This window comes from Sphingobacterium sp. UBA7038 (assembly GCF_002494055.1).
Classification (GTDB): Bacteria; Bacteroidota; Bacteroidia; order Sphingobacteriales; family Sphingobacteriaceae; genus Sphingobacterium; species Sphingobacterium multivorum.
Genome location: NZ_DLAV01000025.1, coordinates 173,015 through 226,652 on the forward strand (window position 1 = coordinate 173,015; position 53,638 = coordinate 226,652).

At 40.4% G+C, this 53,638-nt stretch carries 44 protein-coding genes and 1 pseudogene (1 of these 45 only partly in view); 25 read left to right on the forward strand and 20 right to left on the reverse strand.

Annotation, left to right across the window (positions count from 1 at the left end):
* Both B3H30_RS17580 and B3H30_RS17585 read left to right on the forward strand, forming a co-directional pair.
* Positions 1 to 1,180 carry the 3' portion of a PAS domain-containing sensor histidine kinase gene (locus B3H30_RS17580; protein WP_286834737.1) on the forward strand. 371 nt of this gene lie to the left of the window's left edge, so 1,180 of the gene's 1,551 nt are visible here — the last part of the coding sequence; its start codon lies off the left edge, out of view; the stop codon is at positions 1,178 to 1,180.
* A 5-nt stretch (positions 1,181 to 1,185) separates the two neighbouring features.
* On the forward strand, positions 1,186 to 1,551 hold the full coding sequence (locus B3H30_RS17585) for a response regulator (RefSeq protein WP_286727621.1): 366 nt from the start codon (positions 1,186 to 1,188) through the stop codon (positions 1,549 to 1,551).
* 90 nt (positions 1,552 to 1,641) lie between these two features.
* Here the strand turns inward: B3H30_RS17585 and B3H30_RS17590 are convergent, their stop codons facing one another.
* The 4 genes from B3H30_RS17590 to B3H30_RS17605 all read right to left on the reverse strand — a co-directional run bounded on the left by B3H30_RS17590 (position 1,642) and on the right by B3H30_RS17605 (position 7,605).
* Positions 1,642 to 2,004 carry a response regulator gene (locus tag B3H30_RS17590; RefSeq protein WP_286727622.1) on the reverse strand — a complete coding sequence of 121 codons (363 nt, stop codon included), beginning with the start codon at positions 2,002 to 2,004 and terminating at the stop codon, positions 1,642 to 1,644.
* 170 nt (positions 2,005 to 2,174) lie between these two features.
* A complete protein-coding gene (locus B3H30_RS17595; protein WP_286777166.1) occupies positions 2,175 to 4,376 on the reverse strand; it encodes an ATP-binding protein in 2,202 nt (733 codons plus the stop codon).
* Between the two features lie 299 nt (positions 4,377 to 4,675).
* On the reverse strand, positions 4,676 to 6,682 hold the full coding sequence (locus B3H30_RS17600) for a BCCT family transporter (RefSeq protein WP_286777167.1): 2,007 nt from the start codon (positions 6,680 to 6,682) through the stop codon (positions 4,676 to 4,678).
* 74 nt (positions 6,683 to 6,756) lie between these two features.
* Positions 6,757 to 7,605, reverse strand: coding sequence for a mechanosensitive ion channel family protein (locus B3H30_RS17605; protein ID WP_286834738.1), 849 nt, complete (start codon positions 7,603 to 7,605; stop codon positions 6,757 to 6,759).
* A 259-nt stretch (positions 7,606 to 7,864) separates the two neighbouring features.
* On the opposite strand from B3H30_RS17605, the gene B3H30_RS17610 reads away from it, so the two are divergent.
* Positions 7,865 to 9,157: a TIGR00341 family protein gene (locus B3H30_RS17610; RefSeq protein ID WP_070566540.1), complete on the forward strand. Its 1,293-nt coding sequence runs from the start codon at positions 7,865 to 7,867 to the stop codon at positions 9,155 to 9,157.
* 2 nt (positions 9,158 to 9,159) lie between these two features.
* Here the strand turns inward: B3H30_RS17610 and B3H30_RS17615 are convergent, their stop codons facing one another.
* Positions 9,160 to 9,837: a potassium channel family protein gene (locus tag B3H30_RS17615; protein ID WP_070566542.1), complete on the reverse strand. Its 678-nt coding sequence runs from the start codon at positions 9,835 to 9,837 to the stop codon at positions 9,160 to 9,162.
* A gap of 72 nt (positions 9,838 to 9,909) precedes the next feature.
* Complete coding sequence (locus B3H30_RS17620; protein ID WP_286727624.1) at positions 9,910 to 11,292, reverse strand: TrkH family potassium uptake protein; 1,383 nt, start codon at positions 11,290 to 11,292, stop codon at positions 9,910 to 9,912.
* 231 nt (positions 11,293 to 11,523) lie between these two features.
* On the opposite strand from B3H30_RS17620, the gene B3H30_RS17625 reads away from it, so the two are divergent.
* From B3H30_RS17625 to msrB, 5 genes and pseudogenes are all read left to right on the forward strand, one after another.
* Complete coding sequence (locus B3H30_RS17625; protein WP_286777168.1) at positions 11,524 to 12,981, forward strand: alanine/glycine:cation symporter family protein; 1,458 nt, start codon at positions 11,524 to 11,526, stop codon at positions 12,979 to 12,981.
* Complete coding sequence (gene nhaA, locus B3H30_RS17630; protein ID WP_286777169.1) at positions 12,965 to 14,140, forward strand: Na+/H+ antiporter NhaA; 1,176 nt, start codon at positions 12,965 to 12,967, stop codon at positions 14,138 to 14,140. The genes B3H30_RS17625 and nhaA overlap by 17 nt, the downstream gene beginning before the upstream one ends.
* A gap of 132 nt (positions 14,141 to 14,272) precedes the next feature.
* Positions 14,273 to 16,072 (forward strand): chloride channel protein, encoded by a 1,800-nt coding sequence (locus tag B3H30_RS17635; RefSeq protein WP_088161367.1) that lies wholly within the window; start codon positions 14,273 to 14,275, stop codon positions 16,070 to 16,072.
* A 381-nt stretch (positions 16,073 to 16,453) separates the two neighbouring features.
* Positions 16,454 to 16,921, forward strand: a pseudogene (msrA, locus tag B3H30_RS24780) (peptide-methionine (S)-S-oxide reductase MsrA); the annotation flags it as partial.
* A gap of 33 nt (positions 16,922 to 16,954) precedes the next feature.
* Positions 16,955 to 17,452 (forward strand): peptide-methionine (R)-S-oxide reductase MsrB, encoded by a 498-nt coding sequence (msrB, locus tag B3H30_RS24785; RefSeq protein WP_349675900.1) that lies wholly within the window; start codon positions 16,955 to 16,957, stop codon positions 17,450 to 17,452.
* A 104-nt stretch (positions 17,453 to 17,556) separates the two neighbouring features.
* Here the strand turns inward: msrB and B3H30_RS17645 are convergent, their stop codons facing one another.
* From B3H30_RS17645 to B3H30_RS17655, 3 genes are all read right to left on the reverse strand, one after another.
* Complete coding sequence (locus B3H30_RS17645; protein WP_286777171.1) at positions 17,557 to 18,750, reverse strand: DUF1501 domain-containing protein; 1,194 nt, start codon at positions 18,748 to 18,750, stop codon at positions 17,557 to 17,559.
* A 118-nt stretch (positions 18,751 to 18,868) separates the two neighbouring features.
* Complete coding sequence (locus B3H30_RS17650) at positions 18,869 to 20,140, reverse strand: DUF1800 domain-containing protein (RefSeq protein ID WP_286834739.1); 1,272 nt, start codon at positions 20,138 to 20,140, stop codon at positions 18,869 to 18,871.
* A gap of 187 nt (positions 20,141 to 20,327) precedes the next feature.
* Entirely contained in the window at positions 20,328 to 20,684 is a 357-nt protein-coding gene (locus tag B3H30_RS17655) for a response regulator (protein WP_070566557.1), read from the reverse strand.
* A 273-nt stretch (positions 20,685 to 20,957) separates the two neighbouring features.
* Here B3H30_RS17655 and B3H30_RS17660 point away from each other — a divergent pair, with 273 nt between their 5' ends.
* From B3H30_RS17660 to B3H30_RS17670, 3 genes are all read left to right on the forward strand, one after another.
* Positions 20,958 to 22,052, forward strand: coding sequence for a S41 family peptidase (locus B3H30_RS17660; RefSeq protein WP_286727629.1), 1,095 nt, complete (start codon positions 20,958 to 20,960; stop codon positions 22,050 to 22,052).
* A gap of 201 nt (positions 22,053 to 22,253) precedes the next feature.
* Positions 22,254 to 22,490, forward strand: a complete 237-nt coding sequence (locus B3H30_RS17665; RefSeq protein ID WP_286834740.1) for a hypothetical protein — start codon at positions 22,254 to 22,256, stop codon at positions 22,488 to 22,490.
* 381 nt (positions 22,491 to 22,871) lie between these two features.
* Positions 22,872 to 23,231 (forward strand): response regulator, encoded by a 360-nt coding sequence (locus B3H30_RS17670; protein WP_286727631.1) that lies wholly within the window; start codon positions 22,872 to 22,874, stop codon positions 23,229 to 23,231.
* Here B3H30_RS17670 and B3H30_RS17675 read toward each other — a convergent pair.
* Positions 23,193 to 23,543, reverse strand: coding sequence for a hypothetical protein (locus B3H30_RS17675; protein ID WP_286777268.1), 351 nt, complete (start codon positions 23,541 to 23,543; stop codon positions 23,193 to 23,195). The two genes, B3H30_RS17670 and B3H30_RS17675, sit on opposite strands and share 39 nt — an antisense overlap.
* A gap of 520 nt (positions 23,544 to 24,063) precedes the next feature.
* On the opposite strand from B3H30_RS17675, the gene B3H30_RS17680 reads away from it, so the two are divergent.
* From B3H30_RS17680 to B3H30_RS17700, 5 genes are all read left to right on the forward strand, one after another.
* Positions 24,064 to 24,648, forward strand: coding sequence for an RNA polymerase sigma factor (locus B3H30_RS17680; RefSeq protein ID WP_158638888.1), 585 nt, complete (start codon positions 24,064 to 24,066; stop codon positions 24,646 to 24,648).
* An 89-nt stretch (positions 24,649 to 24,737) separates the two neighbouring features.
* Positions 24,738 to 25,853, forward strand: coding sequence for a FecR family protein (locus B3H30_RS17685; RefSeq protein WP_204991194.1), 1,116 nt, complete (start codon positions 24,738 to 24,740; stop codon positions 25,851 to 25,853).
* A 172-nt stretch (positions 25,854 to 26,025) separates the two neighbouring features.
* The gene (locus B3H30_RS17690) at positions 26,026 to 29,520 is read left to right on the forward strand and encodes a SusC/RagA family TonB-linked outer membrane protein (RefSeq protein ID WP_286834741.1); all 3,495 of its coding nucleotides are present in this window, start codon (positions 26,026 to 26,028) and stop codon (positions 29,518 to 29,520) included.
* Positions 29,521 to 29,632: 112 nt separating this feature from the next.
* Positions 29,633 to 30,970, forward strand: coding sequence for a RagB/SusD family nutrient uptake outer membrane protein (locus B3H30_RS17695; RefSeq protein WP_286777266.1), 1,338 nt, complete (start codon positions 29,633 to 29,635; stop codon positions 30,968 to 30,970).
* Positions 30,971 to 31,005: 35 nt separating this feature from the next.
* Positions 31,006 to 32,238 (forward strand): TlpA family protein disulfide reductase, encoded by a 1,233-nt coding sequence (locus tag B3H30_RS17700; protein ID WP_208734274.1) that lies wholly within the window; start codon positions 31,006 to 31,008, stop codon positions 32,236 to 32,238.
* A 207-nt stretch (positions 32,239 to 32,445) separates the two neighbouring features.
* On the opposite strand, the gene B3H30_RS17705 is transcribed toward B3H30_RS17700, so the two are convergent.
* Complete coding sequence (locus B3H30_RS17705) at positions 32,446 to 34,794, reverse strand: TonB-dependent receptor (protein ID WP_286777265.1); 2,349 nt, start codon at positions 34,792 to 34,794, stop codon at positions 32,446 to 32,448.
* A gap of 148 nt (positions 34,795 to 34,942) precedes the next feature.
* Between B3H30_RS17705 and B3H30_RS17710 the strand changes: the two genes are divergently transcribed.
* The 3 genes from B3H30_RS17710 (at position 34,943) to B3H30_RS17720 (ending at position 37,451) form a co-directional block, all read left to right on the forward strand.
* Positions 34,943 to 36,037 (forward strand): hypothetical protein, encoded by a 1,095-nt coding sequence (locus tag B3H30_RS17710; RefSeq protein ID WP_286834742.1) that lies wholly within the window; start codon positions 34,943 to 34,945, stop codon positions 36,035 to 36,037.
* Positions 36,038 to 36,433: 396 nt separating this feature from the next.
* Positions 36,434 to 36,994, forward strand: a complete 561-nt coding sequence (locus B3H30_RS17715) for a Crp/Fnr family transcriptional regulator (RefSeq protein ID WP_145328455.1) — start codon at positions 36,434 to 36,436, stop codon at positions 36,992 to 36,994.
* 67 nt (positions 36,995 to 37,061) lie between these two features.
* The gene (locus B3H30_RS17720; protein ID WP_286777263.1) at positions 37,062 to 37,451 is read left to right on the forward strand and encodes a RidA family protein; all 390 of its coding nucleotides are present in this window, start codon (positions 37,062 to 37,064) and stop codon (positions 37,449 to 37,451) included.
* Positions 37,452 to 37,842: 391 nt separating this feature from the next.
* Here B3H30_RS17720 and B3H30_RS17725 read toward each other — a convergent pair whose 3' ends face one another.
* The 5 genes from B3H30_RS17725 to B3H30_RS17745 all read right to left on the reverse strand — a co-directional run bounded on the left by B3H30_RS17725 (position 37,843) and on the right by B3H30_RS17745 (position 41,137).
* Positions 37,843 to 38,058: a hypothetical protein gene (locus tag B3H30_RS17725; RefSeq protein ID WP_286777262.1), complete on the reverse strand. Its 216-nt coding sequence runs from the start codon at positions 38,056 to 38,058 to the stop codon at positions 37,843 to 37,845.
* Positions 38,059 to 38,463, reverse strand: a complete 405-nt coding sequence (locus B3H30_RS17730; protein WP_286777261.1) for a DUF5675 family protein — start codon at positions 38,461 to 38,463, stop codon at positions 38,059 to 38,061.
* Position 38,464: 1 nt separating this feature from the next.
* Positions 38,465 to 39,109 carry a DUF6266 family protein gene (locus B3H30_RS17735; RefSeq protein ID WP_088161345.1) on the reverse strand — a complete coding sequence of 215 codons (645 nt, stop codon included), beginning with the start codon at positions 39,107 to 39,109 and terminating at the stop codon, positions 38,465 to 38,467.
* A 488-nt stretch (positions 39,110 to 39,597) separates the two neighbouring features.
* Complete coding sequence (locus tag B3H30_RS17740; protein WP_286777260.1) at positions 39,598 to 40,044, reverse strand: helix-turn-helix transcriptional regulator; 447 nt, start codon at positions 40,042 to 40,044, stop codon at positions 39,598 to 39,600.
* Complete coding sequence (locus B3H30_RS17745) at positions 40,007 to 41,137, reverse strand: hypothetical protein (protein ID WP_286777259.1); 1,131 nt, start codon at positions 41,135 to 41,137, stop codon at positions 40,007 to 40,009. Before B3H30_RS17745 ends, B3H30_RS17740 begins: the two co-directional genes overlap by 38 nt.
* A gap of 250 nt (positions 41,138 to 41,387) precedes the next feature.
* Between B3H30_RS17745 and B3H30_RS17750 the strand changes: the two genes are divergently transcribed.
* From B3H30_RS17750 to B3H30_RS17760, 3 genes are all read left to right on the forward strand, one after another.
* Positions 41,388 to 41,789, forward strand: a complete 402-nt coding sequence (locus B3H30_RS17750; RefSeq protein ID WP_286777258.1) for a hypothetical protein — start codon at positions 41,388 to 41,390, stop codon at positions 41,787 to 41,789.
* A gap of 51 nt (positions 41,790 to 41,840) precedes the next feature.
* Positions 41,841 to 42,851 carry a helix-turn-helix domain-containing protein gene (locus tag B3H30_RS17755; RefSeq protein ID WP_286777257.1) on the forward strand — a complete coding sequence of 337 codons (1,011 nt, stop codon included), beginning with the start codon at positions 41,841 to 41,843 and terminating at the stop codon, positions 42,849 to 42,851.
* Between the two features lie 495 nt (positions 42,852 to 43,346).
* Positions 43,347 to 43,559, forward strand: coding sequence for a hypothetical protein (locus B3H30_RS17760; RefSeq protein WP_209580628.1), 213 nt, complete (start codon positions 43,347 to 43,349; stop codon positions 43,557 to 43,559).
* Between the two features lie 49 nt (positions 43,560 to 43,608).
* On the opposite strand, the gene B3H30_RS17765 is transcribed toward B3H30_RS17760, so the two are convergent.
* The 4 genes from B3H30_RS17765 to B3H30_RS17780 are packed head-to-tail and all read right to left on the reverse strand — an operon-like array spanning position 43,609 to position 50,110.
* A complete protein-coding gene (locus tag B3H30_RS17765) occupies positions 43,609 to 44,829 on the reverse strand; it encodes a TlpA family protein disulfide reductase (RefSeq protein WP_286777256.1) in 1,221 nt (406 codons plus the stop codon).
* 1 nt (position 44,830) lies between these two features.
* Positions 44,831 to 46,180, reverse strand: a complete 1,350-nt coding sequence (locus B3H30_RS17770) for a RagB/SusD family nutrient uptake outer membrane protein (protein WP_286834743.1) — start codon at positions 46,178 to 46,180, stop codon at positions 44,831 to 44,833.
* 29 nt (positions 46,181 to 46,209) lie between these two features.
* Entirely contained in the window at positions 46,210 to 49,719 is a 3,510-nt protein-coding gene (locus B3H30_RS17775) for a SusC/RagA family TonB-linked outer membrane protein (protein WP_286834744.1), read from the reverse strand.
* Positions 49,720 to 49,735: 16 nt separating this feature from the next.
* Positions 49,736 to 50,110: a hypothetical protein gene (locus B3H30_RS17780; protein WP_286777253.1), complete on the reverse strand. Its 375-nt coding sequence runs from the start codon at positions 50,108 to 50,110 to the stop codon at positions 49,736 to 49,738.
* Positions 50,111 to 51,105: 995 nt separating this feature from the next.
* On the opposite strand from B3H30_RS17780, the gene B3H30_RS17785 reads away from it, so the two are divergent.
* From B3H30_RS17785 to B3H30_RS17795, 3 genes are all read left to right on the forward strand, one after another.
* Positions 51,106 to 51,741, forward strand: coding sequence for a hypothetical protein (locus B3H30_RS17785; protein WP_286834745.1), 636 nt, complete (start codon positions 51,106 to 51,108; stop codon positions 51,739 to 51,741).
* Positions 51,742 to 52,077: 336 nt separating this feature from the next.
* Positions 52,078 to 52,779, forward strand: a complete 702-nt coding sequence (locus tag B3H30_RS17790; protein WP_286834746.1) for an FRG domain-containing protein — start codon at positions 52,078 to 52,080, stop codon at positions 52,777 to 52,779.
* Positions 52,780 to 52,788: 9 nt separating this feature from the next.
* Positions 52,789 to 53,638, forward strand: an 850-nt coding sequence (locus B3H30_RS17795; RefSeq protein ID WP_286834747.1) for a DUF3825 domain-containing protein, incomplete at its 3' end; no start/stop codon positions are given.

The window sequence follows — 53,638 nt, forward strand, 5'->3', positions numbered from 1 at the left end:
AGGTCAGGTAACTCATTTTATTGGTGTTCAAAATGATATCAGTGATCGAAAAAAAGCGGAGCATGATCTTCGGGAAGAAAAGTCACATGTGGAGCTCAAAATACAGCAAAGAACCAAAGAACTGCAAGATAAAGAAAGTTTTCTGTCCAGTATTATTGAAACAGTACGAGAAAGTCTCTTGGTGCTCGACGCCAATTACATCGTCCTAAGCGCCAATAGACATTTTTTAAACTCATTTAAAGTCACCACAGAAGAAACGGTAGGAAATTTATTATTTGACCTCGGCAATCAGCAATGGGATATTTCTTCGTTAAAAGAGATGCTCACACAGATATTGCCTACCAATAACCCGGTTATCGATTATGAAGTAGACCATATCTTTCCTCATATCGGTCGAAAAGTCGTGCTGCTAAATGCTTATCGTATTGAGTTCGAGGGCCAGTATAAAGATAGGATCCTAATCGCCATCGAAGATATTACAGAAAAGAAGGAGCAGGATCGGCGTAAAGATGATTTCCTGTCCATTGCAAGCCACGAACTTAAGGCACCCCTCACAACAATTAAGGGTCTCTTCCAGATCTTACAGCGATTGAGTGCCGAAAACACCGATCCGAAGTATGTCTCAACGTTAGATAAGATCACGGCTTATATCGATCGCTTGAACTTGCTGATAGCAAAACTCTTAGATACGTCTAAAATTCAATCTGGAAATCTTGAATTGCACATGGAGCCATTTGAGATCGATAAGACGATCCAAGATGCCGTTGAAAGCATGCGATTGGCGGCACCTGATTCTGACATCCACCTTACTGGAAATACGGGTAGTATCGTCGCGGGCGACGAGCTCCAGATTATTCAAGTGCTGAACAACCTGCTCTCCAATGCAATTAAATATTCACCCGAGTCGAAAAAAGTTGAGGTTAGTATCCACAAGGTAGCCAACTTTGTTAAAATCTCGGTACGTGATTATGGCATGGGCATAAGCTATCAGGATAGACAAAAAATTTTCGAACGATTTTTTCGTGTCAGCCATATACAGAAAAAGTTTCCGGGTTTAGGCATTGGGCTCTATGTTTCGCATGAGATTATCTTACACCACAAAGGAACACTGTGGGTCGAAAGCGAGCCGGGAGAAGGATCCACATTTAATTTTACATTACCCATTGTAATCAACAAATAAAGAATATGCAGCCTAAAAAGATAATGATCTGTGATGATGACCGAGGAATACTCGATATGCTGGAGCTTTTTTTAGAACTAGAAGGATTTAATGTCATATGCGAAATAAATAGCACGCATCTGACAAAGCAATTAATTTCGCATAAGCCAGACCTCTTGCTGCTGGACCTCTGGATGCCCATAATTTCAGGTGACCAGCTGATTAAAATTATCCGCAGTACACCCGAAATTAAAGAAACTCCTATCATTGTGCTATCAGCAAGCGTCGATGGACCTGAAATAGCAGGGAACTTAGGCGCAAATGGCTTTATCGCCAAACCCTTTGATTTAACCGATATCACCGATAAAATTAATAGCATACTGAAAAACTAGCCGGCAAGTACACGCTGACTAGGCACACATAAAAGCACTTTTTAAAAAAGTGCTTTTATGCAGCTGATGTGATCATTCAAAGCTAAACGCTTACGCTTGGCCCAATTTATCCACAAGAAGTAATAGATCGTCCAGTTCAAATGGTTTGGCCAAAAAAGCGTCGGCTCCACGCTCGGAAGCTATCTGCTTCCCACGCGAACTTGCAGACATCATGATCACCGGAATATTTCGATGTTTTTCCGAACTTCGGAGTTCACGAAGGATATCGTCACCTGACAGCCATGGCATTTCAATATCCAATAATATAATATCAGGCTCAATTTCTTCGACAGATGCAATAAGTTCTCTGCTTTTTGAAACTAAATAAACTTCTCTGAATTCATTCTTTAAAGCCAGCTCTAAAACGTTAAGGATGAAAGTTTCATCATCACAAACAACAATTTTCTTTTTCATTTTTTGATTGTTTAAAAACACCGCAATGATTGAAAAATATGGTCTTGTGGGGGGATTTAAAATATAGACCTAAGCTGGGCAGATAGTTGGTTACCAAACCGTTTATATAATCTTTCTTTGAGATTTTACAAGATAGACAATTTATTAGATAAAAGTCTACGCTCCTTTGTTTAAGATACTAAATGCATACGATCTGCTTCAGGTATATCTTTGAAGACGACCGAAAATGTAGTACCGACGTCTAATTCGCTTTCTACATGAATAGTTGCGTTGAGCTTACTCGCAATTTGTTTAACAATGGACAGGCCAACCCCCGAACCCTCAAAGCCTTCTGAATTGGGCATTCGGGCAAAGATTTCAAAAATTTTGTCGCCCTCCTTCAAATCAATTCCGATTCCATTATCCTTGATATCATACCGGACCGTATTTCCCTGCCGCATGCTCTTAACGGACACCTGCGGGTTTTGCCTTTTGCTGCTGTATTTTATGGCATTGCCAACAAGGTTCAGAAACAATTGATAGATCAATGTTCTCTCCCCCAATACAGGCAGTGTTTCGCCCATTATAAATTCTAAATGCGGGACCTGGTATTGCTGTTTGCAATTTTCAACGATATTGACAATCTTGGACTTTGGATTAATTGGTTCGAACACAAAGTCGACATGATTTACCTTTGACATTTGGTAGACTCTATCCATCATATCCCGCATCAGCTGCGTCCCATCTAAGATATTTTTCATTGACTTTGCAAGCAGTTCCTCAGAGATGTCTTTTTTATGGAGCAACATTTGTGCAGTGAGCTGTATCGTCGTCAGCGGATTTTTAAGATCATGGGTCAGTGTGTAGCCAAAAGTATCAAGCGCATTATTAGAGCGCACCAGTTTCTTGTTCAATTCATCAATCTCTCCACCACGTTGTGCTACCGCTTGCTGAATAATTTGTGTAATATCCTCAATAAAAGCGAGTTCAGAAGATTGCCATTTTTCGGCTTTTCCTTTTGTAATTTTTTTCCATGCCTCGAATGACGAACGTGGCGAGGGAAAGGTGATCTTTCTATCTTCGTCAACCTGCATCACCTTTTCTGGCTTCCCTGCCCAGGTCTCTTCTATCAGGCGTTCTTTTCTAAAAACATATACGTACCAGTTATTTGCGGGCAGAATACTGATGCGTAGTACACCGGGAAACATTTCAACATCTTCGGAAGGACCATCCTCCTTAAATCTATCAGTCGCAAAAAACTCTGCAGTGGCTATTTTTTTATCAATTTCTCGGAGCATTTTTTTATCAGGCACCTCACCCACTATCATGATCGCACGATCACGTTTAATGAGTAGACCCTGCCCATTCATTACCTCCATAATACGCAGGGCATACTTTTCCAACACGTCATACAAGTCGCGCTTGACCAACAAATCACTTTTTAGATCATGCTTCAGCTGTGATAGATTTTTCTGAACTTTCACCTGTTTCTTCTGAAAATCTGCCAGATAATTGTTTACAGCGTATTGTGTAAGAAAAGTACATAGATGGCGCTGTGAAAGATCGACATGCATTGGCTCCCGATTCTGACAGGCTACAAGCCCCCAAAGCTCATCGTCCACGATAATGCTAAAACTTGCACTCCCCTTTACGCCGGCATTTTTAAGGTATTGTAAATGCATGGGTGAAAGCGCCCGAAGGCTGCAGCGTGTAAGATCCAGATCATCGGCACTACGCCCCATCAGCGGAATCGCTTCCGCATTGACATCCGCCGTATGGCGGGCATGAAAAATACGGTAAAGCTCGCGCGCCTGTGCAGGAATATCGAATTCCGGATAACGGTAATTCATCAAAGATTCCAGATCAGCGCTCCTGCTCTCTGCAATAACTTGTCCACTATTATCTTCCAAAAAGCGATATACCATCACCCGATCATAGTGAATAATGTCCTTAATCAATTCAGTCAATGCCTGCCAGCAAGAGTTGCCCCCGCTACGGTCATCTAAATGCTTGGCATAATAATATAATTTGGTGGTTTTGACAGCAAGCGGATTGCAGGTCTCTATTTCAAGATAAATTTTGCCATCATACCTATAGAGACTTAAAAAATAATCGTTAGCATGGATAGCTACACGATCGGCATACCTGGCAAACATGTTGTCTGAAACAGCATGTTCTATGCTCTCTCCACGAAGTTCAAAAGATGGAACAATCCGATGAAGAACATCGTCTACTGTCATGCCGAGTATTTCGGAGTAATCTTCACCTGCAATAGCTACACAGTTTTCACTTACCGCAATACACTTATCGTCTTCAAAGATAAATAAATACCCAAAAGACTGTATATTTCCACACAGGTGAATTTTTTCCTCATGACAATTGATTTCACGCATAAAGTTACTGATCTATTAAATAAAAATATGGTAAAATCAACAGTACTATCCTCCATCAATGCTATCATATGTTACTAAATTAGTAAAATATTCTGACCTATCGAAATTTGCATCTTTCACTTTAAACCCGAAGAAAAACGAACTAAATATCGACTGCTGGCCCGATTTTCGAGCTCTTTCATAAAATTCCTCCCCCAGTAATGGATAGCTTAACGCGGAATAAAAATGGTATTAAGCAGCTTCGATTTGGTTAGGCACAAGCTATCTCACATATTAAGCAATGCGTCGTAGCCTGCTGATCATCTCAGATTTTTGTTGGCATTGCTGCTAATAAACATTTCATTTTTTTCTTCTGAAATTATTTCTAAAAAGCGCTCATAATGCTTCAAAACATCACTTATCAGCTCATTTTTTGTAAAATACTGGATATCATAACCCTCACGAGCATCTCCAAAATAAGATTTCGGAAAATAAGTTTTCTTATCGGCTATATCAGGGAGATTTTCTTCTTCGACGACATAATCGGACACCACTTTAAAATGATTTTTGACCCCATATATAAAATTGTTGATTAGGTCGTGTCGGATTTCAATAGCTATCCGATTTGGTTTATCCGACTCATGAATCTTTGATTCAATACCATTCTCCTTAAACTCAGCCTGCATATCTTCGAACGCTGCCTTCACTGTACTCCTCATAAATTCATCGACCGACTCACGGCTTTTAAAAGAAACAATCTGTTGCAGGCGATCTTTCCAAAATTCGCCCGACCAGGGCACAGTACTCACCGAAAAATCACGCTCATAATAACTTCGGTCAATCGTCAATGCTTTTACCAAACTGACGCAAAAAAGCAACATGATAATTGAAAATGGCAATGCTGTTATAAGTGTCATAGTTTGTAATGCCTGCAGTCCACCCGTGTTCAATAACATGAGCGCTAAGATGGCCAACAAAGCGCCCCAAAAAACCATTTGCCATTTTGGGGACTTTGGAGCATTCTTGGTAGCAATACTATTCATAACAAATATGCCCGAATCAGCCGAGGTTACAAAAAAGATAATAATAATAAGGATAACTAGATAACTGACAATTTCCGACAAAGGCAAGTAGTCTAAAAATCGAAACATCAAGGCATCTGGATTATCTGCTAAAGAACTCAAAGCGCCTTTAGCGATATTAATATCAAACCACATGGCACTATTTCCAAAAACAGACATCCAGATAAAATTAAATATGGTCGGAATAATAAGTACCGCAGCAATAAATTCACGAATGGTCCGCCCTTTGGAAATTTTAGCAATAAACAGCCCCACATAGGGAGACCATGATATCCACCAGGCCCAGTATAGAATTGTCCAGTTATAAAACCAGGGTAATGTTGCCTCGTCATAAACATGTGTATCAAAAGTCAAACTAAAGAAATTGTTTACATAATTGCCTATTCCTTCTGTAAAACTGCCAATAAGGTAAACTGTAGGTCCAAAGAAAAGAACAAATAGCAACAGAATAATAACAGTTAGTATATTGATATTACTTAATATCTTTACACCTTTATCGACCCCTGAGGTGGCAGATAAAACAGCCAACAGCGTTAACACGCCAACAATCATGATCTGATAGGTAAAATTATTATCGGGTACTAGACCCAGGGTCTGCAAGCCAGCATTTACTTGAACCACTCCGAACCCCAACGTAGTCGTGATACCGAAAAATGTACTGCAAAGTGCAAATACATCAATCGCATTACCCCATTTTCCATTGATTTTGTTTTTCAATAAAGGATAGAAGCAACTACGAAGTGAAAGCGGAAGCCGATAGCGGTATGCAAAATATGATAATGCCAAACCGACCACACCATAAATTGCCCAAGCATGTATACCCCAATGAAAAAAAGTATACAGCTGCGCATTTTTGGCTCGGTTAATATAGTGATTACCGGCAAAAGCCTCGGTCGAAAAATGTTGCATCGGCTCTGCGACACTGAAATACATCAATCCGATTCCCATACCTGCAGCAAATAACATAGAAATCCAAGAAAAGAAGGTATATTCTGGCTTACTGTCGTTACTTCCGAGCTTGATATTACCAAACTTGCTAAACATGAGGTAAACCAGGAAAATGACAAAAAGTGTCACAGCCCAGACATATACCCAATTGAGGTTCACAAAGATAAACTGTTTTATTGTATCTAAAATACTTACTGTCAACGTTGGAAAAAACACCGCTAGCAGGCAAACCCCTATAATGAAGAGCAGGCTTGGAATAATGATTCCTTTATTAAATGTCGATTTTGACAAAATCACTTGAATTAAATTTGGTTTACATTATGGTCTTTCGACCAATCATTACGTTAATCGTATGCATTATTACGCACAAATCATGCATTGCTGCGAATATGGATATCCCTTTGTGGAAATGGTATTTCAAAACCAGCTTGATCCAATGCCTCTTTACAATTAATAATCAACTGTTCCTGCATGGTCCAAAAGTTTTCGTTTGACGTGGTGACACGCACCGAAAGATTAATTGCGCTGTCGCCAAGTTCGGTTACCACAACCTGCGGAGCTGGCTCCTTAAAAGCATAATCATTATTTCGAACCACTTCCATCAGAATTTCTTTCGCCTGTTTTAAGTCAGCGTTGTAGGCGACACCAATATCGAACCAAGTGCGGCGTGTGCCCAACTGGGTATAATTTGTAATGCTGCTATTAGACAATACCCCATTTGGAACTACCACTTGCTGATTTTGAGGCGTATTTAATTTGGTATTGAAAATATCAATTTCGGTGACCGTACCCGAAACATTTGAACTGGACGTGATATAATCCCCTACCCGAAAAGGTTTCAATAACAAGATCAGTATTCCACCGGCAAAATTGGATAAAGATCCCTGCAGGGCCAAACCTATGGCTAAACCTGCAGCTCCAATAATGGCAACAAATGCTGAGGTTTGAACGCCCAACTGTGTGACTACAACGATAAATAACAATATATTTAAAATCCAGCTGATCAGATTACTTAAAAAACGCTGCAAGGAGACATCCATCTGCCGGCGTTCGAAAGCCTTATCAATCATGCGCTTGACCAGTCGAATGATCCATGATCCAATTAAATATATCAGTAAAGCTGAAATTACGGCAGTAATAATTCGTGGTGCCCAGGCAATGGCTGAGGAAATAAAATTATTCCAATGTTCCTGGACGTCGTTCAATGCTAAATTGTTCATAGTTATATTTTATTAAAAATGTAAGGCGTAGGGCTTAATATATTTATTTATTGTTATAATCACAAATTAATATACCAATGATTATAATTTCAACAATTAGTTTGCCTAATTGTTTGTTAAAAACCCAAAAACGAAATTTATCTTTTTCAGGTTTGAAAACCTGTAGCTATTATACCACGCTTTTCCAAATAATTTGGTCGTATGCTCTATAAGATAAAGGATGTTTACTATATTCGTTTAAATCTAAGGTGAAAAGTGTATGAATAAAATTTTGAGCTTTTTTGATCTGCATCAAGGTGAAGAAAAAAAGGAGACGGTATTAGAAAACGTCGTTGCAAACATTTCCTTTCGGGGTTCCAATGCTTGGATCTTGGCCTGTGCTATTGTCATAGCTTCTGTGGGCTTAAATGTCAACTCAACAGCAGTAATTATTGGAGCTATGTTGATTTCTCCACTTATGGGCCCTATCGTCGGAGCAGGATTCGCATTAGGAACATTTGATTTTCCTTTGCTTAAAAAATCCATTAAAAATCTACTGATTGCGACAGTCATCAGTCTTGTTGTATCTTTTATCTATTTCCTGCTTAGTCCATTCAAAGAAGCCCAATCCGAATTGCTCGCGCGCACATCTCCAAATATTTATGATGTAATGATTGCCATATTTGGTGGCCTCGTGGGCGTTATAGCCATTACTCGGGTTGACAAAGGCAATCCAATCCCTGGGGTAGCCATTGCAACAGCCCTTATGCCTCCCCTATGTACAGCGGGCTATGGTCTTGCAATTGGCAATTTTGCCTATTTTGCAGGGGCATTGTTTTTGTATATTATCAACTGTGTATTTATCTGTATAGCGACTTTTATTATTGTTAAATATTTGCGTTATCCAAAAACTCATTATGTAGATCAGCAACGAGAAAAAAGGATTACGCAAAGCATAACAATTATCACGCTAACGCTCGTCATACCAAGTATATATTTTGCTTACAATCTGCTGCAGGAAAAAAAATACACCAATAAAGTGAAGCAATTTGTACAGCAGGAACTAAGCAACAAAGGGTATACTGTCATTTATGAAAAAATGCAGCTCAACAGTAAACCGAAAAAGCTAGAATTAGCCTTTTTGGCAAAAAAGTTCAGTAGTCAAGAGATAAAATCATTGGAACAAACAATGCATACATTCGGAATTGAAAACACCAAACTTATTATTCACCAAGATAGCCTGGATTTAAAGTCTAGTATTCTTAGCGAAATAGACAAACGTACCGCAGCTGTCAGTGAGAAAGATCTAACGATTCGCGCGTTAAACAACGAACTTACAAAATACCAGGTCGTAAGTCCGGAGCTCGATCGGGATATTAAGGTTCTGTTCCCTGAATTAAATTCATATAGCATGGGAATGCAACAGCATTACGCAAAAACCGATAGCGTGGCAAATCTCATTGCATTTATTTATACTTCCCCCGCCGCGTTAACACAAATCCAACAAGATAAATTGCAAAAATGGCTAAAAAACCACTTTCCAAAAGACAGTGTCGAAATCATTAAAAGATAGCATTAGAGGAACGCTTTGATATGATCGTTGTAGCCATAAATCACCAAAATATCTCCTTCCCGCAATCGCGTATCCGGACGAGGAATACCATGGAGTACTGTGGTTACAACACTTTTTCCAAATGAAGTCTTTTTTTCCGTATTTTTTAATATCGTAAGCACTAATAGTTCATACTTTTCTCGGAAACCGATCTCCTGAATCGTTTGTCCTACATATTTTTTAGGGACGATGGCTTCTACAATCGAATAATTACTATTAAGTTCAAAAGAATCTACAAACCCTGTCATACACAAGCGCTTGGACCACCGTTCTGCAGACTCTTCTTCCGGATGAGCTATCTCTGACACCCCTAGCGCACCTAGTACTTTTTCATGCAGTCTGTTTACGGCCCTACTGATCAGGCGTTTCACGTTAGCCTCTTTACACAAAGCACTGACCATAATATTGGCACCTTCATCCTCACCGATCGCGACGACCACAACATCTGTATTTTTTAACGGTAAAGAGTGAAAAGCCGTTTCGTCGGTTGCGTCCAAACAAATCGTATGTGTAATCTTTTCCTTCAATGCCGTCACTTTAGCGATCTGACGATCAACACCTATTACTTCATTGCCTTGTGCAGTGAGCTTTTCTGCCAGAGAAGCTCCAAAGTTCCCCAATCCTAAAATGATAAATTTCATTCTTGTATGTTCTTTACAAATTATACGTACATCCCTTCCCATAGTTATTAAAACTAATACGGGAACCTTTACCTAATATATTGTCAATTCTTCTTCAGCATATCGATAGTGCGTATAGCGCGCCTTTTTGATAAAAGCGATTAATACCGATAGCATGGTTACTCGTCCAACAAACATCAAAAGAATTAATATGACTTTGCTTCCTTCCGCCAGATCACCTGTAACTCCCAAAGAAAGGCCAACGGTACTGTATGCCGAAAAACATTCAAATGCGATCTCTAACAAAGGCCGATTGCGCTCAAAAAATGAAATTGCGTATACTCCCATCCCTATAATTATAAGCGAGAGAAACATCGTAGCAAAAGCACGCTGAATTGAGATCCCTGCTATTTCGCGTCTAAATATTTCAGTTCGGTCTTTCCCTTTTGCCAAGCTGATCGCATTCAGTATGGCGAGCGCAAATGTACTCGTTTTTATCCCCCCGCCTGTGGAGTTTGGCGATGCTCCTATCCACATTAATAGCATAATAAACAAAATGCTTGAAAAATGCAGCTGTGCAAAATCAATACTGTTGAAGCCTGCCGTTCGCGGTGTTGTCGCCGTTGCGAAAGCTACTACCCATTTTCCTATACCACTATGATCAGCAAAAACATGATTATATTCGGAGATAAAGAGCACCAAAGTCGCAAACGCAGTGATACAAGACGTCGTAATCAGATTGAGCTTGCTGTTAATGGTCATTACCCAAGGACGGTAATAATTTTCCTTCGTTGTCCATTTATGGAACAACCTATTTATCAAGTGTTTGATATATTTAAGTACATTTATAACAATTGGAAATCCTAAACCGCCAAATATATATATACTGGCTACCGCCAGTTGGAACCCATAATTATAATAAACCTGTTGATGCATCAGGCCATTTGACAACGTCGAAAAACCAGCGTTGCAGAACGAAGACACCGAATGAAATACAGCAATAAAAATGCGTTCGGCCGTACCGGCCCCGTTAAAACCATCCATAGTCCAAAAGATGACGGCAGCACCGACAGCTTCTATTCCGAATGTAATTGCGATCGTGCGCTTGAGTAAAGTAAATACTTCACCCAGTCGTTGCGTGTTCGAGAAATCCCGTATGGCAAGCTGATTTTCATAACTGCTTCCCCCTTTTAAAAAATAGGCGAAAAGACCAGCAAAAGATAGTATTCCTATTCCACCAGCTTGAATCAGCAATAAAATAAAAACTTGGCCCCAGCCAGTGAAATGGGTAGCTGTGTCAACAACAACAAGCCCTGTAACACAAACTGCACTCGTTGCAGTGAAAAGCGAATCAGTCCAGGAGATTGGTTTATTAAGGGCAATGGGAAGTTTCAACAACATAGTTCCCATAACAATCAATGCCAAGAAACTAAAGATGAACAATTGCGCCGGATTATAGAATCGTTTTTTGATCAAAATATTTTAAGGTATACCGGTAAAATTAAAAAAAATAAATTATCCGGCGCAAGCCGGAAACAATATAAAAATTTTCAATAGCAAAAATATTCCTTGTAGATGCGGCAAAGGACACATATAAATTATACGTATTAGATATTTAAAATACATAAACAAAATCTATTCGATATTTAAAGCAGCCTTGGCTGGTTTTCCCTACTTTTAGCCAGCCTACGAATTCAATGATACAACATGGACGTAATAATCAATAAAATTTATGATATCATCTGGAGCGACGCTCTGGTGTACCTTTGCCTGCTAACGGGGATATATTTTACCGCACGCTTCCGCTGCCCGCAGCTGATGCAAATACGGGAAATGATCCGTCTGCTTTTTAATGGCAACAGTTCCGACAAAGGTATTTCCTCCTTTCAGGCCTTTTCGCTTGCTATTTCAGGCCGGGTAGGTACCGGTAATATTGCTGGTGTTGCCACAGCAATCGCCATGGGCGGGCCGGGCGCTATTTTTTGGATGTGGGTAATTGCGTTTTTAGGCAGCGCCTCGGCTATTGTCGAAGCTACCCTAGGTCAGATGTATAAAGAGGTCAATGATGGCGAATACCGCGGCGGACCTGCATTCTATATCCTAAAAGGATTGCGATCCAAGACTTTTGCTTGGACCTTTGCGATTGTGACGATCATCAGTACCGGATTTTTATTGCCCGGGGTGCAGAGCAACAGTATCAGCGCAGCAGTCGAGTCCGCTTTCCATGTGTCGCCGAGTATCACCGGATTGGCTATTGCCGGACTATTGGCGATTATTATCATCGGTGGAGTAAAGCGGATCAGCACCGTTGCCGAATACGTTGTACCGTTTATGGCGGGCGCCTATATTCTTATGGCTCTAGTTATTATTGCCCTCAATTTTACGGAGATCCCCGGCGTTATCGCCCTGATAGTAAAATCTGCCTTGAACATGGAAGCTACCTTTGGCGCAATTGCCGGCATGGCAATTTCATGGGGTGTTAAACGGGGTATCTATAGCAACGAGGCCGGACAGGGCACAGCACCACATGCGGCGGCAGCAGCCGAGGTATCCCATCCGATCAAGCAAGGCCTGGTACAGGGGTTTTCTGTTTACGTCGACACCATGTTTGTGTGCACCGCAACAGCTTTGATGATTCTCTTTACAGGGCAATATAATGTTGAAAATCCAGCCGGAGGATTTCTCGTCCAACATCTTCCGGCGACGGAAATGGGACCCGCCTTTACCCAACAGGCCGTTTCACATCATTTCCCCAGCATTGGAAATGCTTTCGTCGCGTTGGCGCTGGCCTTTTTTGCGTTCACGACCATTATGGCTTATTACTATATCGCCGAAACCAATATCAGCTTCGTTAGCCGAAAAAAACAACATAAAACCGTGCTTATCTGGATTCTGCGACTGCTCATATTAGTATCTACCTATGTCGGATGTATCAGTACAGCCAAATCTGCCTGGACACTGGGCGACATTGGTGTCGGGCTTATGGCTTGGCTCAACCTGATTGCAATACTCCTGCTTCACAAAAAAGTTGTCGCTATTTATGCAGACTATCGCGAGCAGCAGAAGTCCAAGAAAGACCCTGTATTCGACAATTCCAAATTTCAGTTTCCGAACATGGACCTATGGTCCAAAAAGAACACGCAACACCATGAGCCAATTGATTAATCTTACCGTATTTAAAAATTTTTTCAAGTCAAGTAACGCTGGCGGCATTTTATTATTTATCTGCGTCATTTTATCCCTCATCGTAGCCAATACCGCAGCTGGTCCTGGGCTGCAATCATTTTTGGATACACCCTTTGGTTTCGATTCTGACACCGTACATTTAAAATATAGCACACTGCTTTGGATCAATGATGGATTAATGGCTATCTTTTTTCTGCTCGTGGGACTGGAGATCAAGCGTGAGATCGTGGAAGGCGAACTCTCCTCGCCTAAACAAGCATCGCTCCCGATCCTTTGCGCTATTGGTGGCGCCATTGTACCGGCGCTCATCTTTTTAAGCTTCAATTCAGGGCAGGCGACAGCAGGTGGCTGGGGTATACCCATGGCGACAGATATCGCCTTTGCATTGGCCGTAATCGGTATGCTAGGTAACCGGATTCCAGCAAGTTTAAAGGTATTTTTGGCCGCTTTGGCTATCGTGGACGATCTGATCGCCATTTTGGTGATTGCTTTTTTCTATTCGTCGGGCATTGAAACCACCTACTTACTGTATGCAGGTATCGGTATGGTTATTCTGTTTGTCATGAACCGCATGAATATACAAAACCCCTATCTGTATCTGATACCAGGTGTATTTATCTGGTATTTTATTCATCATTCGGGTATACATGCTACTATTGCTGGTGTGATGGTGGCGATGACTATCCCGACCAATGATACAGACCTTGAGTCGCCCTTAGAACGTCTGGAGCATGCGCTTGTCAAGCCTGTCAATTTTTTTATTATACCCTTATTTGCATTTGCCAATACCAATATCAGCATTGAAAGCGAGATGCTTACAGGATTGGTCGCTCCGATGGGCCTGGGTATTAGCCTTGGCTTATTACTGGGCAAGCCGTTGGGCATTTTAATCATGACTTTTGTCTGCTCTAAACTGGGGATTAGTAGTCTCCCGGAAGGAAGCTCATTTAAACATATCCTGGGTGTAGGCTTATTGGCTGGAATTGGCTTTACGATGTCTATATTTATTTCCATCCTGTCCTTCAGCGACGCGCTGCATATCAAAGAAGCGAAGTTATCGATTCTGCTGACCTCCCTGCTGGCGGGAATTTTAGGTTATTTGGTATTGTCGGTGTTCGGCAAAAAAAGTCGTGTATAAGCCTATTTATGTAACAATACGTTAGTATTAATACCTACTATAAGACGATACAAATTATTTGCTTGCAATAATGACTATATTGGCGCACGCTACTTCATCTGTGCGTAAGTTAGTATGCTGAATAGTTCAAAAATGGCAAATTTTAAAAAGACTTTCTATAAAAAAATAGACCATATCAACCAATGGCGTATGAGAAAAGTTTCGAATCGGAACTTTATCATCATCTTGGCCTTTTTGGTCGGTATTGTTGGCGGGCTCATGGCATCCGTTTTAAAAAGACTGACTCATTTTATTGCGACAAGTATCCAGAACGATATTGACTGGAAATTAAAGTATTCTTTGTATCTGGTTTTTCCGTTGATCGGTATTCTGCTGAGTGTATTATTTGTCCGAAAATTTATCAAAGGCAAAAAGATAGAACATGGCATAACACCCATTATCTACGCGATCAGCCGAAAAGGAAGCCGACTGGATCCCAGTAATATTTATTCACAGGTGGTGACTTCAGCGATCACTGTCGGATTTGGAGGTTCCTGTGGTTTGGAGGCTCCCGTTGCCTTGGGCGGATCTTCTATTGGTTCAAACATTGCGCGTTTTTTTGGATTACAATATAAAGAAGTGACCATGCTACTGGCCTGCGGCGCAGCTGCAGGTATTGCTGGCGCATTTAATAGTCCTTTGGCAGGAATGATCTTTGCCATTGAAATTCTGCTACCCGAATTTTCCATCCCTGTGTTTATTCCACTGCTAATTTCCTCTGCAATGGCATCGGTGGTTTCGCGGCTGCTCTACAGTGAACCCCTATTTACGAACTTTAATTCCTACTGGCAGGTATCCGCCTTATTCTTCTACCTGCTAATGGCTGTACTGATAGGCTTATACACCGTATATTTTGCGCGCGTATCTGTCGTTGTCAACCAATGGTTTCGGAAAATCAAAAACCCTTATAACAAGGTATGGGTGAGCGGTGTTGCGCTGGGTCTTATGATCCTGGTATTTCCTGCGCTATACGGCGAGGGCTATCTGACCATACAGCAAATTTTGAATGGGCAGTTCAACGCAATTGTCAAGAATAGTTTATTCTCCGAATACCACAATATGGGTTTCGTAGTATTCGGTTATACCCTATTGACGCTCTTCGGAAAATCATTTGCCGCACTTTTTACCCTGAATGGTGGTGGCAATGGTGGCGTATTCGGCCCAAGTCTGGTTATGGGTGGACTAATGGGCTTTGCATTTTCTTATGGAATCAATCTGACAGGGTTTGCAGAGCTGAACGTTCCTAATTTTGTCGTAGCTGGCATGGCCGGTGCCCTGAGCGGCATCATGCATGCACCTTTAACCGGCATGTTCCTTATTGCAGAGGTGACCGGAGGCTATACATTGATGGTTCCTTTGATGCTTGTATGTTCAATATCTTACCTTATCAATAGAACAGTGCTCAAACATTCGATCTATACCAAAGTGCTCGCAGAATCGGGAGACCTAATATCTTATGAAGATAAAGACCGTTCCGTATTAAGCATGATGCGCATCAAATACGTTCTGGAAACCAACTTTGTGATTTTACGTCCCGATGAAACCCCTAAATCTAGGCAGCACGATATTATTCATAGCAAACGAAATATATTTCCTATTGTGAGCCATGATGGCAAATTCATCGGGCTGGTCAACAGCGAATATCTATTCTCGATTCTACTTGGCGAATTGGAAGGACTGGAAAGTACCTTTGAAAAACTCGCCCAGAAACCCAATGATATTGTACTGATAAATGAAAATATGGAATCCGTGATGAACAAAATGAATAAAGAAGATACCTGGATCCTACCTGTGCTCGGACTTGAGAATAAGTATATGGGTTTTGTGTCAAAATCAAGTGTGTTTAATAAATATCGGGCATTGCTAATCCGCCAGGGGCATTATCTCGAATAGGAAACAATAAACATCCATTTAAGTTTAAAAATGGGAAGCACTATCCGTCAACTTTTAGCAACTCAACTATAGATTTCTATCGGTAACTGTATCGTATTGTCTGCTTCAGGTAAAAAAAGTACCATCATCCTAAAACGCTCTATCGATCTTTATGGAATTTCATAACTAGATATATCTTACCAATAACGAAGCAAAGAATCCCAATTTTTAAATTGATTAAAACCGATCTGGATCTTTACATCGTATATTAAAAAACAAGAATGGAGAAACGCTATGAAACAGGTATTTTTATTATTATTACTAGGATTAGGCTTATTTATGCTCAGCAAATTTGGTTTTTCACAGAAAACTGGTGATTCCAAAATAATTAAAAAACAAGCTATGAACCCTACTGGTGAGAACGAGCAGGTTATTTATTTTGCAGGGGGATGTTTTTGGGGTACGGAGCATTTTCTTAAGCAGGTCCGCGGGGTGACCGCTACCGAAGTTGGTTATGCCAATGGCAATCTAAAAAACCCAAGCTATGAGCAGGTTTCCACAGGAAAAACAGGCTTTGCGGAGACTGTCAAAGTCACTTACGATCCACAAGTCGTTGACTTAAAGCTGCTCGTAGATTTATTCCTAAAGACTATCGACCCGACCTCGCTCAATAAGCAAGGAAACGATATCGGAACACAATATCGTACCGGTATTTACTATACAAATGATTCAGCAATTCCGGTTATCAAGGAAAGCCTTGCCGAACTGGCCAAAAAATATCCGGCAAAAATAGTTGTTGAACTGGAACCCTTACAAAATTACTACGACGCTGAGACATACCATCAAAAATATCTCGACAAAAATCCAGGTGGCTACTGCCATATTGATCCGGAATTATTCGAGATGGCTCGCAAAGCCAATCCTTCTCCCGCCAAAGATACAGTTGTGTTACCGACCTACAAAAGAAAGGACAAGAGCACACTTAAAAAAGAACTTACAGCACTACAATATGATGTAACACAAAATCAGGCAACCGAGCGTGCATTCGATAATGCATACAATGATGAGTTCAGAGATGGAATTTATGTAGATATTACTACCGGTGAACCGCTATTTGTCTCGACCGACAAGTTTGAATCAGGCTGTGGATGGCCCAGCTTTTCCAAACCGATCAATCCAGACTTAGTCGAAGAATTAACTGATAATTCTCATGGCATGCGCCGCACGGAAGTACGTAGCAAAACTGGCGACGCTCACCTAGGACATGTCTTTGATGACGGCCCTGCCGACAAAGGGGGGCTACGCTATTGCATCAATAGTGCCTCTCTCCAATTTGTGCCTAAAGAAGAAATGAAAGCCAAGGGTTATGAAAAATATTTGCCCTTGCTAGCCAAGAAGTAAATGGTATATTTTAAAAGGCTCTTAGCAAAAACTGATGCAAGTCTGCATCAGTTTTTTTGTGCGCTGCTACCCCGAACAGTACCGTATTCATACAGCTGTGTTTTTTAAATAAAATCATAAATCCCATTTTTCCATCCCAATATTTTGGCGGAATCCGCATGTAGCCAGTTTTTCAGCACTGTTGCATATACTTTTCGAAAATCTTCCGTATACTGGAGATCCCCCTCATTGAGCTGGGTCAGGTCAGGCAAGGCATTGAGCAGGCCCTGTCTTTTCAAGCCTCCGGATAGAAAGAAAAGCTGGTTGGCCGTACCATGGTCTGTGCCATTGCTGGCATTCTGGGCCACCCTGCGCCCAAACTCCGAGAAGGTCATGAGCATGACATGCTGAAAAAGGCCATTTTTCTTGAGGTCGTCCACAAAAGTTACCACGGCATCATTGATGGTGTGGAATAGGCTCTCCTGCCGCTGCTGCTGATTGATATGCGTATCAAAACTACCGACCTGCAGATAATATACCTGTGTATTGATATCTGATTTAATTAAGGAAGATACCGTCTTCAGATCCTTTCCAAGCACAGAATCAGGGTACGCTGCCGCGGTCTTACTGGCTTTACTCTGTTCAAAAATATAATCGGCATTGTTTATCGTATCACCCAGGGTCTGATACAGATAGGCTACTGTTTCCTCTTCATGCTGATGCTGATGTTCCTGATAGAGTGTACTAAAGTACTCTTCACGGCTGGTCTGATAAAGCTTTTTGGGGTCTTTAAACGCAAACGCTTTTTTCTTTTTTCCCTTGAGAGCAAGACTTAGCATATCATTCACTTCGAGCGCCTGCGTCGGATGATCGCAGTCGTAACAGGCTTGATCCAGGTAGCGGCCTATCCAGCCACTCTCCAGATACGCATCGCTACGGCTCGCACTATGCCATATATCCATGCTGCGGAAATGCGATTTATTGGGATCGGGATAACCGACATTGTTGAGTACAGCCAGTTCGCCACGATCATAAAGTGTCTTGAAAAAAGATAAAGCCGGATGAATGCCCGCTTCATCCGTAAGGGCCAGCGCATTATTGACCGCAATCGTCTGCCGTTCCCGAAAATAAATATCATTGCGTATCGGCACAATAGTATTCAGCCCATCATTGCCGCCACTAAGCTGCAAGATGACCAACACCCTATTTCCCCTTTCCAGTGCTTCGGGCGAGGACATGGCTTTTAAGAAATTGGGCAGCAGCAGCGATGCTGTTGCGAGTGTACCTGCTTTGAGAAATTGGCGTCTTTTGATGAACATGGTTTCCTATTTACGATTAACAAAGTTGATATTCGGGGATGCTCATGACTTCAATAATAGTTCTACGCCGGCTTCCACCAGCGTAGCTATCGCGCAGTTTCTTATCAAACGAAGGCTGCTACGACAGCAAGAGCTCAAAGGGATCCCGGTCGGCAAATACAGCCTCGACCCCAGCCCAGTCAATGGATATTTTGGGATTTTTGTAGGCCTTAGCCAGCGCCCGCGACTGTTTTAAACCCATATCGAGGTCGTCGTCATTCTGCGCATCAAGGTCCAGCGGGCGCAGGCCGGTCCATATCTGTGGAATCTGCATCCGTAGTAATAAGGTCGAGCTGTCGATCCAGGCTTTTCCCGACGGCCATCCCGCCACATTCGGCGGATACAAGAGCATCTGCCCCAGCAACTTTTGATAAACAATCAGGTTTTCAGGATTCGCTATTTCCATGGGTAACATGCGCATGATACCGGCCATGAGTTCTACCGGTGACTTTATTTTATTACCGACATTCTTGGAGTCGTAAAACCAGCTTGCTGTAAACATGCGGTCGAGCAATTGCTTGATATTGTATCCAGAATCGTAGAAATCTCTACCCAACGAAACGACGGTGTCCTGATCCACTTGTTCGTTGACTAGAAAACGGTAGAGTTTTGCTGTGATAAAACGGGCCGTAGCGGGTTGATCCAGTATAATATCCAAAACGGCATTACCGTCAAAATTCCCGGTTTTCCCCAAAAATGTTTTGCGGCCCGAGTCATGAAACTTTTTACGCTCCAGGAACTGGCCATCCTTATCATACGACCAACCCGTAAATGCGCGTGCAGCTTCCCTTACATCCGATTCGGTATAGTTACCAGGCCCCATGGTAAAGAGTTCCATCACTTCGCGGGCAAAGTTTTCATTGGGGTGATCTTTTTTATTCCGCTGGTTGTTGAGGAAATTGAGCATCGCCGGAGCTTTGGAAACGGCAAACAGCAAATCCCGAAAATTTCCGAGCGCATTTTTCCTGATTTCGTTGAGGATATGAGCGCTAAAATTGGAGTTGATAACCCGGCTAGCAAAATGGCCGTGCCAAAAAAAGGACATTTTCTCCCTGAGCTGATCTTCGCTATGCACCATTTCATTCAGAAAGTTGAGGTTGATTTCAATATTACGCTTTCGGTTGAGCTGCTGAACCTGCTTTTTTTCTGCGGCATTCAACTTGGAAAGTGCAGTATAGTCGAAATCGTTCTGCTCCATATTGAAACTGATCGGATGAAATTCACGTTTTTGGGCATATTGGTTCCAGAGGACTGCGGTAGACTGCTGGTCAAAAATGGGAATCTGCTGTAGGCTCATCCCAAATCCGGCACGATTTGCCAGGTGCATATTTTTTTTAAAGTCGGACATCATCCTGTTTACTTTTATACCTAAATAACGAATTATTTAGCTATGTTAGCTTACAGGAAGGTTCGATTTAACAAACATTAAGCTAAATTAACAAAGTGACTACCAGCCCGAAACTGCGACTTTAAGTTGGCCGCAATATGTTCTGCCCGCTTTTTTCATGAAAAGCCGATACATTTTTAAGTTTGGTCCGCTACATTACTTTCTCTACTAAATCATAGAGATCATCAAGTTCAAATGGCTTTGCCAGAAAAGCATCTGCTCCGCATTCGTCGGCTACTCTTGGCGCTCTAGCACTAGCAGACATCATGATAATGGGCATGTGGCTATATTTTTGCCCAGTTTTTAGCTCGCGCACAAGTTCATCACCGGTCAACCAGGGCATCATTAGGTCGATAATCAACAAGTCAGGTTGCACAATTTCAATGAGGGCGATCAGTTCTGTGCTTTTTGATGTGCTGATCACTTCAACGCTGTCACTTTCTAAGGCAATGGCTAATACATCTAAAATAAGAAGTTCATCATCGCAAATGACTATTTTCTTTTTCATTTTTTCGAATCTTTAATACGTTTATAGTTTCCTGAGATGTGCCTTCGTGGTTATACAATAACCGCGTAAACCATTATATAGCAGACTTTGCATCTTGTAAACAGTACACTATAGACAGCCGAGGTTCCACTATAGTTTTAATAAAGACGAATCAAAATCAGCAATAAGATTCATCCGTACTAATGCATCTTTTCTTCGCTGTGTACGCGTGTATTTTCTATTTTTAGTCTATATTTGTAGGATCAACAATTATTAACATTTCTGATTATACACATGAACACACGCGTCCTATTTTTATGGCTATTGCTAAGTTTACCTATCTTAAATTTCGCCCAAAACTGCAATTGTGAATCCAATTTTTTGTGGGTAAAAAAAACGTTTGAAGAGAATGATGCCGGTTTTCAATACATCATCAGCAAGAAAGGCCGGGATGCCTATGAATTGCACAATAAAATGTATCTCGAAAAAGTTAAACACTTGTCCAATAATCAGGAATGTGCTACATTACTCAATCAATGGATCCGTTTCTTTCGTAATGGACATATCGGCGTAAATTATATTGGAAAAACAAAGAAAGGCGAAAAGGTTACCGAACAAAAAAAGCAGCCTATTGAAAAGGATCTAAATCCATTAAACGCCACAAAGCCATTATTCGAAAAAATAAATGAAAACACGGTTTACCTCCGAATTCCTGATTTTGAAATATCCGAAAAAAAAGCAATTGACAGCCTTATATTGGCCAACCGAGCAACCATCTTATCGACCGAAAATTTTATTATTGACGTTAGAAATAATCCAGGCGGAAGTGATGCGAGTTATAGTAGCCTTATCCCCTTCTTATATACGCAGCCGATTAGAACCGTAGGTGCATTATTTTATTCGACAGATTTAAATAATCAACGCATGTTGGAGCTGAGTCAAAACCCCGATTTTGACGAGGAGTCTAAAAAAACGTTCAAAATCTACTACGAAAAATTGCAGGCCAATAAAGGTGAGTATGTCGATTTATTCAATAAAAAAGTAAACATAACCAAGCTGGATACCATTCAGCCTTATCCCAAAAACATAGGGATCGTTATCAATGAAAATAACGGGAGCACGACAGAGCAATTTCTATTGACCGCCATGCAAAGTAAAAAGGTAAAATTGTACGGTAGAACAACCAAAGGAATGCTTGATATCTCGAATGTAAATATCGTTACATCACCCTGTGGCGATATTGAACTGTACTATGGATTATCTAAAAGTTATCGTATTCCAGACTTCCCTGTAGACGACATCGGATTACAACCTGACGTATTTATTGATAAAACCATTGATCCTTCGAGTTGGCTAAATTTTGTGCGCGACCATCTCAATGGAAAATAAGATTAAGATAAAAAGTTTAGTTACATTTATTTTTTTTTGCAATCTGCATCACAGCGGATATTCCCGGCGCTAAACTTTTCAATTTTAGCGCCGGATCCATAAAAGAAGCTACATTTCTATTAAAATTGTCCGCAAGTCTACCAGGTTATCATTTAAACTTAGTACATCCTGTTTCGTATTTTTTTCGTATATTATCTCACTATGAAAATAGTAGACATCACAAAAGACACTTTAATCAGTGCTCAGAAAGAAGGATTTACCGTATTAATCACCAAATTTAATTCAGATCCGTTAAACCCAACCTGGATTGTCGACAAGGTTGAAAACGACAAAATAGACGCGAGCAAAAAAGCACTGAGCGAAAACTATCAGCTATGCTATTCCCTTAAAGAAGCTATTCTGACGATTGATAATCGCCCCTTTATCGGAAAATTATAATTAAGCCATTAATAGCGTTTGATCAAGGTATAATCCTCTGCACAATCAACAGCATGTATTGTTTCAAAAAGCCGTTGAGCTAACGTGTAACAAAGCAGGATAACAATAGAAACATGCTTAAGAATTATTTAAGCATCATATTTTTTTAACCTAGCGGACCAAACTATCCTTAAGTTTGGTCCGCTTCTTATTTCTGCATTTCCAACTCATTCAATCAAAAAATTAGCCAAAAAGGACAGCGTAAGCCCCCTAATAGCCTGCATTGCTAGCAGCTCACTGATAGCCTTACTTTTGTTCTGTTTCTCCGAACTGAAAATTGCGCGTTGCCCTGTTTTTTGTATGCGCTTTTTTCCTATATTTATCCGATAAATTTCAAAAGAAATGACAAAAAAGAAGGCTGTAGTTATTCAAGATAATGAAGATATCTTGAATATAATGGATGAGGTCTTAGTTGATGAGGGTTTTGATGTGATTCCATCGCTTACGACTGAACCAATTGAAGAGCTTGCAGATATTGATCCCGACATTCTTATAGTGGATGACCATATTAAAGGAAGTAAAAAAGGATCCGAGGTGATCAAGGAACTCAAAGCTGATCCAGATACCGAAGAGCTTCCATCTGTCCTGACATCGACAGCCAGCGATATTGCAAAAACCGCCGCCGAATGTAAAGCCGACGACTTTATTGAAAAACCCTTTGATTTAGATCATATGGTCGATGTGGTTAAAAGAAATAGTTAAAACAGCATAAAATATACCTGACCTACGGAGCGCTATAAAAGGGACTATACTTGAAACGCAAGTCACATTATACATGCCCGACAAAATAATCTCAAGAATATTTCTCTCCAGATCGCCAAGAAAAAGATCACTGTTTTTACAGGAGTCTCCGGATCGGGCAAGTCGTCTTTGGTCTTTGAAACCATAGGTGCTGAAGCCCAAAGGCAGTTCAGCGAAACACAGGGCAGTTTTATCCGAAACCGGCTGCAGCACATCGGCGTTCCGAATGTGGACAAAATCGACAACCTGAATGTCCCTATTATTATCAATCAAAAAAGATTGGGCGGTAACGCACGCTCGACCGTAGGAACGGCTACCGACATATATGCTTCCCTGCGCTTGCTTTTCTCGCGCATGGGAACACTCTTCCGTTAGCCAAAATATTGGCTATTATAGCTACTTTTATTTCATTTGTCTGCATGTTAAAATTAGTTTAAATGTAACAAGACAAAGTTCCACATCTACGAGCGGTCAGTTGTAGTTGAATCGTGGATATTTCTAACCAAATTGAGGGTAGATTTCAATATGGATAATTCACAAAAATAGATGCTAGCTAAAAACATAATAAATTTGTTTTAAAAGGTCGGTAATTAGATGGTTCAAGTTCCATTTTATAAATGATCAACAAGAGAACAAAACACAAGCGAATAATTTAATCGATGATCCAGTACAATCTAAATTCAGTTTGAAACGGAACAAAACACACTAGCAATGAGCTTCATGCATACTTTCGAAAACCTTTCAAACAAAATGTTTACGAACAAAGCCCTTCAATATTTAAAACTTTCGTATATTGCCGCACCTAATATCTACAACCGTGTACAACAAACTGAGTGATATAGAACTTATTGACCTACTCAATCAGTACGATCATAATGCTTATACAGAAATCTATGAACGATATTGGTCCGTTTTATATGTGCATGCCTTTCGTATATTACAACATGAAGATGAAGCATTGGATTCCATCCAGAATGTTTTTGAGAATTTATGGAATAAGGCTGGAAGTCTCGTCGTGCAATCTTCATTAAAAGCTTATTTATTTACCTCTGTGAGAAACTCTTCCTTAAATGCTATTGAAAAAAGCAAGACACGAAGTATGTATATAGATTCTTTAAATGAATTTGTGGATATTTACCGTTCGTCAACAGAGGAGGAATTATATTTTAAAGAGCTATTAAAAAAATTCGAATCTGAAATCGAAAATTTACCCCCAAAAATGCGTGAGATCTTCTTAAAGAGTAGAAATGAAGGATTGTCTTACAAAAAAATAGCAAAAGAGCTGAATATAACTGAGAACACGGTAAAAACAGTTCTTCACAGAGCAGTTTTACAGTTAAAAAAGAAGCTAAACACACTAATAACATTCCTTTTCTAAAATTTTTTGTTTTTTTTTTAAAAATCAACGTATACTTTCACTCTTTCCGCCTGTCTTTATATTATAGAGTTTAGACTATAAAGAAATATATGGACAACAATAAAGCTGAAAAGCTTCTTGAAAGATATAATAAAGGTAAATGTACCATAGAGGAAAAAAAATTAGTTGAAGACTGGTACCTCCATATGCTGAATAAAAATGAGCATATCACAGCATCGTCTGAATTGTATAAAGTAAAAGCCAAATTGGACAGCCGTCTCTTTTACCAAAGAAAATCTAGGGTGTTCTACCGCTATGCTGCCGCTATTCTTGCATTTGCAACATTCACTGGCATACTTTACTATTCACGTGATCTGCCTCAGAAAGCACCAAACCAGAAGATTGATAATAAAGAAATTGCTGCCGGAGGGAATAAAGCTATCCTCATACTCGCAGATGGAAAACAATTTGATCTAGGCTCGTCAAAAATAGGTACTATCACACAACTGAGTGGAATAAAAGTCGACTGCGATACTGTTGGGCAGATAACTTTCAATGTTCAAGATAGACCACTTAAATCTTTCTCTGAAAAGATGAACAGCATTGTAACTCCAAAGGGAGGCCAATATAAAATCATCCTTGAAGATGGCACCAATATTTGGTTGAACGCGCAGTCTATGCTAAAATTTCCTGAAAGATTTGCTAAGGATAACCGCTCGGTCGAACTAGTTGGAGAAGCCTATTTTGAAGTTGCGAAAAATAGAAATAAACCTTTCATTGTTAGGACTAAAGAACAGAATGTAAAAGTACTGGGAACCCATTTTAATATCAGCTCATACGCTGATGAGCGTATAGCCCGTACGACGCTTATTGAAGGCAGCGTCTCAGTAAGCGACAATATCTCACATCGATCTGTTGTATTAAAACCTGGAGAGCAGATCCTGATCAGTGGAAATACAATAGCAGTCAAAAAAGTAGACACTCAGGTCGATGTGGCCTGGAAAGAAGGAGACTTTATTTTCAAGAATGAAAATATTGAGAGTATTATGCGAAAGGTCTCCCGATGGTACCAAGTAGATGTGGATTTCATAAGCAAGAAGGAAGATATCACCTTCAGCGGTATGATATCCAAATCAAACAATCTGTCAGCTATACTGACAATGCTGGAATCAACAGGACAGATCAAATTTAAATTAACAGGAAGGAGGATATCTATTATAATGTAAACAAATTGATAAACTACTTGAGAAAAGAAATCTGGAATGCGCTAACATCCCAGATCAAAAAACTTTGGATCAAGTAGTTAAATAGAAGCTCGAACTCAATTCAAATCACTAACCCAAATTAATCAAATATATGATTTTTAAATTTATTCCCGTTGAAAGACGGAGATTCTTTATGCGAGTAAATTTATCACTTGTTTGCCTTGTCGCCATGGGGGGGCTCCAGGCATATTCCAAAACCTTTGCGCAGATTTCAATTCAGCGCCAGAACATTACACTGCCACAATTATTTCAGGAAATTCGCAAACAGAGTGGCTACGACTTTTTTTACAAGGAAAGCTTATTGTCGGATAAAGATCCTGTAAATATTCAAATGCAGAATGCCTCTATTGAGAAAATCCTAGATTATTCGCTAAATGGAAAGTCCCTCACTTACGATATCAAAAACAGAATAGTTGTTATTAAACAATTAGAAAATAAGCAGCGAAATATTGTTGGAAGGGTTATCACCGAAGATAGATCGCCTCTATCTGGAGCCAGCATTAAAGTAAAGGGCCAGCCAAGAGTATTTTTTACAGACGAGAATGGTCATTTCTCTATATCCGCATCGAATAAAGTAACAGAACTTATAATTTCATATATCGGCTATAAGGACTGTATTGTCAGGCCCGGTGATGAATTTATGGAGATTAAGATGGCCAAATTGGATAATCAGTTGGCCGAAGTGAATGTAATTTCGACTGGTTACCAGAAGATCAAGAAAGAACAGCTTACGGGTGCTGCCTCCACATTAAGCGAAAAGGACTACCAACAGCGGGTAGCCGTAACCGGTAACTTTCTAGAAAATCTAGAAGGAAAAGTCCCAGGACTAGTCTACAATAGTATTTCTGGAGAACTTTCCATTCGTGGTGTCAGTACTTTTGACGCAGTAAAAAAACCACTTATCGTGTTGGATGGTTTTCCTACTGAAATCGACATAAACTCCATAAACCCAACTGATATCATATCAGTGAGCGTGTTAAGGGATGCAGCCGCCGCTTCAATTTACGGTGTCCAGGCATCAAACGGTGTTATTGTTATAGAAACCAGAAGGGGAAAATCCGGTAAACCAACGTTCACTTTTAGAAACACTTTTGCTTTTGATTCAAAGCCCGATTTCGATTATATGCGCTATCTCGATACAAAGGAATTCATAGACTTACAGCGTGATATGGTCAGTACAGGCGGTGACGATAGATATTTTTACTCAGATTATAACCCAATTGACCAAGTTACAAGTATACTATTCGATCTTAAAGATGGCCTTATAGATAACAAGCTTGCAGAAGAGAAAATTGGCGCTATAGCTTCTTACAACAATCTTGCGGAGTATAAACGGTTATTTTATAGACGTAGACTTGTCAATAACATCAATTTTGATATCAGCGGAGGTACGGAAAAAAGCACATATCTAATTGGTGTCAACCATATCGGAGAAAGAGCTCAGAAAGTAGGTACAGATAATAAAAAAACCATTTTAAATGTTGCCAACACTTACAAGTTCAACAAGAATATTTCATTTGATTTTAAAGGAATTTATTCAAATAACAGAATAAAAAATGGTACTACACCAGATTATAGTGACCTCCTCCCCTTTGAGAGGATTGTCGACGAAAATGGTAATCCACTCCCGGCTACTTTTGGTGAATTCAGAGAAAAATTTTATGTAATAAATAAAGATTATAACGAGAGAGCCCAATCCCTAGGTTTGTATGACCAGCTTTATTACCCATTCGGAGAATTGTCCGCTACGACTCAAAAGACATCACTCAATTCTTTCAGGGCACAAGGCCGCCTTAATGCCAAAATTACTGAGTGGCTAAATATCGATCTTGGCGGCGCTATTGAAAATGAACAGGGTGTGAACGACCTGCTTAAAACAGAGGATTCTTATAGAGTAAGGTATCTGGTAAATACTAAGGCAAAAAAAGATCCAGCAAATGGAACCCCTTTATTCACTGACCTGCCTCAGGGAAATTTTCTGACAAAAGAAACACTTAAAAATACAGCTTACACCCTACGTGCTCAGGCAAATCTCAATTACGAAACAAAAGATAAAAAACATAGTATTTCGGGAATCATTGGTATTGAACAAAGGCAAGTAAAAGCTGAATCATTTAAAACAACATTCTTTGGTTACGATGACCAGTCTCTTATCAATAAACCTGTCAATCTTCAGGTGCTTAATTCAAGGATAAAACCAGCCTTCAAAGAAGTCGGAGACTACGGATCAAGTTTTAATAGCAATGACTATTTTGGAGAAAAATATAGCGACAGAAGGTTCCGTTCATTTTATGGACAAGGAACTTATATGTTCAAGCATAAATATATCGCTACTGGAAGTATCCGTATAGACCAGTCTAATCTGTTCGGAGTAGACGATAAGTATAAAAACAAACCGCTTTGGTCATTAGGAATGAATTGGCGTATGGGCGAAGAGGAATTTATTAAATCTGTTTCCTGGATCAATTCATTACAGATTCGGGCCGCCTCCGGCTTTAACGGCAATGTTCCAAGTAGCTTTAACGGACCTTTCCTGATCCTAACATCCGGACTTAATAATAGGTTTAACACTTCAGAGGTCTTTTATGATGTACTATCACCTGAAAACCAATCCATCCGCTGGGAAACAACAACTAACTACAATCTGGGGTTAGATTATGGATTATTAAAAAATAGAATATCAGGTTCTGTAGACCTTTATTATAAAAGAACAAAAGATGTATTTGGTACGATGTCCGCAGATCCAACATTAGGATTTAACCAATATAGTGCTAATACGGCTTCTATTGAGAATAAAGGTCTTGAAATATTACTGACTAGCGTAAATATTGATAAAAGCATCTTCAAATGGCGAACAAGTGCAACTGCATCCTTCAATAAAAATAGGGTTATTGAAGTACAGGCAAAAGATAAAACATCATCCCTAGATATCATATCAGGCACAGACCTACAGAAAGATTATCCAATGAATGCACTATTCAGTTATAGATACGCTGGACTGAATAATTTAGGACACCCTGGAGTTTACGATAGAAACGGTAATGTGTTAGTTTTAAATACATACGACGATGCCGTCATTGATGTCGATTTTGATGATCTGGTCTACAGTGGCACAACAAATCCCAAGTATGTGATCGGTCTCAATAATCAGTTTTCTGTAGGTTCTTTCGATTTGTCTTTTCTTTTTATGTATTACGGTGGCCATGTTATGAGAGTCCAACAGCCCAATCCTGATGAACTACAGAGCGGAAATGCAATAAAAGGCTCTTCAAACTACTGGAAAAAGCCAGGAGACGAGCTTGTAACTGCAATACCGGGACTCCCTGAGTATGGAACTCCTGAGGACTTTATGTATTCCGCGCGGTATGGGTATACATACGGAGACAGATATGTACGTAAAGCAGACTACATTCGGCTGAGAGATATCATCTTAACCTACAATTTGAAAAATGACTTCCTGCAAAAGGTCGGTCTATCCAATACTCAATTTAGGTTTCAGGTTCAGAATCCATTCAAATATACATTTAGTGGAAATGATATAGACCCCGAATCAATTGATAGACGGACAGGAATAAGGACTCTGCCACAAACTTCATTTTATAGTTTGACATTTTCCACTACATTCTAGCTTTTGTTCGGAAAACAAAAAAGATAAATATCGAAAAATATGACTTTAAATTGGCTAATAAGTTCCATAAAACAGCCAAACCCATCTTCCTGATGGAATAATACATTATAAAATGATGAAAAAAATACTATTGAAATTTTTGATTTTATTAACACTACTAGGTATTCTATCCTGTGGAGACTTTCTGGAAGTAAAGCCCAAGGGTGTAGTCCTGCCGGAAAAATTGACTGACTTTGAAAGCATGTTAAATTCCTTCACAATGACCCAGTCTTTTCCTTCTGCCCTACTTTATTGTACAGATGATTATTATGGCACTTATAGCGCCAAAGATAAAAGTGTCAACGCCAACCTATATTTCTGGCGGGAGGAAAAAGATATTAATGACCAGGTGAGCCCGGTTATCTGGGGGCAATTGTACAGGATCATCTACGATGCAAACGTTATCATCAACAATGTAATGTCTGCTACCGGCAGCAATGATCAAAAGAAAAAAGAAGTGCTGGGAGAGGCTTTATTAGCTCGTGCAGATGCCTATTTTACACTCCTAACAGTGTATGCAAAGAGCTATAATATAAATACTAAAAATACGGACCTAGGACTACCATGGGTAACAACGACAAATGTAACTGATAAAGTCCCCCCAAGAGCATTAATCCAGGATAATATAGACAGTATTGTCAATAACACCCTGCGTGCAATTGACTGTTTGCCATTAAATAATGTAAATCGCTACAGAGCAACAAAAGGTGCCGCAAAAGGATTTCTTTCAAGAGTCTATCTATATATTGCCGACTATACTAATGCCGAAAAATATGCCCTGGAAACTATGGCCGTAGCCCATAAACTAACGGATTATAATACAATTACGTCAAGTGATGACCTACCTATTGCCGATCTTGATCCTGAAATTTTATGGCAGCGTGGAAGTGAAGATAGAAATGTCCCGGTATTTATGTTGTATTCTGATGAGCTAAAAACATATTTTGATGAAAATGATCTAAGATACAGCATTTTGACGATCAGTAACAACAAAGGAATCAATCGAGGGGGAGCATATGGGGAAGCAAATTTTGGAATAACTTTTCCGGAAGTTTATTTGACCCTTGCTGAACTGGCGGCTCGTTCTAACCGTACCGCTGCTGCTATGGAATATCTAAATATAATCCGGAAAGTTAGAATAAAGGCTTCTGCTTATCAGCCCGCTACTTCACTGAATAAAGATGATGCTTTAAAATTGGTATTGGCAGAAAGGAGACGGGAATTAGCTTTTGGAGCCACACGCTGGATGGATATGAAAAGACTGGATAGAGATGGCCTGATGAAAGACGTCAAACGTATTAACAGGGAAAATTCTGAACTTCAGGAGACATTAACGCCACAAAGTAATCGTTACACTTTTCAGATACCAACTCGGGTGAGAAAATTCAATCCCAACATGCAAGTCAATTAAATGAACATAAAAAAATTAAACAAGATTTTTATCACATGAAAAATATAACACTATTCCTATTTTTATTCTTGAGCATTTCCGCTTTTGCTCAGTCATCTAAGCCAGTCCTTGTTGACGATTTGGTCCCAGAAAAATATAAGATTTCAAATAACTACTTTCCAATTATAAAAGGTAGCTATCTATACAGTATATATGCATTGTCAACAAGTGATTTTATCAGTAAGGCAAGATCGCTACAAAAAGATATCAACGATACTTTTACTAATGAAACGGATACAGGTGCCAAAGCTTTAAAAACAAAAGATGTAAATTATTTCATCAAGGAGGTCGCAGACACTTACCGCAGAGGATATGGAGAAGATTCTGTTTCTTTGGAAGAATACTATAGACTTATTGGAGCAAAAGCAGATAAAAAGCAGCTGGATTCGGCCTATCAAAAAGCATATCCAAAGAAAATGAGCGAAAGTGACAAATTGCTATTGCAAAATTTCATCGCTGAAACTGAAGAAAATGTCAATGATGAGGACATGTTTAAAAGGTCTGCCAGCTACAGGGAATGGTTAGAAAGTAGAATCATCAAATTAAAGCGAACTAAATATAACGAAGAATCCCCCTTAGGGTATGACGGCGAATACATCGTCCAACTGAATGTCATCAATAGAGAAATTACCAACCCATTTATGAGGGAATATCTTAATTTTGACTATACCTGTTCTATTTTAAAAATGGTAAAAAATATTGAAGCGAGAGAACAGGCCTACTCTAATTTTATGAAGGTGGTTGTAAGCCCCTATTATAAAGATGAAGTATCAAAGGTATACGCTAATTTTAGAAAAACAGCTGATAATAAACCATCTCCGGAGTTCAATTTTAAAGATGTAAACAATAAAAGCGTATCCCTTAAAGATTTACGGGGCAAATATGTATACATAGATATCTGGGCAACCTGGTGTGCCCCTTGTAAAGCTGAGATTCCTTATTTGCAGAAGATAGAAAAGTTATATCACAATAAAAAAATATCCTTCGTAAGTATTTCTGTTGACAGAATGAAAGATTATGAAAAATGGTCAACTTATGTAAAATCCAACAACTTAGGGGGAACACAACTTATCGCTGATAAAGACTTTAATTCAGATTTTATAAAAGATTATAACATCAGTGCAATCCCTAGATTTATTTTAATAGCCCCTAATGGAACAATCGTATCTGGAAACGCAAAAAGGCCATCAGACCCGGAACTAAAAAAGCAATTAGATAAAATACTTTAAAATAAAAAGATTAACCTCTTGTGTACGATTAAAAAGTAAACAAGAGGTTCTCTTATGACCACTAATCCTTGAAAATAATGTATATTTCGAGTACTCTTTCCAATATTTATCCATATCGAAATTACGCTCTGGATATACTTGAACAAGCTGACAGATCGTACTCCCGAGGGAAGAGATGTCATACACTTGACGATTAAACCAAATTCTTCAGAGCAATAGCTTCAATCCAATGGAAATATTGCGTCCCGGAAGGGGGGCAAGATATTTGAGTATGGAATTTTGCGGACGTGCTTCTACATTCAATAGATTATTGCCTGAAATAAAATAGACAAACTCATATCGTTTCATATTTACCTTATAAACTAATTGTCCTGTTAACAAAGAATAAGCTGGCATCGGCGGCTCAATATTGATGTTTTTACCCAAATAACGTTGTTTCAGATACTGTTCAAAATTGGCGTTCCCAAAAAACTTTTTATATTGAAGTGCAGCCGACATTCCATACCTGCTGGTTGGTAAGTTGGGCATAAAGTCGCCTTCTGCCCATTTGCGCATGTTGTCATCCGAAGTATTTATATTTTTGACGAGATCAGCGAAAACATTTAACGCCACATGACAATCTTTGGCCCATGCATCGGTATAGCCTCCTTCTAGCTCCCAGCCCTGAATTTCGGTATCTGAAGCACGCCATTCCTTGACCAAAAATCCTCCAGAACGAGAAATGCCTGTATGGGCCAAATACAGGTAATCTTTAAAAAAACTGCGGTAATGTGTCGCCGACCATTTGAATCCACCATATTTTAGCCCTGCAGATAACTCATAAGAATTTGAGCTTTCCTTGTTCAGTCGATCATCTCCATTTTCTTCTACCAGGATGGCAAAATGATCATTTCCGGCATAAAGTTCATTGACCCCTGGTGCGCGTTCTGCGTGTGAAAATGTAGCTTGTCCATAGGCCATGTCAAAAATTGAATACTTGATATCTCCCGAAAAATGGTTTAAGCTAAAATCTCTGGCTGAAAGATCACCTCCGGCCATCCCCCTGCTGCGCTGATAAGTGGGATCGCTCAATGTACGCCGCGCAACCCAGTCATGCCGATAGCCTAAATGAGCGGTAATTGGATTAAGTTCTATTGTCTGCAAGGTAAAGATACCTCCTTCCCGACTCAGATTATTGGGGATATAACGCCGATCGCCTTCTCCCCTTAAGGCCACAAATGAAAAATCAACCCCACTCGTCCCAGACCAAAAAGGGTTAAACTGCTGCGTTATCTCCGATCGAAGCGCATGACGCTCACTATCGAACTTATTGACACGGTACCTACCCAGGAGCTCCCGGTCGTCTGATACCTCACCGCGGTAATTAAATTTAACCGCCGAGATCAACTGTGTTTTTGGCTTAAAAGCAGATTCTACCTGCCAGGCATATGAATAGCTGCGCGTATTGATCGGTTCATATATCGGGGTCCAAACTGTCGTGTGACTATGGACAGGCTTATTGCGCTGCGCAAAACCGGGAATACCATAATAGCTTTCAAGCGCGTAAAGCCCCAGACCTAGTTGAAAGTTGTCTCTGATATAGCTGGCACCTGCATTGACAGCATTTCTCTCGGCATGGCTATTGGGCATCACGCCAGGCTTGACCGGTGCGTAATCTGTAATCCCATGAACGACTTCAGTGTAAAGTGGCGTGTTGGGATCCTGCCCAGCGACATATTTGTCATTTTGAGGGTTTAGGACCTTTGATCCATTGATAAATGAATAATTTTCAAAGGTATACAGATCGGCCTCCGATAAGTCCCACTTTGGATCGCCCATATGCTCGATCACGAACTGGCTCAAATAGGGATATAGCGTCAGATTTCGAATCGTCTTCCGATCGACATTTACCTGTGCCATTGCGGCGGTCAAATGATCGATCTTTGGATCATAAGCAATGGCTGCTTTTGTATTGCTCGGGATCTTGAGATTTCCGTGCCTGAGCCTCATTGCGCCAATATGTCCCACCCAGTACTTTCCGATGTTTGCATTGAAAGCCATCGATTGGCTGTTGCCATTATTCGTTCCTAACTCCGCACTGGCCTGACCTGTAATCTGCTTGGGCAGCCGATTCATGGGAATGGTGTTGTCTTTCACATTGACCGCTCCACCAATGGCCTTTCCTCCGAATAATACAGTCGCAGCACCCTTGTACAATTCTATTTCGCGTAGGTTGTCCATATCGAAATTGGGGTTTATGTTTGGACTGATTCCCGACAAATCATTGATCGAAAGCCCGTTGGATAGCACACTTACCCTGCTACCACTTAGACTCCGTATCATCGGCATACCAGAATTGGGGCCAAAAGAAGCATTTTGTATCCCAGGGATATGGCTCAATGTTTCACCAAGCGTTTGTGCCTGTATACGATCGAGCTGCTTTCGATCCAGCCTCGTCTTTTGCCCATGGGCCGGTACAAGGCCAGTGGTCTCCGCGGTGGGAAGCGTATAGCTTCGCAATGTATCCATTGCTGGTTTACGCTGTGATCGCACTGTTTGTGCGATAGATAATAGCATTAGAGATGCTAAAAAAACTTCTTTCTGATACCGTAACATCGTGTAGCCTATTCCTTTTTGAGCTGCAAAATTAAAAAAGAAAATTACAAATGCAATATAGTTGCATTAATAATTTACAATCATTACCTTCGTCAAAAATTTACAGCACATGAAATACATCAACACAAAAATCGCCGTTGCGGGGGCACTGATTCTGATGCTCGGAGCTGCATCATCCTGTAAAAAGGAAACAGCGCCTACGCCCACTGAGATCTCGCTTTCGTTACCATCGCAGGTCAGCCTTCGCTACGGCGAAACACAGGAAATTAATCTGCCGAAAGACCTATCTACAAACGCAGGACTTACGTTCAGCTTTGACTTTTCCCAGATTGCAGACATCAATTTGGGCAACGGGATTAAACTCAGTGATAAATTGAACCAGGCCATCAAATTTGACAGCGAAAAACAAAGCATACTGATTAACAGCTCCCTACTCTATCCAAACGGAGCTCAATCGAGCAGCGCACGGATTCCCGATAATTATAAAGTCACTGTCATAGCCAAAGAATCTCAGGACAAAGTTGTCGGGAAAGAAAGTTTTTCGCTCAAGATAACGGCTGGATCTATTGCCATCAAAGGTTTAAAAAATGGCAACGAGTTGCCTTATTCATATGTACTGTATAGCGACCAATCTACTGATTTTGAAATCGATCCGCTCGGCCTGCCAACTGCTGGCGCGAGCTTTCAGTTGGTTAAAAAGGATGGACAAGAAAACATTGCTTCAATAACAGGTACGCATATCAAATTAGCAAAGGATGCGGGAGATCCGGAAAAAAAAGCTGAAAAGTCTTTCGAGTTCACTCCCGAGCTGATAAAAGATGGTTTTCCTGTCGCAACCACGACTTTCAGGGTCATTCTGATTCCACAAATTAAGTTCTTCTTTGGTGATTACTATCCCGATCTAAACCTAACAATCGACCTTAGTCTGCTACACATCGGTCTTTCAAATGGTTATGTATCTAAAGCTCCAGTACTGTATCCTGCAGCATATAAATCTACATTCGAACTGGTTTCAATACAAAAAGATGGACTCGCATTTACAGATAGCGAAAAGCTGTTTAGTGTAAATGCAGAAACAGGCGTTGTTTCCGTGAAAAAGAGCGACAGTTTAAAAGCTGGCAGCTACAAGATTACCATAAAGGCCGTGACAACGACGGGGCTAGAATTTACGGCGAGCCTCACTTTAGCCATGTCTGAAGGATAATCGTACTATCCTGGTTTCATCCACAAGCAATACTACTGATAAAAGCGCACTGCAGGAGTGCGCTTTTATCATTCATGCCATCAAGTATCACTTTCGATCCCTATTGTTCCAAAATCAACCCTTTTTCACACCGGAATTTTTGATTGACACAACAAACATAAATCACTTTAAATCAACAACAAATACACAAAACATATTAGACCGACAGCTGACCGAAAGGCATCGGAAAACTGACCGATTACAGACCTGATTTGATTTCACCTGAAGTTTTTTTTGACCACAAAATTGCCTACATTTGACTGCTAAATAATAGCAAATACAGCAGCAATTAACTCGGGATTTTTTAGCATTCCATTAGCTGGATCGATAAAAAGACCCGGTTAAACTTCATTGATTATGGATCATAACATCAGCCTTGAAAACGATATTTTTCGACATATTCCGCTAGAGCAGCACATAGCGATTCAACAATACTTCAAATACAAAACCTACAGAAAAGCCGCTTTTATTATTCAACCGAATGATCTGGTAAAAAATCTGTATTGGATACAATCCGGATTGGTCAAACTTTCCTACGAAGATGAAAATTGCAGGGAGCATATCTTATCATTTGCCTTCGAAGATTGGTGGGAAACGGATTTTTCGGCATTTTATCATCAAACCCGGTCAAAACTTTATTTACAATGCTTAGAGCCTACAGCCTTATATGCTTTATCTTATGCGGATTACCAGCGTATCGTTCAGCAGTATAGTCTGTCGAACTACTTTTTACAAAAATCAATCAATGGGCACATCGCCAATCAGCATAGAATCCTGTCCTTGTTGACAGACAGCCCAAAATCCCGTTATGAACTTTTTATAAGCTCTTATCCTGCTTTGGTACAGCGCATCTCCAAAACGGTTCTTGCGCAGTATTTGGGTGTTTCAAGAGAAACGCTCAGCCGAATTTACAAATAGTGATTTCAGTCACAGGTTTATTTCTAGGTATCTCTCGAACTTTGTAGACATTAAAAAAACAATGACTATGCAAAAGAGAACAATCAATCCCTGGAAGTGGCAAGAGCAACGAAATTATGTGCAAGCGGTAGAGGTAAAAGATGTAAGTGGAACATTATATGTTTCAGGACAAACCGCAATTGACGAAAACGGCATCTCAAGTGACGCTGATATGCGTACGCAGCTATCGCTCGCCATCGCCAATGTGGAGCGTGTCATTTTAGAAGCAGGATATGAAATTCGCCATATCGTACGCTTGAACATCTACACGACATCTTCTGCTGAATTATTTCAAAATTTTGATCTATTTCAAGCATGGGCTCAAAAGAACCAGCTACAGCAAGCCTCCACTGTGATGGAAGTAAAACACCTTTTCGAAACACTTTTGGTTGAGCTAGAGGTTACTGCGGTCAAATAAAATCATTCACTCGACGCCCACAATTGGCTATTTGTTACGAGCAAGTACCTGCCTTCGATCGTATTTTCATCGGGACCTGATGGGATTATCCCGATGAAATCCCGATGCCAAGCCGATGAGATCTACTGGAAACGCAGGAGATGATCAGCAGAATGACCGAAGCAGTTCGGGATTTGACTAAAAAACGTCTCCCCGTTAAGGGAGACGTCTTCAATAAGCTGGCTAAGGTTTCCTATGACCTGCCTTTTTATTCATACGCCCTAAGAGCCTGCTCGTCACAAAGCTAACAACCGTGCCCAGCGCAGCTGTCAACACCGTTTGCAGCAAATCGCCCAGGGAGATACTGGCCCAGATGGAACAGATCGTTCCCCCAAGGGCAGAGATGCGGATATCATTGATTTTCATCAGCATCACTCCTTTCCTTGGGCAACATGGGTAGGTCGGAATTATTTACAGCTGGCTGCTTTTCCTCTTCCATAACTGTTTCCAATATACCCAGTCCCACAGCGATATATTTCAAGATGTTACCCGCCTTTCCGGGCCATTTAACGGGAGCCGCAAGAACCACCTGCAGCACCTTTCCTATTTTGTTTAAGATTTTTTTCATTTATCGAATATTCAAATACACTTCATCCCCCATATCCCACAGGCTATACACTAGCGCTTTAAGTTTTGCTAAAGCTTTACCGCTGTAATCCCCTCGACCTTCACCCGTTAAGGTGGTGACCGGAGCAATGCAGCCCTGCAATTCTCGGAGCGCATCGTTGGCCGCATGGATCAGAATTGCTTCACGGCCGAGCACCATCGGAATACCGATCTGCTCACCATGCTTGGGGTAACGCCGCTTTTCGAGTTTATACTGCCCAATAGGAATACAGCTGATCCGCGGAATATTATTTCTGTCGGGTAGCTCGATGGTATGGCAGATTTCTTCCCCCTGATACGTAATGGTACCATTGGTTCCCTGTGCTCCATATTTACGTTGGAGCAGCAGGGTGTGTTGAACAGCCATATTAGCTAATGGATAGTTTGCCCAGATAGAAACTCGGAGAGGTCTTGACACCATCCTCATGACCGGTAAATACCCAGCCTTCCAGCGTGTCACCCGAGTAGCTGGCAGGTAGCTTGAAACTCAGGCTTGCTTCTTCACGAGTCGCCGATTCCAGGATACTGAAGAAATTCTTGTTGCTGTTGTACATCAACAGAATAACCGAATCACCAGCGAAAGCGTTAAACTTATTGAGCTCCGCCTCCCATGTCAACGTGATCTCCTGCGGAAAAGCTTCTGACCATTCGGCACCCATCAGATTTGCCAATGAGCCCTTGGAAATAAGCACCTTCCCATAATCTATTTCCCATGCTGGGTAAGTGCCTTTGATGCCCCCATAGTTCATGAGATATTGCAGCGCCTTGTTGTATCCTGTAGCTTTGCCCTGCAATTTGTCCGAATAGCCCAGGTTGAGTAAATCCTTGATCGGAGAAAGAAAAGCTACCGCCGTTGCGAATTTTGTCCGTTGTGCGACCTGTCCTTCACTCGCTTTTTTGTTTGTAATCTTGGAGAGCGAGCGGACATAATCCACACCTCGCCAACTGCTTCCTATTACACTTCCCACTTTCCCAGAGTAGGCCCCGTGTATACCTTTTAAGAATCTTGCCATGTTTATACATGTTTGATTAATAAATAATTACGACTATCATGAGCAGTCTTTGTTTTGCTAGCGAGAGCTAAATTAAGGCGACTTTTTTCTGTAGGCGAACAAGTACAGGGAATGATATTATACGGCTGGCAGTGCTGTCATTGCCTGTCAGCTTTAACAAATAGGCAGATGCTCGGCTGTCCTTTGGGTCGTTATGGGATTATATTCGGGACGTATTCGGCACAGATTGCAGACAGCTTCGACACAGCCTCGGCTGCTGTTCGGGTATTGTTCGGCTGCTGCTCGGCTGGGAGTCGAAGCCCAGTCGAAGAGTTGCCGAAGCTCACCCGAAGGAGCGTCGAACATGTCCCCTAGCTGTGTCGGAGCAGAGCCGAAGGACAGCCACAAAGTTCCCGAACCTCTGCCGAACCATACCGACGTGAAGGAACTGAGTTCGCTGGCTCCCTGAAATTAAAAAGGAGCCGAAAAGGCCCCTCTTTGACAACTCGCTATATCCGCCCCTTCCGCCTGCTTTCTTCCAGTTGCTGGTGTAAATCCGACAGGTAATAATAGTGCCGCTTGCCCAGCTTCCTCGGCCTGAGCTTTCCTTCACGGACCAGCCGGTAATACTTCGATTCTGAAATACCCAATTTATCGAGTACATGAGCGATATCGAGCATATGATCCAGTTCGTCGGCTGTATCCAATGCTTCAGCCGGAATCTTATTCATTTCTTCCGTTATATGCTTCAATATCGCTTGCAGTAAGGAGATTATGACCTCCAAAAGGTCACATATGCGATTCATTAAATTTAACATAACCATGCAATTAGACATGCTGGTCGCCGAAACAAGCCCCTTTGCACAATGGGCATTGTGCAGGGGCTCCATCACCACAGCGTTAAACAATACATCCATTTTAAGCCAGATTAAATTCCTCTTCCAATTTGTTTTCATCTAGCGTATCTATTATTCCCCAAAAATTATTGATGTTGTTGCGTAGCTCACGCGAGGGCGTAACCAGAATTTTGAGTTTTTCCTCCGGCAACAATCTATGTAGTTTCTGTTTTATTTCAGCGTTAAGCTCCAACATGGTGGGCCGATTTACGGGCACGCGAAAAAAGAGCATATTAACATACACTTTTGCCCGTATTTTGACCAACCAGGGATTTTCACGCAGCACTTTGGTCGTTACGTCTATCCGACAAAACTTGCCATCATGCAGATAGACATCTGCCGTACGTTGTTCTTTATAGATGATCACCGCGTTTAGGCATTTTATCGTTTTACCGCCTATCGGTTCTTCACCCCTCCATTTGCGCAAGAGATATACCATCAGTGCCAGCCTATCCCGATTGCGTTGCCATAGGCTGAGCAGCACAGCCTGTGATTCTGCTTTTGTCAAAGACGAGAGATCCATCGTTGCTGTCTGGGCGTTATTCCAGGAGAGTTGCCGTGTGCTCTTTTCCAGCAGGTCAGTCGTATTGTCACGGACAGCTAGATTTTCGAGCATTCCGGATCCGATGTTTAACAGAAGTGGTGATGGACGTCTATGGAGCCGAGTTTTAGACTCCGGTAGATGAACCGTCAGCAGGCCAAGGGATTGCCAATCCAGCAATACCCATATCGGAAAACGGTAGACAAAAAGAATATATGCGATCACTATCGGAAAGAAAAACAAAAAATCGGTTGTCAGATACCATCTCGAAAGCACGATTAATCCCGGCCTATCCGGTAGCAATACTTCGAGTACAACTCCATGAAGAGCCAGTACAACGCAAATTGAGCACAGCAGATAAATCATAAAATTAAGCTTACCGTTCCTACCAAACCGTTTCCGAAGGACCAGAACTGTATGCATATAGCTGATCAGCAAGGCGTAGACCAGCAGCAGCAAAACCGTACCTATCCATACAGCCATAAAGCGTTTGTTATGGACACGTTCAACCACTTTACTACCAGCAGAACCCAGATTTATGATCAAAGCAATGATAAAGCAAAAGAAAATGTAAAGCGGATAATAGAATATTCGGATCCATCGGACGCTCACAATTTTTAATAAATACGAAAACAACCTTTTATTTTTATTTAATTTACCCGCTGGCATAATGGTTACAAATTGATTAGGCGATTGGCTTAAAAAAATACTTATCTCAAATTTACAAAATTTCTTTTAAATAACACTTATTTTCCCCCTGAAACATTCCGTCAAAATTTACGGAAAGCTGTCATATCTGTTCCAAACACTTGCTTTCCGTGGTTTTAGCCGATTTATTTGTGGTTTTACGAAATAGCAAAATATGAAAAGAACATTTGACCAAGCGGGTGTTAACGACCTGCAACAGTTTGTATTGGCCACACTCCATGCCGATCGTCTTGCGATGATCAACTTTGTTACGAGTGACTTCGTCGGCTTTATGCTGGCCTATTTTGATCTCCGCCTCAGCCAGGTCCAATATCTGAACAATATGTCTACGGCACTCAAAACCGAGCTTAGCATTGGGATTGCCGACAGCTGGAACAACGGACTGGCCGTTGACTTCCAAAAGAACAGCAGTTCGGTCGATGAAGATGAAGACACACCAAAGGATATTATCCTTTCACGATACAATTCATCCAGTGAACTACCTGTTGCAAACAGTTTGTTGCCGACAGGTTATTTTTCTATCCGCATTGTTTACCGGAATGCGACAGGAAGCTGATCCACGTTTCTCCGAAACAAACGTGGAGTATTCCCCAAAATCAACAGCCACATGCAAACCGCATCATTCAAGTTGGTAGAAGCAGAAATGGATTTTGTGAGTAAGAGTACGCTCACAAAATCCTTTCATCAACGGTTACCCGGTAGCCGAACCCGACTGCTTTGCAATCAACAAATTAGCATCTTTGAGGAGTATCTGGAGACAGGAAATATGGCGAGCTATTGCTACCAACTGGAGGTGAGCAGCCCAATAACTATCCGCTTTGAAATATGCAGCCCACAAACCCATCTGCTCTACCATGTCGCCGGACGTGCGTCGATCCATTACAGCCAGCCGCAGGTTAATGCCGAATTTATTTTCCGCCCCCAACATGGCGCATTTTTTTATGCCCCTGAGACGACTATTGCGCTAAAATTTGAACCCGGAAAATATCATATTCAAGGATTTACTCTCCCACTAGACCTACTGCAAATCGGTGGTGTGCCTGGCTTTGAGTATCTAGCCAGCCTGATTGCTGCACACAAAGGCAAACTCGCACAGTACCGTGTCAGTCTTGACTTTGCAGCTATGGAGCAAACACGACGGATATTCTCCGAACTTACGGAAGAGCTCAATAAAAAGCCCCTGATCCCTAAAAGCATTATCCTCCATACGATTCAGGATCTGCTCCTTTTGAGCAAAAATAAGCTATTGAAAGCCGCAGGGTTGCTGAGCCACCAAGATCTTTTGGTCGAACAGGCAAGGGAACTGATCAGTAAGCGCATTGCAGAAACCGAGGAAATGACATGGATAAAAGATATCGCTGACAGCCTGCATATACAAGAAGATCAGCTCAATAGATACCATATGCAGCGCTATGGAGAAACCCTACTGCAACACCGTAATCGAGAATTGCTAAAAAAGGCAAAACACTTACTTTGTCAGGATTTACGCGTACACCTTGTGTCAGACTTATGTGGCTTTGGCCAAATTTCAAGTTTCAGCCGGTTTTTCAAAAGTGAGAGCGGACTGTCTCCAAAAAAGTTCCAATATCAAATGCGCCTTCCAAAAGACAGCAGTTAGCAAGTAGATTCGCGGGTTTTGTCAAATGCTGATACGGTTTGTGTCAAATTATGCGCCCCAGCTGTATCTAGCTTTGAATCAGTGAACCAAATACCCCTAGGACTGGGTGAATTTATAAACAGAAAAGTATGATCAAGCAAGAGCATATACAACGTACAGAACGATTCAGGATGCATTCTTTAAACGAGCAACCATTTGCCGCGGATTTGAGAACCCCGCATCGGCAATGGCCTTCACAACTGGTGCAGGGAACGTATACTGGTTTGGCCAAGATAAAGCTTTTGCGTCAAGCAACCTGCTGCTGTGCCGGCCCTGTACGTGACCGGCATGGACGCCGGTTTACGACATTCCCGTGTGTCGGTACGGTATAGCAATTACTCAAAAAGGACTGGCCCAGTACGGTGTTTCGGTCAGCCCGGCAGAATCTGTGAAACCGGATACATCTTGGGTGTATCTGATTAATGAACACGATTTGACTAATTAAAATTTTGCAAAATGGCACTATTTCAATTAAATGATCCAAGTAACCCTGGTAATCCAGACAGTTATTCAGCAGGATCACCTGGTTGTTCGGGCAATAATCAAATCTGTACTATCGACGCTCCTAATGTTGGGGGAAAACCAGATATTACAGAAGATTTGAGAAACGAAATGCTCGAAGCTTTAAATACCAGGACGAATACATCGCATGTGACATTAAAGTCGTAAACATGCTATTTTAATAATAGGGTGCATAACAACATGCACCCTAATTTGTTTAATCTACCAATACAAAAACCTCTGTTGCTCTCTTTTCCTTCACGAGATCATAACCTGCGTCACGCAGTAACGATCTTAATTCATCAAAAGACTTATGTGATCTTGCAGGAATTTTGTTCTCCAATGTACTTTCGTCCATAATGACAGGATATACCCTATTGAGCTCTGCCATAAATACAAAATCTCTTTTGGACTGGCCGACCTCATGCATATTTTTACTTTTGCCCTTGCCATCAATAATAACCCAACAATCAATCATTCTTTTTTCAATCGATGTCTTTACATGTAACCTATTGTCGAGATCCTGAATAATACTCCGCATCCGTTTATCTTTTGAGTTTCTCTCTGTAAATTCAAATTCGTACGAGATCGCATTTTTTAATAACCAATCTTCTTCGTAGCCATCCCGATCGGAGGCATAACTATATTTTTCCGGATGGGCCGACTCTATTATGATCCGATCAGCTTTCATATATGGCAATCGCGTAATTTTTCCATAAGCATGCATATAGGCCGAAATTATCGGCACATTGATCATATACTCCCGTATAATGCTCGAATCAGACGAAATATCCGTACCAAACTTGGTATCGGCATCTGGAATATAGCCAGTCAGAGCAGCATAAGATCTGAGAGGATAATGCATATCCTTCAGTGATTTAGAATAGTCAAAAGTTTTAAAATCATTTTTCTGAGGAACATCAAGTCTACCCTCCTTGAGCATGGTGTTTACCATCTTTTCATCCAAGTATTCAACATGAGTAATTCCTTTCACTAGACCATCGAGAATCCATACAACATGAGAAACGGTCTGATGCGGAAAAAGCGTCTTTAGATTCTTATCTTCAACGATAAAGTTCAAATCTGTGGCAGCTATGATATCATTTAACTTTCTCATTTTAGCCATCCGGCCGCGATCTTCATAGGTCACAGGATAAATCTGAATATCTTTTCCAAATTTTTTGGCAACCTTAGACAGCCTAGGCAGCGCGGCAATACAACTTGAACAAGACGAATTCATAAAGTCAAGAATGACGAGGCGCGCAGCCTGTTGTGAAAACTTTCCTAACGGAACACCATTTTCAAGAGTCCCCATATCCACATTGGGCATTTTCATTCCAGTAGTCAATGTATCTGTCTGAGAGGTGCTACAATAAGCAGTATGTATTGTATGCAATAACAAAGCTATAACACACATATTTTTAATCAATTTTTTCATTTTATCGTTCAGTTTGAGTAAGCATAGAATTGTTGAGTACAGCAAATGGTATCAAAAAAGTATATTGAGGAGCATTCGGCCGTAATTCTGCCAGTTTTTCTGTCCACGATCTTTTTAAAGTCACAGCCGTTTCGGCCTTTAGGTTCAATCTTTTTAGATCTGGCCAGCGCCGCTGGCGCATAATCAGTTCTTTTCTCCTTTCCTGTAAGATAAAATCCAATAGTGTAACCGGATCATTATCTGTACGATCTGTATACGTACCAGATTTCCAACGCGACCTTAACAGATCGTTGATATCCTTTCGTGCCAAAGCAATCTTGCCTAGCCGAGCATTTGATTCAGCCCTGATCAGATACATCTCGTCTACAGCCAAGCCACTGAAAGGAGCCTGATTCAAAACACCGTCATAATTTCCTTTGAAAGAATAGGTACCGTCGTTATTATTAATAAAAAACACTGTCCTGCGCAGATCGTTAGCCTGATAGACTTCCATTAGTTCTGCCGACACTTTCCAACGTGTGCGGGTATAAGTCGCACTCCCGCTTGAAATAGCCTGAAATAACACCTCCGTATTAAATCTCGAAATCGGCGTATTACTCGACTGGTTCAGCACGTTAAAGTCCAATAAAGAAGCATTTCGTTGCAGACATTTATCTGCATAATAGGCAGCCTGCTCATAATCTTGGAGATAAAGATATACTCTTGCCAATAAAGCCAAACTGGCTGTGTATGAAGGCCTGGAGGCCTTATCATTGTTATCTTTCAGTAGCTCGATAGCCGACCGTAAATCGGCTAGCAACTGCTCATAGAATTCCCCAATGGTCACTCTCGGACTATGCTCCTCAATATTCGGCGTTTTACGGTAAGGAATAGCTATTTTTGCAGCATTGCTTTTATCCGCTCTGGGCACATCCACAAATAGTTCACCCAAGGCTAGATGCGCATAAGCCCTAAAAAATAAGGCTTTACCTTTTAGTTGTTCCGAGCGATCATTGCTGGGCAATTTATCAATCATTGCAAGTACTTGATTAGCATTATAGACCACCCGATAAGAGGCAGACCATTGCGTAGCAGGTGGGGCTGCCTGTATATTCCATACAAACAGGTCCCTATCCTCGTCAATCGTGATCGCAGACCAGTCTGCATAGCTCATCTGAAAATTGTCGCTACACAATTCACCGATATAGGGATAACCTTGATTTAACATGCTATAATTATCCATCAAGGCCTCTCCATCTTCAATAGATTCTGGAATAGCCATTTTAAGATCAGCTTTTTTGTCTAAAAATTTATCACAGCCAACTAAGGCAAACAGTAGGGCTGTGATAAAGAAAATAGGATATCTTTTCATTCTCAATTCGTGTTAGATAACAATTCGATTTATAAGTTCAGTGTTGCGCCCAGCGTGTACGTACGTGGGATTGGTATGGAGCGGTAATAATCGGAATCCACATTATACCCCGTCTTCTTCCAGATGATCAAGTTCATATTATCCATATTAAAAAATACCTGACCACGGATTTTCCCTTTGCCCAGTCCATTAAAATTATAATTCACATTAATGTCCTTTATGCGGATGGCATCTCCCCGCTCAACAACCGCGTCCGAGAACGTATAAAAATTGTCCCGTGCGTTATTTAACGGATATATAAAAGCAGGTACATTGGTATTCAGCTCGTCCCCTGGCTGACGCCAGCGATTGTCAAAATCCTCATGCATGGTCCAGTAATTCGCTAAAGCCGAATAATTTATTGTAGGTCTTCTGAATACGAACTTAAACTTGTATTGAATATTTGTACTCAAAGACCAAGGGCCGTAGTTAAAGGTGTTACGTACAAAACCCGAATATAGCGGAATCGTTGATCCCATAAATTTAAGCGTCTCCACAGGTGAAGAAGCAAATTTTGTATACTCTTTACTCTTCTCGCCATTCATCCAACCTAAGGGCTCACCAGTCTGTGGATCCAGTCCTGCAAATGGGTAGGCATACAGTCCGTATAGATCGCGGCCTTCCACCGGATTTGGTGATGTGGCAGCGTCAAGGTAAGAATCTGCCCGCGCAGGCCTATAGTTGTATTTTTTAGTAATATTCCGCTGATAATTGAATATCAGATTGGAAATCCACGAGAATTTGTTTCCTTTTATATTCAAGGTCTGTAGATTAGCTTCAATGCCGCGTCCGGCAAAATGGGCCACATTCAAGATCTGTGAATCAAATCCTGTTGTTGGATCGACCATCCCCCGGGCAACGATATCCCGCCCATCTTTCTTATAAAAATCAACAGTTCCCGAAATACGATTGCCGAGAGCAGCAAAATCAAGCCCGAGATTAAAAACACCAACCTTTTCAGACCTATAATCCGGATTGGAAGGATTGACCATATAGGCATAAGTGTACGAAGTGATACTATGTGTTCCGCTATATTCCATAATAGGATTGGCCGAGTAAGAATTATTGGCATTGCCATTATAGCCATAGGTACCCCTGATTTTCAATCGAGACAGCGCATCGAAATGATAAAAAGATTCCTTTGTTATGTCCCATGCTAAACCAGCAGACCAAAGCGGTTGCCACCTGTTGTTTGTTGACACGCCAAATAGATTAGATGCATCCCTGCGTATGCTTCCACTCAGAAAATACCGATCCAAAAAGGTATAGGTCGCATTACCAAAGAAAGACGTGAACCGTTGATTCAGCTCGTCAAATTTGACGCCATCAATGATCTGTCCTGATCCCATGATCCCATTCAGCAAAGGGAAATTGGTCAGGTAATTCACACGTGCATAACTCAATGTATTGCGATCATAACCATAGAGGTTGTGCCCGTCCATCCGATTGTTCAAATCCTTCATTTCAGCTCCAACGATGGCATTGATTTTATGTCGATCCCGATCGAATGATTGATCCCAAGCCAGATTTCCTCTTAGGTAATGTGAATTTATGATACCATTGTTTTGGTAAAAGATATCACCGATTGGCACATTTCGTGTTATAGTAGTCGGCGTCCACTGCGTAAACATATTGATGTAATGCTGTGTAAAATAAGAATCAATCCCCTGCCAGTTGGTTATTTTATTTGCTGACTTCTGAAATTGATAGGCTATATTCGCGCTGATGAAAGGTGTCAATTTCCAGTTCGCACTTAAATTGAGCGTGACATCTTCGGTACTATTTTTATTTTCGCTGCTGGCAATTTCATTGAAGATATTATAGTGGGCTGGCATAAGCCTTCCACCCGCAAGCGTATCGATGTACGATTTGCGGATCGTAACCGTCTCCAGATCAATAGCCTTTCCGTCATCGTCGACCAACCTGAGATAAGGATAAAAACTACGTCCCGCCCCAGAATACAGGGAGCCAAAAGAAAGCTGGGAATCAGTACCCATCCCTTTGATGGCATAGTTTCCATACATCAGCTGCATGCCGATCTCCAACTGTTTGACCGGGCGTATGTTTGTCACCAGCCGAGCAGTAACTCTTTCCAGACCTCCATTTTGAATGTTATTACGGTTTTTATCGTATCCCACACTGGCCTGAAAATCATAGTTAGCACCGCCCCCGGTTATATTGGTTGCATATTGCTGGTTATAGCTGTTTCTATAGATGTACTTTAAATAGTCTTTTCGCACATCCTGTTTACTCCATTCAGCTTTCTGACGATCATAGGTTACTTGATCGATCTCGCCTTTGCGTAGCTTGTCCATTAACACAACCATTGGCGTAATACTCCGATCCAAAGAAGTGATCTGCCAGTCGAAAAACTTATTTTTAAATAACAGCTCTTCCATCTCCATAAAAGATGAACTGGACATGTAAGGTTTTTTATAGATATCCGGCTTTTCACCCAACTGGCTTGCTATCTGGACTGACAATTTTAGTTTTCCATCTTTAGTTCCTCTCTTTGAAGTCAAAACGATCACTCCATTTCCTGCTCGCGTTCCCCAGATGGAGGCCGCCGCAGCATCTTTAAGGATGGTTACCGACTCAATATCGGTGGGGTTTATATTTGCGATATCACCCTCGTAAGGAAAGTTATCCAATATAACCAGTGGGTTATAGTACCCATAGTAGGTAGAAGTTGTTCGGACAGATAACTGTTGCAAGGGGGACAGTCCCTCCACCCTTTTTTCAAAACGGAGTGCGGGCGACAAGCCTTCAAGCCGATTTATAATGTTGGTACTTTTACTGATATTGAGCTGTTGTTTTCCGATTACTTCAAAACTCCCCGTTGCCCTCTCTTTCGGAATCTTTTGGTAACCCGTAGAAACTACTTCCACCTCGTCCAATTGATTCTCTATCGGTATCAATTTTACTTGCAACGATACCCCAGCAACATAAGGAAGTTCTAATCGCCTGAAACCCATGTGGGAGAATTCAACTGTGCCTTTAGGATTGGAGACGTGTAACGTAAAGGAGCCGTCATTTTTTGACGAAGCCCTACCCTTTTCACCTTGCACTTGGATGGACACCCCTTGGATGGGTTTTCCGTCACTGGATGATACGACAGTACCGCTGATGGATAACAACCCTTCCGCCCCGCTGTCCTTGCGGGGCGTCTGAGCTGATAAACTAAACATATGAAACAAACAAGCCAGCATAAATAGGGCTTGTTTGTTCTTCAATGCCTTTGAAAGACAAATAATGACATTGAAAACTAAAAAGTATAGATTCAGCAAAAACTGTATCATTCCCTTTACACTCTTTGGCATCGACACAGGGGGACATGCCGATATCATCTGCCTCAAGCTATATACTAAACAATCGAAGGGGTGCTTTTTACCCCAAGTAAATGGTATTTTTTTAAAATTATTATTTGCGGCATCTTTTATAGCTGCCAGATATGCTACCTTATCCAATAAGGCAGACATCCATTTTGACCTGTGTTTCATCTACTTATTGTTAAGGTTAGTCTGCTATTCGTCCAAAAAACTCATGGATCCGTTTGGTGATCTCCAGCTCATCCAAACTAAAACCTGTTGTTTCTGCGTCTGAAAAATCTAATTTGCTCATGTCTACATAGTCTTTATGCACATGGAAGTAAGCGATCAGTACAGCTAATAGGTCGAAGCCGAACACCTGCTTTTGGCAGAGTTCTATTAGATTTTCATTAGGCCAGCGGTCTGCTGACTTTTTAAGTAGTAAAGAAATGGTATTCTGGATGGTACGGATATCATACTTTTTCCAAAAATCAGCGATCTTATCCGTAGGATCATAGTTCTGATCGTGTACTTGATATATGGCTAGCTCTAGCGCTAGCACATTTGAATATTTTTGGTTCATTTATAGGTTCAATAAAGATGACTTAGCTATGTCCTATTCTTTTTAATTGGACGTAGCTTCCCCCATTGCAAAAAAATTGCATTCCAAAGAGGTGTCATTGCAGGGAATTTTAGATCCTTGCAGGTTTCACAAATTAAGAATTAACAAAATCCCGCAAAGCGCCGCGAGGCAGTTACAAAGCATTGGTTAGGGGGACATTATGGCGCTTCCTGTCGGGAAAGATAAAAAACCGATCTGTAAGCAATAGAAAACTATTCTTAAATTCCTTTGATTTGTTTGGAACAATAAATTTTAAATGCTAATTTTAAGTTGTTGACGCTTGAATAAAGCAACTAAATTTATTATTAACCTGATCTAAAGGGAATGTTGTAAAAACAGACAGATCGGAAAACCTTGAATAAGGGAGTACTTATTTGTATCCTATCGGCACATTACAAATTGGCGATAGCAGCCCTCTCCTATTTCGGTTTTTAATGATTTAATAAACTATTCAGGCGCGCGGATAGCGTTCTTTAGGGGAATAGTGTGTGCAAACCGATGGCTTACCTCCTGGAGGTAAACTGTGGTTTTTTGGTGGGTGCTTTTTGTTCGTTTCATAATCATTCATTTTGGTTATTAAACGATGAACTCAGAAAGCTTGAGGAAGGGCTTATTGGTTGAAAACCAATAGGGCGAACCTTAATGCTTTCTAGTTGAGGAAAACGGTCAAGTAAACCTTACCAAAAAACTACTCGAGTTTTTCGGGTTGCCCCTAGAAAGTCTGACATAAGGCACGCCCTACTGGGTTTTATCTACAAAGATATAATAATCCAGCATTAACGGGCGACCTTACGGTGACTCTCGTGGGCAAATTTGACCGTTTTTCCAAAACGAGAGGACATCGTTTAGGTAAAGTTTTATCTCTCTACCCTATTTGTCGCATCTATTAAACAAAGATAAACAATCGATTCCATTTTTTAAAACAAAAATACAATAAAATAAGAAACGATATTTTTATGGATAAATACTTTAGCAAAATATTTATATCAAATATTAAAGAGTTAAGGGTATCGCTTAAAATTACTGAGGCAGTAATGGATATCTTGCTTCAAAAATATAATTTAGTTTATAGCGGAATAGAGAGTCAACTTAATAAAACTATTTCTTTAGATCTAGCTAAGCGAATTTCTAATCTTTTTGGAAAAGACATTGAATATTTTCTCGACAAAGATTGTGTTTTAGTAACTAAAGAAACTATCCCCAAAGAGTTGCAAGAGTTTTTAAACAATCAATTACCAAATCTGACGAGTCCAAAAGATTCCTTAAAGGAAAAATTTAGCCTTGCCGCTTATGTTATTATATACCTTAAATATTATAATTGCAAAAAGTCGTTTGCCAATTCAGATATATTACCTCATTTACCATCTCCTCTAAACAAATTAACATCTATTGATTGGACAAGCGGGCTATTGAAAGGATTGGTCACTAATACAAAAAAATATAAGAAAAACCCTAATATAACTGACAAACGCTACCATGGAGAAGTGTATTACACATTAAATGGACCAATCCCTACAGAAACTATTGATAAAGCTTTAAAAAAAGTTGACTTAGCACTGTTCGAGCCTTTAATTGAAAAACAAAAGAAATAAACAACTAAAAAACGCCCTACAATTTACGGAGGTAAAGGAGATGGTGATGTTTTACTATGAGAATTCAAAGCAAATTAATTGAGAATAATGACAAAGAATGAAATTGAGGGCGCTACTTATGAATATAAGCTTTGATAAAAATTGGAATAAGGTGATCATGCCATTGAAGGGAAAAACTATCTATACATTAGATGAACAGAAAGCAAATGTCATTGTGGATGTAAATAATGATTTTTTAGAAAGGAGTAAAACCAAACCGAAAAGATTTTCATCAATCTTATTAAGTATTTAAAATAATAAAATGAATTCTGAGTGTTTCGATCTTTATTAAACAATATGAAAACTATAAGAGTGAACAATTTTTTCGAATATCTGACGTCAATTGAAAATATTGGAAAAAACAATACTAATTTAATTCTCTACAGGGGTCAAGGAGTAAATCTTCCATTAATTCCAAGTGTAGCAAGGAAAGATCCTTCTTCCGATACCACAGAGATGGAAGTTCAAATGTTAGCGGAACTTAAAAGACGTTCCAAATTGATTGCAGAGAGAAATCTATTTGATGATTGGGAGTGGTTGGTTTATGCTCAGCATTTTGGAATGAAAACAAGACTATTAGATTGGTCTTCAAATCCTTTAACTGCCCTCTGGTTTGCATGTTCAAATGAGTATCAAATAACCCTCGATGCATCTGTTTATATATTAACAGATGCTAATGAATTTATACTTGAAGAAAGATTGAAAGAGTCTCCCTTTAATCGTTCTAAAACGCGAATTTTAAAACCCGATCTAAATAATAACAGAATTGTAGCACAATCAGGATGGTTTAGTGTTCATAAATATTCTTCTAAAGCTAAAAGATTCGTCGATTTAAAAACTAACAGAGAAATAAAAGATAACTTACTTGAGGTAATAATACCCGGTAAACAAAAGAAAGATATTCTTAAAAATCTAAATACTTTTGGAATAAACCATCAATCACTTTTTCCAGATATAACAGGTTTTTGTAAAAATATAAATTGGGAATTTAATATATAAACTATATCAATGGAAGAGAAAAAAATACTTGAAATTCTTTTATCGGTTATTGACTCCAACAAATCTCTTGACGGTTGGGCCGATTTAGCAACACTAGGTGCCCCGCTAAGTAGAAAGGGACTAAACTATAAGGCGTTAGGATATTTAAAACTAAAAGATTTAATTGAAGTTTTTGAAAATGAGATAGAGTTAAAAAAAGATAAAGACTCTTTTAGGGTTCCTATATTATATGCGCGGAAAAAAGCTAACGGAAATAAGGTAGGAACTATAATTAAAAGAAAGCAGAAGGTTAAAAAAGTAACAACCTTAATGGAATGGGCGTGGATGGGCGATTTTAGTAAGGTAGTGACCGATTTGAAAAACATGGCTCTTAAGGAACGATGGTATTACAAGCAACAAAATCCATCTATTCCGTACCCAATATTATCTAAATATCTCATCTATACATTTTTTAGACTTCTAAAAGAAAAAAACAAAATTAAAACCAATCAAGATTATGCAGCTTTTAATACTGGATTAGTTAATAATTTATATGAACCAATATATGCTCTATTTGAGAAAAACAGAAATGAAGGCAGACAAGAGTGGTATTTTTGTGGGTTTTGTATTTCAGGTGTTGGTAATCTAGGAAAAAAACTCGTAAGCCAATTTAATCCACTGCCAGAAAGAGCTCATTATTTTTCAGATCCTAGTGAACTTATTTATGATTCAAATGCTCAAGAACCGCAACTGAACTGGAATCATATAATTCTTGACAACGTTAAGAGATTACCTATTGATTTCTTAGAGGAAAATAAACCTAGTAACTTTCTATTAAAAGACATTACTAATATGTCTACTATGATACTCCCTATTTGCT

Coding starts and splice junctions, on each gene's coding strand:
- B3H30_RS17585 (WP_286727621.1), top strand. CDS start 1,186: ATGCAGCCTAAAAAGATAATGATCTGTGATGATGACCGAGGAATACTC.
- B3H30_RS17590 (WP_286727622.1), bottom strand. CDS start 2,004: ATGAAAAAGAAAATTGTTGTTTGTGATGATGAAACTTTCATCCTTAAC.
- B3H30_RS17595 (WP_286777166.1), bottom strand. CDS start 4,376: ATGCGTGAAATCAATTGTCATGAGGAAAAAATTCACCTGTGTGGAAAT.
- B3H30_RS17605 (WP_286834738.1), bottom strand. CDS start 7,605: ATGAACAATTTAGCATTGAACGACGTCCAGGAACATTGGAATAATTTT.
- B3H30_RS17610 (WP_070566540.1), top strand. CDS start 7,865: ATGAATAAAATTTTGAGCTTTTTTGATCTGCATCAAGGTGAAGAAAAA.
- B3H30_RS17615 (WP_070566542.1), bottom strand. CDS start 9,837: ATGAAATTTATCATTTTAGGATTGGGGAACTTTGGAGCTTCTCTGGCA.
- B3H30_RS17625 (WP_286777168.1), top strand. CDS start 11,524: ATGGACGTAATAATCAATAAAATTTATGATATCATCTGGAGCGACGCT.
- nhaA (WP_286777169.1), top strand. CDS start 12,965: ATGAGCCAATTGATTAATCTTACCGTATTTAAAAATTTTTTCAAGTCA.
- B3H30_RS17635 (WP_088161367.1), top strand. CDS start 14,273: ATGGCAAATTTTAAAAAGACTTTCTATAAAAAAATAGACCATATCAAC.
- msrB (WP_349675900.1), top strand. CDS start 16,955: ATGGCTCGCAAAGCCAATCCTTCTCCCGCCAAAGATACAGTTGTGTTA.
- B3H30_RS17645 (WP_286777171.1), bottom strand. CDS start 18,750: ATGTTCATCAAAAGACGCCAATTTCTCAAAGCAGGTACACTCGCAACA.
- B3H30_RS17650 (WP_286834739.1), bottom strand. CDS start 20,140: ATGATGTCCGACTTTAAAAAAAATATGCACCTGGCAAATCGTGCCGGA.
- B3H30_RS17655 (WP_070566557.1), bottom strand. CDS start 20,684: ATGAAAAAGAAAATAGTCATTTGCGATGATGAACTTCTTATTTTAGAT.
- B3H30_RS17660 (WP_286727629.1), top strand. CDS start 20,958: ATGAACACACGCGTCCTATTTTTATGGCTATTGCTAAGTTTACCTATC.
- B3H30_RS17665 (WP_286834740.1), top strand. CDS start 22,254: ATGAAAATAGTAGACATCACAAAAGACACTTTAATCAGTGCTCAGAAA.
- B3H30_RS17670 (WP_286727631.1), top strand. CDS start 22,872: ATGACAAAAAAGAAGGCTGTAGTTATTCAAGATAATGAAGATATCTTG.
- B3H30_RS17685 (WP_204991194.1), top strand. CDS start 24,738: ATGGACAACAATAAAGCTGAAAAGCTTCTTGAAAGATATAATAAAGGT.
- B3H30_RS17690 (WP_286834741.1), top strand. CDS start 26,026: ATGCGAGTAAATTTATCACTTGTTTGCCTTGTCGCCATGGGGGGGCTC.
- B3H30_RS17695 (WP_286777266.1), top strand. CDS start 29,633: ATGATGAAAAAAATACTATTGAAATTTTTGATTTTATTAACACTACTA.
- B3H30_RS17700 (WP_208734274.1), top strand. CDS start 31,006: ATGAAAAATATAACACTATTCCTATTTTTATTCTTGAGCATTTCCGCT.
- B3H30_RS17705 (WP_286777265.1), bottom strand. CDS start 34,794: ATGCTATTATCTATCGCACAAACAGTGCGATCACAGCGTAAACCAGCA.
- B3H30_RS17710 (WP_286834742.1), top strand. CDS start 34,943: ATGAAATACATCAACACAAAAATCGCCGTTGCGGGGGCACTGATTCTG.
- B3H30_RS17715 (WP_145328455.1), top strand. CDS start 36,434: ATGGATCATAACATCAGCCTTGAAAACGATATTTTTCGACATATTCCG.
- B3H30_RS17720 (WP_286777263.1), top strand. CDS start 37,062: ATGCAAAAGAGAACAATCAATCCCTGGAAGTGGCAAGAGCAACGAAAT.
- B3H30_RS17725 (WP_286777262.1), bottom strand. CDS start 38,058: ATGAAAAAAATCTTAAACAAAATAGGAAAGGTGCTGCAGGTGGTTCTT.
- B3H30_RS17730 (WP_286777261.1), bottom strand. CDS start 38,463: ATGGCTGTTCAACACACCCTGCTGCTCCAACGTAAATATGGAGCACAG.
- B3H30_RS17735 (WP_088161345.1), bottom strand. CDS start 39,109: ATGGCAAGATTCTTAAAAGGTATACACGGGGCCTACTCTGGGAAAGTG.
- B3H30_RS17740 (WP_286777260.1), bottom strand. CDS start 40,044: ATGAAAACAAATTGGAAGAGGAATTTAATCTGGCTTAAAATGGATGTA.
- B3H30_RS17750 (WP_286777258.1), top strand. CDS start 41,388: ATGAAAAGAACATTTGACCAAGCGGGTGTTAACGACCTGCAACAGTTT.
- B3H30_RS17755 (WP_286777257.1), top strand. CDS start 41,841: ATGCAAACCGCATCATTCAAGTTGGTAGAAGCAGAAATGGATTTTGTG.
- B3H30_RS17760 (WP_209580628.1), top strand. CDS start 43,347: ATGGCACTATTTCAATTAAATGATCCAAGTAACCCTGGTAATCCAGAC.
- B3H30_RS17765 (WP_286777256.1), bottom strand. CDS start 44,829: ATGAAAAAATTGATTAAAAATATGTGTGTTATAGCTTTGTTATTGCAT.
- B3H30_RS17770 (WP_286834743.1), bottom strand. CDS start 46,180: ATGAAAAGATATCCTATTTTCTTTATCACAGCCCTACTGTTTGCCTTA.
- B3H30_RS17775 (WP_286834744.1), bottom strand. CDS start 49,719: ATGAAACACAGGTCAAAATGGATGTCTGCCTTATTGGATAAGGTAGCA.
- B3H30_RS17780 (WP_286777253.1), bottom strand. CDS start 50,110: ATGAACCAAAAATATTCAAATGTGCTAGCGCTAGAGCTAGCCATATAT.
- B3H30_RS17785 (WP_286834745.1), top strand. CDS start 51,106: ATGGATAAATACTTTAGCAAAATATTTATATCAAATATTAAAGAGTTA.
- B3H30_RS17790 (WP_286834746.1), top strand. CDS start 52,078: ATGAAAACTATAAGAGTGAACAATTTTTTCGAATATCTGACGTCAATT.